This window comes from Desulfosporosinus sp. FKA, from assembly GCF_002196785.1.
Lineage (GTDB): Bacteria > Bacillota > Desulfitobacteriia > Desulfitobacteriales > Desulfitobacteriaceae > Desulfosporosinus > Desulfosporosinus acididurans.
In genome coordinates, this window is record NZ_NAHZ01000007.1 from 1 (window position 1) to 43,135 (window position 43,135).

A 43,135-nucleotide genomic window follows, 5' to 3' on the forward strand; every position below is an offset into this window, starting at 1 on the left:
TTCCCACGAGTGAAAGCTCGGTAAGACCCCTGAAGGAAGATCAGGTTGATAGGCCGGATGTGGAAGCACCGTGAGGTGTGGAGCTGACCGGTACTAATCGGTCGAGGGCTTGACCTAATACGATACGATACGTTAGCAAAGGGAATGTGGCTCAAATGTTTCTGAGAAGACGAAGCTAGAAAAAGACTCTATGTAGTTTTGAGAGAACAGAGTTCGAAAAGGACAACTGAATCTCAGAGATCTGGTGATCATGCCGGAGGGGTTCCACCCGTTCCCATCTCGAACACGGAAGTTAAGACCTCCAGGGCCAAGGATACTTGGGGCGCAGGCCCCTGGGAAAGTAGGTCATCGCCAGGTAAAACAAGCAACAGACTGCCATAAAGGTAGTCTGTTTGTGTTTTAATGAAAGAAATGAAAGTATAAACGACCGGGGCTCCACCCGTTCGATCCACGCTGCAGGAGAATGCGTATCGAGACGCAGCGTGGCGAAAAGCTCGTCCGCTTTTCGTATACACGAACACGGAAGTTAAGACCTCCAGGGCCAAGGATACTTGGGGCGCAGGCCCCTGGGAAAGTAGGTCATCGCCAGGTGAACAAGCGATAGACTGCCAATTTGGCAGTCTATCTGTGTTTTATGAAAGAAATGAAAGTATAAATTACCGGTGCTCCACCCGTTCGATCCACGCTGCAGGAGTCTGCGTTGCGGGACGCAGCGTGGCGAAAAGCTCGTCCGCTTTTCGTATCTCGAACACGGAAGTTAAGACCTCCAGGGCCAAGGATACTTGGGGCGCAGGCCCTTGGGAAAGTAGGTCATCGCCAGGTAAAACAAGCAACAGACTGCCATATGGCAGTCTGTTGCTTGTTTCATGAAAGAAGCTAAAAATATTGGGTCCCACACTGCAGGAGAATGAGTCACAAGTCGGAATGTGAGAGCTTTTTGATACAGCACAAATTCTGAATATTTTGACAAGGAATTTAGAGATTTGTGGCGAATTCTTATTTATTAAGGATCGTTGAGGAGTTTGATGGATGAAAAAGAAGTTATTTTTATATAAGACAGCAGTTGTAACAACAATCGGTACCGTTCTTCTCGTATCTTCAGTTATTCCAGCTCAAGCAGATGATTTGCACCAACAGTTAATTCAATCACAGAAGCAAGTTGAGTCATTAAATGGGACCTTGAGTGCACAAAAGGACAAAGTTTCCAAAGCAACGGTACAAGTCTTAGGCTTAAAACAATCTGTTCAAGTTTTAAATGACAACATTGCTCAACAACAAAAATTATTGAAGCAGGAGCAGAGTCATCTTCAGGATTTAGAAAAACAACAACAGAAACTTGAAGATCAACGTCAGGAACATGTAAAAGCTTTGGGGCAGTACGTAAAAAGTAATTATGAAGACGGCGTAACGTCTTACGTTGCCGTTTTGCTTAATGCTACCAGTCTATCGGATTTCATCGACAGGGCAGAGCAGGTTAAAATGATCGTAGGATCTTATAGTAAAATTCAAAGTGAAATAGCCACTCTGAATAAGTCCTTAGATGGCCAAAAGCAATTAATAAATCAAAAGAAAATGTCTATTCAATCAACAATCCAAGAAAAAACACAGTCGCAGCAGACTGTTCAAGTGGCTTTAGCCAAGCAGCAGCAAATTCTTTCACAGTTAAGTTCAGAGGAAAAAGCAACGCTTACCCAATCCGTAAATGCAAAAGCAAAAGTTAACAGGATTCAACAATTAATACAACAACAAGAGATCGAAGCTGCCAATGCTGCGAGAGACCAAGGAGCTATTGGACGGGGTGATACCGGTGGGGTATCAGGGACAGTTGCTGTTTCAGGCGGCGCAGGGCAAATCATAAGCTACGCTTCTCAATTCATGGGCATTCCTTACGTCTGGGGAGGGACATCTCCGTCTCCGGGATTTGATTGTTCGGGATATGTTCAATATGTATATCGCCATTTTGGCATTTCCTTAAGTCGTACTTCTGAAGGACAGTTTACAAATGGAGAAGCTGTTTCCAGATCCGATTTGCGTCCAGGGGATTTAGTGTTTTTCCATACTTATGCCTCTGATGCATCACACGTTGGGATCTATGTTGGAAATAATACAATGCTTAATTCTTCTAACGGCGGTGTTTCTTACGATGATATGACAAATTCATATTGGTCTGTACGTTACTTAGGAGCTCGACGAGTTATCGCTCAATAAATAATGTAACACGCCTTAAAATTCAATGAGATCGTTTTTATACTAATTTGAATTTTGATGGCGTGTTGTTTTATCTAATCATAAGACTTCCATTTTTTAGTGGGAGCGGGAGTTGAACAAATTTGAAATAATATTTGTTGCAGCTCCTTTCCTATAATTGTGACAACAATAGGAAGCATGTCTTTTCTGCGATTTATGTTATAATTAAGCTTATATTTAATATTTAGTTAATAGTTGAGTTGGTCATTACTAGTTGTCAATCAATAGGGTGATAGGATTAATTATCGAAGGAGGATGCGTTTGAGAGTACTCGTTATAAATCCAGGGTCGACATCAACGAAAATTGCGGCTTTTGAAAACGAAACATGTCTCTGGAAAACGGGAATTGATCATCCGGCTCAAGAAATTGAAGGTTTTGCTCGGGTTGGAGACCAATATGAATATCGAATTACAGCTGTTTTGAAAACTCTGGCCTCAAAAGGTGATGCCCTGGAAACGTTTAACGCTATAGCGGGACGAGGGGGCTTGCTTGCACCCCTAATAGGCGGCACTTATTTTGCAGATGATAACCTTGTTCGCGTCTTACAGGATGCACCGGGCGGAGAACACGCATCGAATCTCGGAGGAATTATTGCTTACCATCTTGGTCGGCGGATTAATGTACCAGCTTTTATTGTTGATCCAGTTGCTGTTGATGAAATGGAGCCTCTTGCACGTTTTTCCGGGCTGCCGGAATTACCTCGTATAAGTCTGTCACATGCCTTGAACATGAAAGCTGTTGCCCGTAAGGTTGCTCGTCGGATAGGAAAAACTTATCAGGACGTTAATTTTATTGTCGTCCATTTAGGTGGAGGAATTTCTGTAGCCGCTCATTATAAAGGCAGGATGATTGATGTTAATAACGCCAATAGTGAAGGCCCCTTTTCTGTGGATAGATGCGGTACTTTACCAGCTTATCAACTTGTAAAACTTTGTTATTCAGGTAACTATAGTGAACAAGAAATGTTGAACAAAATCACCAAAGAAGGCGGCATGTTTGCATATCTTAAGACTAAAGATGCCCGTGCAGCGGAGAAGCGGATGAGCGAAGGTGACTCTCAGGCAAAATTGGTATTAGAAGCACTCTGTTATCAAGTTTCTAAGGAAATCGGAGCTATGGCTGCTGTAATGGCCGGTGACGTGGATCGAATCGTATTAACCGGCGGACTTGCTCATTCACAATTCATCACTTGTGAAATCAGTCGACGAATAGCTTTTATCGCCAAGGTAGAAGTGGTTCCTGGCGAAGAAGAAATGGAGGCCCTGGCTTCAGGAGCTTTGAGAGTTTTAAGAGGTGAAGAACAGGCGTTAGTTTATCAGGCATAAATTTATGGCATGAACCTTTGGACTGAAAATGGAGTGATAACATTGCGGTATTCCGGGTTTGAGTCCCTGCTTGAAAAAGCAAAAAGTATGGGGCGGACGAAAGTTGCTGTTGCTGCCGCTGCTGATAAAGACGTTTTAGAAGCAATTAAACTTGCCGAAATAGAAGGCCTTATTTCTCCTCTTCTGATCGGGGACGAAGAAGTCATTAAACAATATGCCGCAGAAATAGAATTCAGGTTGGACCAGATAGAGCTAATCCATGAACCAAATCCTATTAATGCGGCCCATAGGGCAGTAGATGCTGTCATTGACGGACAAGCTAGTTTTTTAATGAAAGGCTTAATTAATAGTTCTGATTTTCTTCGGGCAGTTTTAAGACCGGAAAGGGGGCTGAGAACAGGCCGTCTGCTCAGTCATATGGCTGCCTTTCAAATACCTGGTTATACCCGCTTGCTTTTTGTAACGGATGGCGGAATGAATATTGCTCCGGATTTAAAACAAAAGAAAGAAATTTTGGAAAATAGCCTATTGTATTTACATGGGATTGGAATGGAATTGGTCAATGTTATTGCTTTAACAGCCAATGAAGTTGTAAATCCTAAAATGCCGGCAACCGTTGATGCTAAGACATTAGAAGAAATGAACCTAAACGGAGAGTTTCCTAATGCTGTGGTGGAAGGTCCTCTTGCCCTCGATGGTGCAGTCAGCGCAGCTGCCTTAAAGCATAAAGGAATTTCTAGTAGGATTAATGGTAATGTTGACTTGTTTTTAGTACCATCGATTGAAGTTGGAAATGTCTTGGGAAAGTCTCTGGTCTATTTCGCAGGCGCAACGATGGCCGGAATTATCCTGGGCGCTCAAGTTCCCATAGTTTTAACGTCACGAAATGATACTCCAAGAAGTAAACTAATGGCCTTAACGATGGCTGCCTTAAGTCAAAAAGGACAGAGGTTGTCCTGACTAAGATCAGTCGACTAACTTTAACTGGGAGGGTAAGAGTACGTCAGAAATAAACCTACTTGATCGCAGGATTGTAGTTTTAATGGGAGGATATGGTGCCGGCAAAACTCAGTTGGCCATAAATTTGGCGTCCCAATGGGCGAAAAAGAATCAACGAGTATCTTTGGTAGATCTTGATTTGATTAATCCTTATTTTCGTTCGCGGGAAGCTGCAATTCCCTTGGAAAAAGATGGGGTTGAAGTGATCCGTCCACAAGGTGATTTAGCTTTGGCTGAAAATCCCTCTCTAACTCCCCAAATTGAAGGCGCCTTAAGAGATACAAAAAAAAGGGTTCTCCTTGACGTTGGGGGGAATGAAACCGGTGCAACAGTAGTTGGACGATATCATACCTTTCTGGAGAAAAAGGATGTCACTGTTCTTCAGGTCGTAAACGTGTTTCGCCCCTTTAGCAGTACACTGGAGGAAATTGAGAACTTGAGACGAGACATGGAATTAAAATCGCACCTGAAGGTTCAAGGTTGGATCAATAATTCTAACCTGCAAGAATGGACGACAGTAGAAGATTGGCGTCAATCTGAAGAACTTTTTCACGAACTGGAGGCTCAAACTAAGATTCCAAAGGTTGCCTGCGGTATGAATCCGCAATGGGCTGAGAAAGTGGGCCTTCCATGGGAATCTGATTGGATTCCCGTTCAGCGGTTCTTAAACCTTGGTTGGAAAACTTCAGGGAAACGTTCATCTACCGAGTAAAGGAGGAGAGTTTATGAAGAATGTCGTTAAAATTAACGTGGAACGCTGCAAGAGTTGTGGCCTTTGTGTCCATACTTGTCCTAAGAAAATTTTAAAGATCGGTGACAAGGCAAACAGTAAGGGCTTTTATGCTGTAGAAATGATCGATCAAAGCCTATGTATAGGTTGTGCTTTTTGTGGTTTAATCTGTCCTGACTTGGCTTTGGAAATTTATCGTGAGGAGAAAGGAGAGTGAGTCTGGTATGGCAATGTTAATGAAGGGAAATGAAGCAATCGCCGAAGCGGCGATTCAAGCGGGCTGCCGTTTGTTTTATGGGTACCCGATCACTCCTTCAACAGAAATTCCGGAATACATGTCCAAAAAAATGAAAAGCTCAGGAGGAACCTATTTACAGGCTGAGAGTGAAGTGGCAGCCATAAATATGGTCTATGGGGCAGGAGCGGTCGGTGAACGAGTCATGACAGGAACCTCAAGCCCTGGCTTTAGTTTAATGCAAGAAGGGCTTTCCTATTTGTTTGCAGCAGAAATTCCTTGTGTCATAGTTGATGTTATGAGAAGCGGACCGGGCTTGGGCGGCCTAGGCCCTACACAAGCAGACTATTTTCAACTAACAAAAGGCGGCGGACATGGAGATTACCACGGTATCGTTTTAGCCCCCTCATCAGTTCAGGAGATGGTGGATTTAACGAAAGAAGCCTTTGATATCGCTGATTATTATCGGAATTTAGTGATTGTCGCTGTCGATGGGATTTTGGGACAAATGATGGAACCGGTGGAGTTTCCCCCCTATCAAGGCAGAACACTAAGTCCGAAAACCTGGGCAGCCAGCGGGGCTGAAGGGCGGCCCAAAAATAATGTAATCAGTTATTATCTTACTCCGGATCTGGGCGAATCGGAAAATCTCCGCTGGGGCCAAAAAATATCTCTGATGAAAGAATCTGAACAACGATTTTCTGAGTATCTCATGGATGATGCCGAATTTGCATTTGTGGCCTTTGGGACAAGTGCCCGCATCACGGAAACAGCTGTGGACATGTTGCGCGAAGAGGGCTTAAAAGTTGGTCTCTTTCGGCCCGTTTCTTTGTGGCCTTTCCCGGAAAAAGGTCTTTCAACACGATTACCTCAAATTAAAGGCTGGATGAGTGTAGAACTCAGTTCTGGTCAAATGGTGGAAGACGTAAAGCTGATCGTAAGCGGTCAAGCTCCAGTTGGCTTATGCAAACGTCAAGGGGGTATGACTCCCGAGCCGGAAGAGGTTGTTGATGCCTTTAAGAAACAAATGTTAGGGAGGGGACAGGGATGAAAACGATTTTTGCTAAGACCTCAGGTCTAACCGAACGACCCTTTCATTATTGTCCAGGATGTACTCATGGGATTATTCATCGCCTGATCGGTGAATTATTGGAAGAAATGAATCTAATTGAAAAGGCGATAGGCGTAGCTCCTGTGGGCTGTGCCGGTTTTTGTGAAAACTACTTTTCTTGTGATATGATCGGTGCTGCGCACGGGCGTGCAGTTGCGGTAGCGACAGGAGCCAAAAGAGCCCGCCCTGATCGTTTTGTCTTTACCTATCAGGGAGATGGTGACGGTGCCTCCATTGGACTTGCTGAAACGGTATCTGCAGCCGCCCGCGGCGAAAAGATAAGTTCCATTTTTGTCAATAATGCCATCTATGGAATGACAGGAGGGCAAATGGCCCCAACTTCTCTGGTGGGACAGAGAACGTCAACTTCTCCGTACGGTCGAGATTCAGTAACGATGGGTTTCCCTTTGGATCTTCCCAAGATTTTGACCCAAGTTGAAGGAGCGGTTTATGTAGCCTCGGTCTCTGTGGAAAGTCCGCAAGCCATTAAAGAAGCCAAAAAAGCTCTTCGAAAAGCCTTTCAAATTCAGCTGGATGGTTTGGGGTACTCTTTTGTCAGTATACTTTCCACCTGTCCTACAAACTGGGGTGTTGATCCGGTCGAAGCCTTAGATTGGTTAACGACAAAAATGAAACCCCATTTTGCCTTGGGTGAGCTGAAAACTCCAGCACTGGAAGGGGGGAGAAATCCATGACTTCTGGAATAACAAAATATTTATTCGCGGGATTTGGAGGTCAAGGGGTTTTATTTATCGGTAAAGTTATGGCTCAGGCCGCTATGCTCGCTAAGCGTCAAGTTACCTGGATTCCTGCTTATGGCCCAGAAATGCGCGGCGGAACGGCTAACTGTTCGGTAATTATCTCCAATAAGCGGATTGGTTCTCCGACTGTGGGTAAACCTGATATAGCTCTAGTTATGAATGAAGCGTCCTATCAAAAATTTATTGCCAGCGTGGTTCCTGGCGGAACCTTATATGTAAATTCCTCAATCGTGCCGGATTTACCGGGCAGAGACGATATTCAAATTTTTCGCGTTCCGGTTAATGATATTGCCCATGATATAGGAGAGGCGAAGGTAGCCAACATAGTGATGCTGGGAGTTATACAAGCCTTGACTCCAACTCTTGAGGATGAGATTCTAATTAAGGCACTGGTTGAATTGGCGGGTAAAAAACCCGAGCTAGCCGACTTGAATTCCAGAGCTTTTAAAGCTGGGATTGAGTACGCTCAAAAACATTTTTAAATGATGACTTTTTAAAATTAAACAAATTACAAGTAAAACAAAAAATTCAGCAAGTCCTCCAATTGTATCAGTAGTTAAATTGGAAGGCTTGCTTTTTAAATTTGCTTTGTATTTTCTTTATACAATAATCCAGATCAAATATTTTAAATTCGGTCCCGCTTTTATTATGATTCTTGTTCCTGGGGATTGGCAGTAATCTCTTTTAGACGACCCGTTTTGCGGGCTGCGTCACGGAGCAAATATTCCATATGGGCATTGACACTTCGAAATTCGTCAGCAGCCCATCGCTCTAGGACGGCATAGAGTTTAGGATCTATGCGAAGCAGAAATTGTTTCTTACTCATGGTTATCCACATCCGATGCTCCTAAATTAATGCGCAAGGATTAAGAATACACTGTTCCGGTATTTACGACGGGTTGAATAGAACGTTCAGAAACTATGGATACTAGGAGATTGTTAACCATTGATGCTTTGCGCTCATCATCAAGATTTATGACGCCTTCTTTTTCAATTCGTTCGATAGCCAACTGCACTAAGCCAACAGCCCCTTCAACAATGATTTGGCGAGCTGAAAGAATCGCAGAAGCTTGTTGACGCTGTAACATTGCCCCAGCTATTTCTGTGGCATAAGCAAGATGGGTTAGACGAGTTTCGCTGACTTCAACTCCAGCGAGGATGAGCCGCTGTTGAAGTTCTTTCATTAATTCATCGGATACCTCCTCCGGATTCCCGCGTAAGGAGATATCATCACTTTCGAAATTATCATAAGCATAGCGAGTTGCGATATGGCGTAAGGCGGTTTCACTTTGGATTTCCACAAATTGTTCATATTTTTCCACGTCGAAAATGGCCTTTGCAGTATCAACTACTCGAAAAACAACAACAGCTGCGATTTCAATCGGGTTCCCTTGGATATCATTTACTTTTAAAGTTTTACTGTTAAAGTTGCGAACCTTTAAGGAAATGCCTTTGCGTGAGGCCAAGGGAATACTCAGCCAAAGCCCCGGTTTACGAATAGTGCCAAGGTAATTCCCGAAAAATACGAGGGCATAGGCTTTATTTGGTTGGACGACAATAATCCCTGTTCCCAATATAAGAGCTGCGATAAGGAGCACAGTCCCAATAAAGTTTTTTTGGATTATTAGGGCGATTCCTCCAATTAAAAGGGCAAGCATACAAATTAGCGCCAGATACCCGTTGACAGCCCAAGCCTTTTTCTCAAACATAGTGATAAACCTCCTTAAACTAGGTATGGATACCTTAGAATTTTTTTGCATCGAATGTCTTTCGATACCAATATGATATCACTTTTATATAACAAGGTAAAGCCATAATTTTATTCACTCTGATAAATGGAAGAATTTAAGCGAGAGATAGTCCAGAGAAAGAGGATTAATAATGACCATAATTGGTCATTTTATTATCGTTCAATGAATGGGAAAACGAACAAGAAGAAAGGAGTCATTTGAATGACCCAGGCTAAATCGCCAAAACCGACCTTTCCGGCTCAGCAACAAGAACAGCAACCTGGCCTCGAAACGTTAATGAATCCATTACCTTTGGCAGAAGACCCGGCTTATAAAGGCAATGGCAAATTAAAAGGAAAGGTAGCTATTATAACAGGCGGAGACAGTGGCATTGGAAGGGCAGTCTCTATAGCCTTTGCCAAGGAAGGCGCTGATATTGTCATTGTTTATTACAATGAACATCTGGACGCGAATATTACGAAAGCCCGAATCGAGGAATTAGGAAAACGCTGCTTGCTTATAGCCGGCGACGTTGGCGATGAATCGTTCTGTCAAGGGGTTGTAAATACTACACTTCAGACCTTTTCCCAAATAGACATTTTGATAAATAATGCCGGAGAACAACATCCTCAAAACAGCTTGCTTGATATAACAAGCAGTCAGCTGGAGCGTACATTTCGCACAAATATATTTGGCTGCTTTTATTTAACTAAGTCAGTATTGCCTCATCTTAAGCCTGGAAGCAGTATTATCAATACGACTTCGATTACGGCTTATGAAGGGCATGATCAACTCATTGATTACTCCGCTAGTAAAGGAGCCGTGATTTCTTTTACTCGTTCGCTTTCGGAGTCTCTTTGCAAATTGGGAATCCGAGTTAATGGCATCGCCCCGGGTCCAATCTGGACTCCCTTAATTCCTTCTACGTTTCAAGAGGAACAAGTAGCCGTCTTCGGCAGTACGGTGCCGATGCAGCGAGCAGGTCAGCCGAAAGAATTAGCTCCAGCCTATGTGTTTTTAGCATCTGAAGACTCTTCATACATTTCTGGGCAAATCATACATATTAATGGCGGTACTATAATAAATTCTTAATTTTAGTTTAATAATCATCCGGATAAGGCTAACCAGTGATGATCTGGCGATACAGCTTATCATCGGATGATTTTTTCCGTGACAAAATGAGCTTAAAATTGTGACTTAAATCACATAACGTTTAAACTTTTATTTGCTATAATAGTCTAAGATGTCCACAGGACACTGATCACCGAAGCTCCGTTCAGCTTGAGCTGAACGAGTTTAGTTTAGAAATGAGGGGTTCCATGTTTTCAAAACTTAAAAAACTAATATCATGGAGACATGGTGTTCAATTGTTCTTTGCGCTTGTAGTTGCTTATATTGGTATTGACTTTATCCTGTTTGTAAATCAGTTAACAAAGCAGTCATCGGCAGTTATAAATAAACCGCCGGGAGTAGAGGCCTTTTTGCCTTTAAGTGCTTTGGTTGGACTGAGGGCATGGTTGGCAACCGGAAGATTTGATCCTGTCCATCCGGCAGGGTTAGTAATTTTTCTGATAATCCTAGTAACTTCTCTTTTGTTTAAAAGAACCTTTTGTTCCTGGATCTGTCCAATAGGAACCCTTTCTGAGGGACTGGGAAAGATAGGACGAGCTCTATTCGGTCGAAATTTTAAAACACCAATTTGGCTTGATTTTATCTTACGTTCTTTGAAATATATTCTCCTTCTCTTTTTTCTGCTGGCCATTTTTTGGGGAATGAGTGGGACAGATGCCGCTTCCTTTGTTCAATCACCGTACAATAGAATATCAGATATCATGATGCTCGAATTTATGGAACATTTATCTATTGTTGGCTTGTCAGTTTTTGGAGTTTTGGCATTGCTTTCGGTTTTGATTGAAAATTTTTGGTGTCGGTATCTTTGTCCTTATGGCGCTCTTCTGGGGTTGATTAGTTTTCTAAGTCCAGTTAAAATTACTCGAAATCAAAATACTTGTATCGAATGTGGAAAATGTTCGAAAAGTTGTCCGAGCCGGATAGATGTTGCCCATGAAAGTCGTGTCTTTTCTCCTGAATGCACGGGCTGCCTTAATTGTGTTCAACAATGTCCCGTTAAAGATACATTAACCTTGAAGACATCTTGGGGAAAGAAAACCCTTGCCATTCCTTTGCTCACAATAGCTATCCTTTGCCTTTGGTTTTTAGGCATCGTTGTTGCTAAGCTGACAGGTCATTGGGGATCTGATATGACTGTAGAAACCTATCGGCAATTGTTGTTTATGCTTTAAACAATCCATTGTATTATCTAGGCAGATTATAATATAATCATAATAAAGGATTAGGCAATGCTCGACAGTACCGCACCTTGACTGTTGAGCATTATTTTTTAGTATTCATCCTATTCATATTTTGAGGAATTCCTGAATAGTATTTTTGTTATAAGACTAGCTGATAACGACGGCTTCGACAGAATAAATAGAATGTTATCTAAAGACTGAAAATTGAGGCTTAATTTCTTGTCCAAAAAGAGGTATAATATGATTTAAGTGGCAAAGTATGTACATGAATATCGAGGAAAGGGAGAGGAACTAGGAGATGGAAAATAAGTTCAAAGAATCACTACTCGACAAAAATACATTGTCAGTAACTTGGGAGCTTGTCCCGGGAAGAGGTGCCAATGAAAAGCCCCAGGAAGTTGCTATTGCCTCAGCTGAACAAGCTGCTAAGGGAGGGAGGGTACATGCTCTAACTATCACAGATAATCCAGGGGGTAATCCGGCAATCCTAGCTGATTATTTGGGAATGGATATTCTGAAACTTGGGATAGAGCCTCTTGTACACTTTACTTGCAAGGATAAGAATCGAAATCAAATGGAAAGCCAACTTTATGCTTTAGATAGAGCTAATATCCGTAATCTCTTAGTTATGACCGGTGATTATCCGGTATCTGGATTTAAAGGACGCCCGAAACCTGTCTTTGACCTTGATCCTATAAATGCACTTCAACTTATTACGGATATGAATAAGGGCTTAGAAATTCAAGGCATGAAAGGACCAATTTATCACAAAGCAAGTGATTTTTTTGCCGGAGCGGCAGTTTCTCCTTTTAAAGCTACCGAGGCTGAACAAATGGTTCAATATTATAAAATGAAAAAGAAAATTGCCGGTGGAGCGCAGTTTATTGTCTGTCAGCTTGGTTATGATGCCCGAAAGTTCCATGAAGTTTTGCAGTTTTTAAAGGTTAACAACTATGATATTCCTGTAGTCGGTAATATCTATATCTTACCCTATGGTGCTGCGCGAATTATGAATCAAAACCAATTACCGGGATGTGTTGTAACCGATAAATTGTTAGCTGAGCTTGAGGCCGAAAAAGGTGCCCCGGATAAAGGGGTTGGAGCACGTATGCTGAGAGCGGCCAAAATGTATGCTGTTATGAAGGGAATGGGCTTTGGCGGTGTGCATATTGGAGGACATAATATCAAATATGAACAGGTGGAGTATATCATTGATCAAGGGGAAGAACTAAGCAAAAATTGGCAGGATTATATTCGTGAATTCGACTATCCACAAAAGAATGGTTTCTATTGTTTCGAAAAAGACGAGAAGACAGGTTTAAATAGCGATCGTCCAACGAATCGTGCTAACCTGCCCCTGGATGCGCCTGTGAATTTTGGTTATACCATGATGCGTGGTATGCATGCCTTGATGTTTACTCCCAACAAAAAGTTATTCCCTGTCATGCGAAGTTTTTACCGTGCAGCAGAAGGAAAGAAAAAGAGAGAGAAACGTCTGCATGCTCTTGAGCATATTGCCAAAGTTGTTATGCTTGATTGCAAGGACTGCGGAGATTGTGCAATGTTTGATATAGCCTATTTGTGCCCGATGTCACAGTGCCCTAAAAATCAGCGTAATGGTGCATGTGGAGGAAGTTTAAATGGTTGGTGCGAAGTATTCCCAAATGAGAAAAAATGTATTTGGGTAAGAGCTTATGCCAGACTTAAAAAGTATGGGGAAGAAGCCAATATTGATGTTCCTCCGGTTCCCCCAGCCAATTGGGATCTGTATCAGACTTCTTCTTGGTCTAATTTCTATTTAGGGAAAGATCACTCTGCACCTATTTTAGGAATAAAGCGCCCGGAAAGTAAGGTTCCACAGACAAAGAAATAATTCTGGCAACGTATGGAGGGTGTTTATGGCAACGGGAGTCATAAAAAGCGGCATTTGCGGCTTTACAATAACCGTTAAAGCAGTGAGCGGGGGCGATGAGCATGTAAAATTGGAAATAACGAGTGATTGCCCAAATTTCCAAAAAATAGCCCCTGAATTAACAGAAGTCGATGCTTATCAAGAAATGTTTCATAAACTTCACACTGGGAAAGTTTATGAAGTGTTTGCCAAATACAGCCCACACCCCAGCTGTCCTGGGCTTTCGGGGATTCTTAAGACAATTGAGGTTGCTTCCGGTTTAGCTCTTCAACAAACTGTAAGCATAACTATTTCCAAAGAAGAATAAAAAGCGCGCTCCTTACTTGTAGTTTGATAATCATAGTAGGGAGCGCTTTTATTTTAAAGAGTCTTTAACGAACTGAATCTAAAAAAATGAATCGTAAACTTGTCCAGTTAAAGCTGAACATCGGTGCTCCGGTGACGAAAGTGTCCTGTGGATAGTTTCGCCGAAAGCGCCTAGCCAATAACAAATGCCATCGCGCTGAAGGATGGATTCTACCTTCACCGAAAAATACGAAGGAATAGTAACTGTCATTATAGAGGTGAGGGTCTTAGAAGAGAAAAAACCGAACTATAACTTTTAGAAATAAAAAAGAGGGATTATGATGCATCTAAGCAGATAATCCCTCTCTAGAATTTATAGTGTTGTTATAATTAGAGCATGAACAACATTTGAGAGTAGGTAGGCATTGGCCAGAGATCTCCATCAATCATGGTTTCAAGCAGGTCTCCGTCTTGACGCAGGTCATTCATAGCTTTGAAAACAACATCGCGATAGAAAGCGGCTTGTTCATAAGCATCTTCAGTCTTGTCTGCAGCTTCTTGGGTACTTTTTTCCAGAACGTTCAATTTTGCTTGGAAGGATGCGAGCGTAGTGGAGACATTATTAAGCAGAGACTCTTGGACTGAAACATCCGCGGTACTGGAGGCAGATTTAATCGCATTAATTGAGTTAGCCAATTGAGTGGAGTATTTTACTCCTGCGGGAATAATTTGATGTTTAGCCATATCAATCATGGTTAGTGCTTCAATATTGATTTGTTTGATATATTGTTCCATATTAATTTCGAAGCGAGATTCGATCTCGGTTTTATTCAGAACCTTGTGTTTTTCGTACAAGTCAATCGTTGATTGACGCTTGAGAATGAGTGAGGCATCAACGGTAGACGTAATATTGGGCAATCCGCGGCGTTTTGCTTCTTCAACCCACTCATCGGAATAACCATTGCCGTCGAAGAGAATCCGTTTGTGGTTTGTTGCTGTCTCGCGGAGAATTTGTTTAAGTTCTGCGTTAAAGTCAGAAGCCTTTTCGAGACGATCTGCAAATTGGGAGAGAACTTCAGCCACAATCAAATTAAGAACAACGTTTGGCCCAGAAATTGATTGAGAAGAGGCCACCATACGGAACTCGAATTTGTTTCCGGTGAAGGCGAAAGGCGAAGTGCGGTTGCGGTCGGTTGAATCTTTACGGAAAGAAGGAAGAGTCTCAACACCACTTAATAGTTTATCACCCTGAAGAGATCTCTTGAGACCGCCGTTTTGCAGCTGATTAAAGATATCGGTAAGTTGATCCCCTAAGAAAATTGAGATAATGGCAGGAGGAGCTTCATTCGCACCTAGACGATGGTCATTTCCAGGAATTGCAGCAGATAATCTTAAGAGTTCAGCATAATCGTCTACGGCTTTAATGACTGCAGAAACAAAGGTGAGGAATTGGTAATTTTCATGTGGGTTTTTACCTGGGTCAAGAAGGTTGCTTCCATCATTGGTAGACATTGACCAGTTGTTATGTTTGCCTGAGCCATTGACGCCGGCAAAGGGTTTTTCATGGAGCAAGCAGACCAAGTCATGCTTAAGAGCAATTTTTTTCATGGTATCCATGATAATTTGATTATGGTCGGTGGCAATGTTTGTGGTTGTAAAAAGCGGGGCAATTTCAAACTGTCCGGGGGCAACTTCATTATGTTGTGTTTTAGCAAGAACACCCAACTTCCAAAGTTCTACATTGACTTCACGCATGAAAGCGGCGACTCGTGTTTTAAGGCTGCCAAAGTAGTGATCTTCAAGTTCTTGTCCCTTTGGAGCCATGGCGCCGAATAAAGTACGACCTGTTAAAACTAGATCAAGTCGTTTATCAAAAAAATTTTTATCGACAAGGAAATACTCTTGTTCAGCACCAACTGTACTGGTGACTTGGGTAGAAGTAGTATTGCCGAAAAGCTTTAATATACGAAGGGCTTGTTTGGAAAGTGCTTGCATGGAGCGCAAAAGAGGTGTTTTTTTGTCAAGTGCTTCTCCGGTGTAAGAGCAAAAGGCAGTAGGAATACATAGTGTTAATCCCCCGCCGTCCTCTTTAAGAAAGGCCGGTGAGGTGCAATCCCAAGCCGTGTACCCTCTAGCTTCAAAGGTAGCCCGAATTCCGCCGCTGGGAAAGGAGGAAGCATCAGGTTCACCTTGGATGAGTTCTTTACCGGAAAACTCCATTACAACTCGTCCGTCACTCGTCGGAGAAATAAATGAATCATGCTTTTCAGCGGTTATGCCAGTCAGCGGTTGAAACCAGTGGGTAAAATGGGTAGCGCCTTTTTCAATAGCCCAATCTTTCATGGCATTAGCAACAACATCAGCGATGCCAGGGTCCAGGGGCAGTCCTTCTTCAATGGTTTTACGTAAGGATTTATAAGCGGCCTTCGGTAGACGTGCTTTCATAACTGTGTCATTAAAAACGTTTTCCCCAAAAATATCCATATCTGTCTTTTCCCCTTCCTAAACTATCAAAATTTCCTCAGATAAACAAAAAGACTCCCCCCTAAAGATTGTATTTCAAATCTTTAAGAAGAGCGTCATTGCTCCATCCAATATAGTCTTAATTTATCACGTTACATAGGATCTGACAAGAGAGAAATCAAAATAATACTGTATCCCCACTGAAGACCTGATGTACAGCTATAGGCGAACGAGTTCACTGATACTGATTTCATTCATTAGTTTAGCACTTTTTTAATAAGAAGAAAGTAGGGGAGTTTGTCGATGATGATAAATTTATGCTAATGTTTTGCACCAATCTGCACACTTCGTTATAATGAGTGAGTGTGAGAATGAGAGCGAGAGGGGCTGGGTAGATGGCCGCAACGTTTGCCGTCGTAGATGATGATCTGGCGTCCCAACGTATGCTTGCGGATATATTAAATACCAAAGGAGACGTAATTGCAGAATTTTCTTCTGGGCATGAGGCTTTAAGATTTTTTGAGAGCGGTCGCAGAGTTGATGTTTGTTTTATTGATCTCTTGATGCCGGACATCTCAGGAATTGAAGTCGTAGAAAAAGTTCTCTCTATGTTTCCAGAGACTCTGTTTGTTATGATATCCCAGGTGGAAGCAAAGACCTTAATGGCTAAAGCTTATACAGCAGGAATTGAGTTTTTTATTCATAAACCGATTAATCGCAATGAAATATTAGCCATTGCTGAACGCGTATTAGAAAAACAGCGTTTGAAATCCACCCTTGAGCAGATCGAGAAATCGTTGGCGGAAATACGAGCTCTTAAACCAGTTAAAAACTATCAGCCGAACGAGCAGGTGATAAAGAAGAGGTTTCAAGGCATCTTTGCGGATTTAGGGATTGTTGGTGAGACAGGAAGCCGAGAATTACAGGCCATTGTTTTACGCTTTAAAGATCATGAAGAAGAGCTGATAAATCTGCCTTTACGCTCGATTTATCAAGCAATTGCTGGAAATGAAGAAGAGATACAAAGCATTGAACAAAGGATCCGCAGAGTAATAAAACAAGCACTGGGAAACATAGCTTTACGGGGTTTAGAAGATTTCTATGACGAATATTTTGAACGGTATGCCTCGAAATATTTTGATTATGCTGAAGTCCGCGACCGTGTGCTGGAATTGCGTCAGAAGCGAACAAGTTCGGCAAGAATAAATATCCGCAAATTTTTAATAGCTTTATATATGGACGTGCTTCATGATATCTGAACCTTATGCCTCCAGGAATGCTTGTCAGTTCCTGTAGGATTCTGTAGTCCTCATTGTATAGTGTTATCAGAAACTTTCGCAAAATTATGAACAGGGGGGGTTCTGATGACGGAACGAAAAAAAATGGGACTGGCAACAAAAATTATTATTGGTTTGGCTCTGGGTATTCTCTATGGATATTTTTTCCGAAACTATTCTGGATGGCTCAAACCCGTTGGAGACATGTTCATTCGCTCCATTAAAATGATCGTAGTCCCGATTGTCTTTTCTACGATTGTTATTGGCATCGCAGGTGTGGGTGACCTGAAGAAAGTTGGAAAGCTTGGCGGCAAAACTCTTATTTATTTTGAGATTATCACAACGATTGCTATTTTACTTGGAGTAACTGTAGCCAATGTAACGAAACCAGGAGTCGGTATTAACTTAAGCAGCATAACCAAAGTTGATATTAGTGCTTACACCAGCACAGCAACTCATCACACGACAACGGACTTATTTGTAAACCTGATCCCTACGAACATTGTTGATTCCTTAGCCCGTGCAGATTTGCTGCAAGTTATCTTTTTTGCTGTTCTTTTTGGTGTGGCTTTGGCCGGAGTTGGAGAAATCGGCAAACCTGTTCTTCATTTTTTCCAGGGTGTTGCCGAAACGATGTTTAAATTGACAAATATCATTATGACTGCTGCGCCCTACGGCGTTTTTGCCTTAATGGGATTCACTGTCTCCCAGTTTGGGTTAGCAGTTCTTCTTCCTTTAGGTAAATTGGTGGGAATTCTCTATCTAACCATGGCCTTTTTCGTGGTTGTGGTTTTCGGACTAGTTGCTAAGCTTGCGGGAATTAATTTATTCACAATGCTTAGAAACCTTAGCGCCGAGATGTTGATCGCTTTCTCAACCGACAGCTCCGAATCTGTCTTCCCAAGAATCCTTAAAAAAATGGAGCAATTCGGCGTTCCTAAATCCATCGTTACGTTTGTTGTTCCGACAGGATATACCTTTAATTTAGATGGCAGTGCTCTTTATCAAGGATTAGCTGTACCTTTTATTGCGCAAATGTACGGGATTCATTTGACTTTTCTCCATACGTTAACGATTATTGCCGTATTGATGATTACTTCAAAAGGAATGGCTGGAGTTCCTGGAGTATCCTTTGTCGTTTTAGCATCAACATTGGCCTCGACAGGTCTCCCGGTGGAAGGGTTAGCTCTAATTGCCGGAGTCGACAGAATTATGGACATGGGGCGTACCGTGGTGAATGTTATCGGAGTTTCTCTAGCCTCAGTCGTTATGGCGAGACTTGAAGGAGTTTTTGATCGTTCAAGAGCAACTTATCCGTTACAACCCTTACCAGAAGATGTGGAAAGTAATCTTGGAGATCTTGATCAGCTTAAGGAAAACTCAGCGATGACAGAATCATTTGCCAAGTAATCATTAAAAGTATAAAGTTATAATTGCACATTAAATTTGTTTCAAAGCCTATACTATAAACAATTTAAATATGGCCGTTCTTTTGGGGATGTAGACTGGGGTTGCCGGCTGCATCCTCTTGCATCTGGAGGGTGTTAAATGAATTTGGAGAAATGGATGAACTGGCTATCTGACATACAAAAGAAGATGCCGTTTGATACTCTGCGAGCAGCCCTAATCGTGGGAACGTATATTTTGGGTGAAATAGGTTTTTTCCCTTTTGGATCAACATTTCGCTTAGGATTAGGCAGTGTATTTTATGTTTTATGTCTTTATACTTTCCCAAGATTAGCAACTCTCGTCAACGGTTGTTTAACAGGTGCTGTCGTTGTATTTATTAGAGTTATAGCCGATCGTTTCATCTATGTTCGCCCATTATCCTGGCATAATCTTATCCTGGAAAATGCGCCCGCTCTGATTTATTATCTAGCTTTGACGGGCGGAATTCTTGTTTCAAAAGTAAAATATTGGAAATCAAATACCATAAAAACTAGTTTGTATTTTATGGTATTTGATTTGATTGCTAATCTGTTAGAATTCGCCTTTACGGCGAATGTTCACACGACCTGGCATAGTATTTATGTCTTAGCCTTGGGTGCGGGCGTTAAAGGACTATTTTTTCTAGCCTTTATCGCTACTACTGAGTTGTTTCGTCAAAGAATTTTGCAGGAAAAGGAACGAGAAAAGTTCCAAGGGCAGCTTCTTATGGGAGCAACTCTTTATGCCGAAGGATTTTTTTTAAAAAAAATTATGAAGGAAATTGAAGAAGCAACGGAAAAAAGCTTTCAACTTTATCAAGAATACTTACCGGAATCGGCTAGTCTTAGCCAGCAGAATGAGCTTTTGAAATTAGCTGAGAAAATTCACGAAATCAAAAAGGATACGCAACGCGTTTTTAGCAGTTTAGAATCGTTGATAGAGCCTAACGATTACACAAGAATAGACCTTGGAGAGGCCCTGGACCTTGTTGTTGAGAGTCAGCAGCGTTATGCTTTTGCTCATCATAAAGAGGTACAATGGCTGCGTTCATCGGGGTCTAATCATTACTTTGTTGAAAATTTCTTTCCTATATTAGTAGTTGTTAACAATATCTTGGCTAATGGGATAGATGCTATTGCAAGGTCGGGAGAAATTGCTGTTGTCTGGCATGTACGTGAGGGGACCCTATACCTGCATCTTGGCAATACCGGAAAATCAATTTCACCGGACGATCGAGAATTAATATTTTTGCCGGGATTTACTACGAAATACTCTGATTCGGGAACCGCGTCGACAGGAATTGGACTTACCCATGTGCTTCATGTTTTGGCCGAAGTAAAGGGTACGGTGAGCATTAGTCAAACTGAGGGCAGACAAATCTGGACTTGGTTTCACGTACAGCTGCCAATAGTTTAGAACGTTGAAAAAGATAATAATTTGTATTCTTGCAATTTATGCGGATATAATTATAATAAGCTAAAATAGTACACAAGGTTGTTAATAGTTTACGACCTTGTGTACTCATGTAAAGGAGTATCTGTTGTGCTGGAAATTGGTAAGTATTATCAACTCAAAATTAATAATTTTACGTCGTTTGGGGCTTATTTGGACGCCGGAACAGGGGAAAGGAAAGATAATATCCTTTTGCCGCTGAAACAGGTTCCTGAGGGGGCCAAAGAGGGTGATGTCCTTGAAGTTTTTATTTATAGGGATTCTGAAGAGCGGATGATCGCAACGCGGCAAAAACCTTATGCTCAATTAGGAGATCTAGCCTATTTAAGGGTCAGCGCCAGAACTAAAATTGGAGCGTTTCTGGATATTGGGCTGGAACGAGGGTTGCTTTTACCCTTTCATGAGCAGAAATTTTCGGTCCAAGTCGATAAATACTATTTAGTTAAGGTATACTTGGATAAAAGTCAGCGATTATGTGCTACAACAGAAATTTATGAGTATTTAACTGCAGATTCTCCTTATCAAAAAAATGACAAGGTTACAGGGACTGTTTACAGAATCAATCTTCCAATAGGTATATTTGTAGCCGTAGACAATAAATATTGTGGCTTAATACCAAGTTCGGAGTGTTATACTGACATAAAGGAGGGCGATCAAGTAGAAGGACGAGTAATCAGAGTTCGCGACGATGGAAAATTGGATCTTTCTCTTCGAGACCTTTCTTATCTGCAACTTGATAAAGATGGTATGAAAATATTAGAACAAATCCGTCAAGGCGATGGTTTTCTGCCGTTACATGATAAAAGCAGCCCTTTAGAAATTGAAAGTCGGCTTCAAATGAGCAAAGCTGCCTTTAAGAGGGCTGTAGGCAGGCTGCTCAAAGAAAATAAGGTGGTAAAGTCAGAGCATGGTTTAAAGGAGAAATTGCTTTGAGTCCAACCAGTGAAGAAGGACGTTCAGCGAAAATACTTGTTGATGCGGATGCTTGTCCGAGATCAGTTTTGCAAATCTGTCTCAGGCTTGCTAAAAAATATTCTATTCAGGTCTGGACAATTGCTAGTTTCAACCATAAGATTGAATCGGATTTTCATGTTGTTGTAGGGAATGCTTCTCAAGAAGCAGATATACGCCTGATGAATCTTGCACATACTGGTGATGTGGCTGTTACTCAAGACTGGGGGTTAGCAGCCATGTTATTAGGCAAAGGGGTACGGTGTCTGAACCCTACGGGCAGAGAATTCAGCAATGACACAATTGAGTTTTTGCTTGAAGAACGTGAAACTAAAGCAAAGTTTCGCAGGGGCGGCGGGAGGACAAAAGGTCCTCAAAAAAGGAAACTTGAAGACGATCAATTTTTCGAAGACAGTTTACGACGTATATTACAGAATATATATGGAATAACAAGCGGCCACGAAAAGATATAACGCTGATCACCATGCACAACATAAGTCAAAGAAATTATGTGAGGACAAGAGAGATTTCTAAATAAAAGGATGTAAAAACACCTAAAAGGCTTTGCACTTTTGGACAAAGTTGATTAAACTATTGAAGGAGACTGCAAATCAATCTTAGTCTGCCTTATTTAATGCATTTAATTTTAATTGGAGGGTTTGTAGTGAGCACAGCAGTAGAAACCAAAGAATTTCAAACGGAAATTCGTCAGTTATTGGACATTGTCATTCACTCTCTTTATACTGAGAGAGAAATCTTTTTGCGGGAACTCATTTCGAACTCCGCAGATGCTATGGAGAAACTTCGGTATACCCAGCTGACGGGGCAAGACGTTTATCAAAAAGACTTGCCGTTAGAAATTAATATTGATACTTCTGAAGAGGCACATACACTCACAATTACGGATAACGGTGTAGGTTTGACTCGCGAAGAACTTGCTGAGAACCTTGGAACCATTGCTCATTCGGGTTCCAAAGAATTTATTAAACATTTAAGTGAAAAAGGGAATCAAAACGATTTAAATCTCATTGGTCAGTTTGGAGTTGGGTTTTATTCTGCTTTTATGGTTGCAGAGCGAGTAACAATTTATACTCGGACCTTTTTACCGGAAGGAGAAAGTCTGATTTGGGAATCAGACGGGACAGGCAGCTATACTATAAAACCTGGGGATGACTATCAGCGTGGTACGAAAATGGTCCTCCATTTAAAAGAGGATGCCTATGATTTTGCTAAAGTTGAAACAATACAGCGAATTATTAAGCAGTATTCAAGTTTTGTTCCTTATCCAGTGACCGTTAACGGACAGAAAGTCAACACCGTTGATGCCCTATGGACTAAAAACAAGAGTGAAATTAGCGATGATCAGTATAATGAGTTTTATAAGTTTATCGCTAATGCTCATGATGAGCCTCTTTATCGCTTACATTTTTCCTCGGATGCACCTTTAAATATCAATACGCTGCTTTTTGTTCCCCAAGAGAACTTTGAACAATTTGGATTTGGACGAATGGAACCGGGTGTTAATTTATATTGTAAAAAGGTCTTGATTCAAGAGAAATCTACTGCAATTTTACCGGAATGGCTGCGCTTTTTAAGAGGCGTTATCGATAGCGAAGAGCTTCCTTTAAACATTTCCCGGGAAACGATGCAAGATAGTGCCTTGGTTGGCAAACTTAATAAAGTAGTCACGTCCCGATTTATAAAATTCCTCGAAGGCCAGATTACTTCGGAACCGGAAAAGTATAAAACATTTTGGGAGAAATTCAACTTATTTATTAAAGAAGGTGCAGCCAATGACTTTACACATCGCAACGACCTTCTTAAGCTCTTACAATTTGAATCGTCGAATACCCAAGCGGGTGAACTTATTACCCTAAGCCAATATGTCTCAAGGATGAAAGAGGGTCAAACGGCAATCTATTATGTTAATGGACCTTCCCGCGAGACGATCGAAACTGGTCCGTATTTAGAAATATTCCGGGACAAAGGCTTAGAAGTTATCTACACTTATGCGGCCATTGACGATTATATCTTTGGAACAATTGGGGAATTCGAAGGTAAACGGCTTGTATCCGCTGATGAAGCCAATCTGGATCTGATCGACAAAGAACCGAAAGATCGAAGCAAAGAAGCTTTACCTGAAGAACAAGTTGCAGCTCTGACTGCTTGGCTTAAAGAGGTATTGGGAGCAAAGGTTACAGATGTAAGGGAATCGAAACGTTTAATTGACAGTCCGGCCGTTGTGCTAAGCCCTTATGGAACAAACAGTATGCAAAGAATGATGCAGCTTATGAATAAGGACTTCGACAGTGTTGGTCCTAGTGTTCTGGAAATTAATGCTGCTCATCCAATGATCAAACAGTTAGATATGGCACGGATTAATGAAGATTCTTTTGCGAAAGTCGCCGCTGAACAAATTTTCGAAAATGCACAGATTGCAGCAGGGCTAATCTTAGATCCTCGAGGTATGGTCAACAGGCTTAATCAAATTATTGAGCGAGCCCTCGCAAAGTAAACTCGTTTGGCTAAAGGTGAACATTCGGGGGATTCGGTGACGAAAGTGTCGAGTGGATACTTTCGTCGATAGCGCCTAGCCCATAACAAATGCTCTCGCGCTGAAGGATGAACTCTCTTCCCACCGAAGCAAGGTATGAGAACCACTTGTAGGAATGGGAGAAAGAACGAGCAATAATATTCGTTCTTTCTCTACGGGTAATAAAAAAATTATATGCAAAACAACCTTATAACCATCAAATTTTCTCGGAATTTCCAGTTAATCCTCGGGTTATGCTATGCTTAAACTTATATTGCTATGGGATTATCTAATAGTACAATTAGGAATAAGAATTTTACAAGCAGGACAAAAATCCTTAAACTGAAAGTGATAATAAGAACAAACACAATCCGAATAGTTGAAAATCTCCGAATTTTAATTGGCAAAATCGCTTTTTACCCCTGGTAATTGCCTGGAGATCAAATATTAGTTAAGGGGAAAGTCGGTGTTGGATGGAGAACATGACGCCATTCGGCATCGACTCAGTTGTCTTAAAGAAATTATTGACAAGGAGTGGTCATCGTGGACTCAAAGCTAAAAGACCTTCTCGAGAAAAAGAGATCAGAACTTGTCTCAAAATGGACTGATGCAATAATCAGCACCTATCCCAAAGATCCATCAGGCATGTTGAAAAACAAAAAAGACAGATTCGAAAATCCCATAGGGCATACGATCACGAATGTAACGCAGAATCTGTTTCAAGCTCTCTTAGACGAAAAAAGTCTTACTGATTGCAAGCAGCTTTTGGATGATATTATACGAGTAAGAGCTGTACAAGATTTCGCCCCTTCAAAAGCAGTAAGCTTTATTTTTATGCTTAAAAATGTGGTTAGAGAAGAACTCGGTAAGGAAATCAGGCAGAACCAGATCTACGAAGAAATTTTTAAATTTGAATCTCAACTTGATGATCTGGCTCTTTTTGCCTTTGATATATATTCGGGTTGTCGGGAACAACTCAACCAGCTCAAAACGGACGAACTTAAACGAATGACATTCACACTACTCAAAAAGGCTAATTTGATGTCCGAGATCCCAGCTCAAGAGTTTGAGCACAAAGAATTAAAATTTAATTTGTAAAGGAAGGAGGTCGTAGAGTGAAAGCCTTTTATTCTTTCCTCGCAGTAATCGTTCTTATCCTTGTTGCCGTTATTGGAGGCAGTATCGCAAATTTGCATTTCTTTTTTGGTATCATAATACCGTATGTGGCCTTTGTGTTGTTTGTGGGTGGGTTTATTTATCGTATTATTAAGTGGGGTCGTTCGCCGGTTCCCTACCGCATTCCAACAACTTGTGGCCAACAAAAATCCTTACCTTGGATCAAACAAGCGAAGATTGAAAATCCGACATCAGCCCTTGGCGTTATAGTGAGGATGGCTTCAGAAGTACTCTTGTTTCGCTCGCTGTTTCGAAACACTAAGACCGAATTAAGGGAAGGGGAAAATGGGCCGCAATTAGCGTATGGCTCTGCAAAGTGGCTTTGGTTAGGAAGCTTGGTGTTTCACTGGTCGTTTCTGATTATTATTATAAGGCACTTAAGATTCTTCTTAGAACCAATCCCGGTTGCCTTGCAGTTGGTTGACAGCGTTGACAGCATGCTTCAAATTGGATTGCCGCAAATTTATATTACAGACTTATTATTCCTTGCAGCAATTACATTCCTCTTCTTAAGAAGAGTTTGTGTTCCAAGAATCAAATACATTTCTCTTCCTGCCGATTATTTCCCTCTTTTATTGATTTTCGGTATAGCGGTTTCTGGAATTCTCATGCGTTATTTCGATAAAGTGGATTTGATTTCGGTTAAGGAATTAGCTTTGGGGATAGCTACCTTACATCCTGTGTTACCTTCGGATATCGGCGCTATTTTCTATGTGCATTTATTCTTAATATGCTGCCTCTTTGTGTATTTCCCAACAAGCAAGCTGATGCACATGGGTGGAATTTTCATGAGTCCGACTCGTAATATGATCAGTAATAATCGCATGGTTCGGCATATTAATCCTTGGAATCATGCTGTAGAAGTTCATAGCTATGCTGAGTATGAAGATGAATTTAGAGAGAAAATGAAAAAAGCTGGTATACCGGTGGAAAAGGAGTGATCACGGATGGCGAAATATAAGCTTCCTAAACCTGGAGAACTATCATCAAGCATCAACTATAATCCTCCGGCAAAGGATTGGATGGATATTCCGGTTGAGTTTAAACCAGCTACCTATCCTGCGGCTGCAAAAGAGAAAGATTTGTTAACTGTAGGCTTTCCCAATGCTCATCAGTGGACGCCGGAAGACGAAGATTGGAACCTGCCGGATGGCTGGGAAGATACTGTTATCAAAGGTATTGAAGAGAGACTAAGTAAATATCGTTCTTTTAAGTTATTTATGGATGTCTGTGTAAGATGCGGTGCTTGTGCCGATAAATGCCATTTTTATATCGGTACGGGCGATCCTAAGAATATGCCGGTTGTCAGAGCAGAATTATTAAGATCTGTTTACAAAAGGTATTTTACGAAAGCCGGAAAAGTCTTAGGACGATTGGCTGGGGCACGCGATCTCGATGCTGATGTTTTAAAAGAATGGTGGTACTATTTCTTTCAATGTACTGAATGCCGGCGTTGTTCTGTCTTTTGCCCTTATGGGATTGACACAGCTGAGTTAACAATCATGGGCAGAGAACTGCTCAATTTGTTAGGCTTGAATATCAACTGGATTGCCGGACCGGTAGCGGCTTGCTACAGTAAGGGAAATCACTTGGGTATCGAGCCACACGCCTTAAAAAGTAATATTGAACTCATGATTGATGATATTGAGGATATAACAGGAATCAGAGTCAATCCAACCTTTAATCGGAAGGGCGCTGAGATTTTGTTTGTTACTCCCTCAGGTGACTACATGGGCGAGCCGGGGATTTATACCTGTATGGGCTATCTAATGCTTTTCCATGAGCTCGGTTTGGATTATACCTGGAGTACCTATGCTTCAGAGGGGGGGAACTTCGGATTTTTTACCTCCAATGACATGGCTAAGAGATTGAACTCTAAGATTTATGCCGAAGCTAAACGTCTAGGAGTAAAATGGATTTTAGGCGGAGAATGCGGTCATATGTGGCGTGTTTTAAACCAATATATGGATACTTGGAATGGTCCTGCCGATTTCCTTGAAGTGCCAGTTTCCCCAATCACCGGTACGAGATTTGAAAACGCTAAATCTACCAAGATGGTTCATATTACAGAGTTTACCGCAGATTTAATCAAACACAATAAACTCAAATTAGATCCAAGCAGAAATGATCATTTGAGAGTGACTTTCCATGACTCTTGTAATCCAGCTCGTGGTATGGGGTTATTTGATGAACCGAGATACGTAATCAAATCAGTCTGCAATAATTTCTTTGAGATGCCAGAAAATACAATTCGTGAAAAAACCTTTTGCTGCGGCAGCGGTTCGGGATTAAATGCAACCGAAAATATGGAAGAACGAATGAGGGGCGGGTTCCCTCGAGCCAATGCAGTAAAATATGTCCATGATAAACATGGTGTCAATATGCTGGCAAATATATGTGCAGTTGACAGGGCAGCTTTTCCTGCATTGATGGATTACTGGGTTCCAGGTGTAGGTGTTACAGGTACGCATGAATTAGTAGCCAATGCTTTAGTTATGAAGGGCGAAAAAGAACGGACAACTAATTTACGCGGTGAGGATTTACCTGGAAAGGAGGGCAATGAATAATGTATAAAGGCGGAAGAATTATTGCTTCGCTGATAGTTTTTGTTGCTGTTCTCGCATTTCCTTTCTTCTATAATTTAGGTAAAGCAAACGCTGGCCCAGTCATAAATGTTCCATCAGGCACTCAGTGTGTAGAGCCAGTAGCATATATGAGAGCTAATCATATGCAGCTGCTTAATCAATGGAGAGATGAATATGTACGCCAAGGTAAGACGGTGTATGTAAATAGTCAAGGTAAATCCTTTAATATTAATATTGACACCTGTCTGCAGTGCCACTATTCTAATTCAGCGACGAGTAGTTCACCAGCTGCAACTCACCCTGCGGTGAGCACAACTGGTGCTAGTAACCCTGCGGCTACTACTGAAGCGAGTAACTCCGTAGTAAATCCGTCCGATCAATTCTGTGTTACATGCCATCAATATGCATCAGTAGAGCCGACCTGCTGGAGTTGCCACAATCTACCAGAGGGGGCGAATCAATGAGCATCAATAGACGTCAATTCTTAAAAAGAGCTGGGGTTGTGACTGCCCTCGGACTTGGAGGTTCATTTGCAACCATAGGAATCGGTGATCGTTTGGCTTCGGCGGCTTCTGAGTATGAGGAAGCACCTAACGCTGATAAAATCAAACATTGGGCCATGGTCGTCGATATGAGTAAGTTTAAAACCGAGGAAGATATTAATAGAGTTATTCAATCATGTGACAAGATTCATAATATACCACAGATGGACAGTTCTAAGGATGAAATCAAATGGATTTGGTCTGATGATTACGAACACACGTTCGCAGATTCTGAGAACGAGTATCTCGATGAAACTATGAAAAAAATGCCATTTATTGTAATGTGTAATCACTGCGAAAATCCTGCATGCGTTCGTGCATGTCCAACAGGTGCTACCTTTAAACGAGAAGATGGTATCGTAACGATGGATTTTCATCGCTGCATCGGCTGTCGTTTTTGTATGGGTGCATGTCCTTTCGGGGCCAGAAGTTTTAACTTTAGAGATCCCAGACCTTTCATCAAAGATTTCAACCCGAATTTTCCAACCAGGACTCAAGGGGTTGTAGAAAAATGTTTGGGTTGTTATGAGAGATTGGAAAAAGGGGAACAACCTGCTTGTGCTGAGGCTTCGAATGGAGGATTAATTTTCGGCGATTTAAGTGATCAAAATTCTGACGTTTATAAAATTGTCAGTACAAAATTTACGATTCGCCGTAAGACACAATTTGGAACCCAACCTAATGTCTATTACTTGGTAGGAGGTGGGGACCATGCTTGAAAAAGCTTTGTCAGGCAGTAAAAAATATTGGACTTGGATTATTTTTCTGCTAGCTGTTATCGTTGTTGGTTTCTTTTCCTATATGAGACAGTATAATTATGGTCTCGGACTCACAGGTATGAGCCGCGATGTTTCCTGGGGTCTGTATATTGCTCAGTTTACCTTTCTTGTTGGTGTGGCAGCAGCAGCTGTTATGCTGGTAACACCTTACTATCTGCATGATTTTAAACGTTTTGGCAAAATGGTTATCTTAGCTGAATTTTTAGCTATTGGTGCCGTGATCATGTGTATCCTATTCATCTTTGTTGACGTTGGTCAGCCAATGCGTATCCTCAACGTACTACTGTACCCGCAGCTTCACTCAGTAATGTTTTATGATATGTGTGTTTTGTGTGGTTATCTGGCAATTAACTTGATCGTAGGCTGGACTACTTTAGGTGCAGAACGCAAAGGAGTTCATTATCCAAACTGGGTTAAACCAATTATTTACCTGTCAATCCCTTGGGCCTTCAGCATTCACACGGTAACAGCATTCTTGTATGCTGGTTTGCCAGGCAGAAGTTTCTGGATGAGTGCTATTATGGCAGCCCGGTTCTTGGCCTCTGCTTTTGCGGCTGGTCCTTCGCTTTTAATTATCTTGGCGTTAATTGTGCGTAAAGTTAGCAAGTTTGATCCTGATCCGGATCGCAATGCAATACCCTCTCTTGTTAAAATTATTCGCTACGCAATGATCGCCAATGTGTTCTTCTATCTTTGTGAAGTATTTACGGCGTTTTATAGTAATGTTCCAGAGGAAATGGCTTCATTCAAGTATATATTTGTTGGAATTGACGGACATGCTACACTAGTGCCTTGGATGTGGACAGCAGCATTTCTGGCGTTCCTCGGTATTGCTTTGCTGGTCTTCCCAACCAGGAAAAATCCAGTTTTACTGCCAATTGCCCTATTATCCATCTATTTCGCAAACTGGATTGATAAAGGCGTTGTTCTGATTCTTGCTGGATTTGTTCCTAATTCGTTTGATAGGGTTGTAGATTATATTCCTACAGCTAATGAGATATCAATTGTCCTTGCTGTTTATGCGATAGGAGCATTGATCGTAACAGTTCTTTATAAAGTTGCTATCTCTGTTCGAGAAGAACAGCAGGCATAAGATTTAGTTATTTGTTTATGTTATTTTTGTTGATAATGATTGAGTTAACTATTACAATAAACTCATCAATATCAATTTTATAAACTCATTAAAGGAGGATATTTAAAATGTCACAAATTACTGTGGGGGATTTAGTCGTAGAATTGGATGAAGACGGTTTCTTAGAGGATCATAAACAATGGACCGTTGACGTAGCAAATTACCTTGCCAAAACTGAAGAAATCGAAGAATTAGGTGAAGAGCACTGGAAAATGATCAATTACCTCAGAGAATACTTTGATCAATTCGGTGTTGCTCCAATGGTTCGTAAAATGTGCAAAGACACCGGTTTTGACCAAAAGAAAATCTATGAATTATTCCCAGCTGGCCCTGGAAAGGGAGCTTGCAAAATCGCTGGCTTACCGAAACCGACCGGTTGCGTGTAAAAACTTCTTAATACAGGAACTTTGGAGTCGATCGTGATTGATCGGCTCCTTTCTATTTAGGAGACTAAAGGTATAAGCAGGAATTTGAAAATTCGATATAGAATGCATACAATGGTAAATAGAATTCTCTTCAATGTATCTTTTAAGTGAGTCAAGTGGGAATAAGCAATGCGAACAAGGAGAGTTAGAAGAAATAGACGTAAAAGTATTAATCAACTCAGTAAGGGGTGTTATATATGCAAAATAAACGGTTAGAAGATCAAGTTAAGTTTATTGTAGAGATAGATCGTTTAAAAAGAATTTTTAGGCAGAATGTTGTGATAGGAACTACTGAACAGGAAAATGATGCGGAGCATTCCTGGCATATGGCAGTTATGGCCATACTATTGTCTGAATATGCTTCTGAGGAAATTAATATCTTAAGAGTTCTAAAAATGATTCTTATCCACGATCTCGTTGAGATACATGCTGGTGATACATTTTGCTATGATGAAAAAGGAAATATTGATAAGTTTGAGCGTGAACAGAAGTCTGCTAATCAATTGTTTTATCTTCTGCCTTCTGATCAGGCGGAAGAAATCATGGATTTATGGCATGAATTTGAGGCTATGCAAACACCTGAGTCACAATTTGCTGCCAGTTTAGATAGACTTCAACCCTTGCTCTTGAACTATAATACTAATGGACATACCTGGAAAAAACCTGGTGTTACAAGTGAAAAAGTGCTGAAACGAAATTCCGTTCTCGAGAATCCGGTTCCGCAACTATGGGACTTAGCAAAAGAAATCATCGAAGACTCGATCAATAAAGGCTATTTAAAGAAATAATAGGATGATTTCCATCTTCGTAACATAATGGAGGTAAACATGGACATGATAAACGATCGGGTAATGGATCAAATATTAATATCCCGTCAGAACGTTGTTGCCAAAGGAAAGGAAATCCTTACTTCAAAGCTTACCATTGGAACATGGGGAAATATTAGTTGCCGCGTACCGGGAACCGATTGGTTTGCCATTACGCCTACGGGAATGAGCTATGACACATTGATTCCCGATGATATTGTAGTTCTTGACTATAATGGAGTATGCGTTAATGGAGCACGCTTACCATCTATAGAATTACCACTACATTTGGCGGTCTATCACGGTCGGAAGGATGTACAAGCTATCATCCATACCCATAGCACTTATGCCACTGCCATGGCCGCCGCGCGTAAAGAAATCCCGGGTGCTGTTGAAGATTTGGTTCAGATTGTGGGAGGAAATGTTCGGGTTAACGAATACGCCCTGCCGGGTTCCCAGCAATTGGGCCTTAATACCATAAAGGCACTTGAAGATCGAAATGCTGTATTGCTGGCCAATCATGGTATGTTAGGTGTGGGAAGTTCTTTAGAAGAGGCACTTAAAGTCTGTCAGATTGTTGAGAAAGCTGCTGAAATAACGATAGTTGCTCAGCTCATGGGCGGAGTCGTAGAATTGTCGCCAACAGACGTTGAGGGTATGCGGAATTTCTATCTTCACGGCTATGGCCAGAGATAATTTACGATTATAGATCAGCTATGGAGAAAAGTTCAGGAATTAGTGTATAATTAAACTCTAGAAAGAGAAAGAAGGTATCAGTTTATGAAATCAACGATTCGTGATATATCCCTAGCACCTTTAGGACAGAGCAAAATTGATTGGGTCGCACCAAGAATGCAAGTCCTTAATATTGTTCGTCAAGAGTTTGAAAAAACTCAGCCTTTTGCTGGTAAGAATGTTGTTATTTGTCTGCATTTAGAAGCCAAAACCGCCTATCTTGCTCATGTGGTTCGAGCAGGCGGCGCTAATGTAACAGTAGTTGCCAGCAACCCGCTTTCTACGCAGGATGATGTTGTTGCGGCCCTCGTTCAACAAGGAATCCAAGCTCATGCCTGGTATAATGCCACCGATGAGGAATATAAACATCATCTCCAATTGGCTCTTGATACAGAGCCTGACTTTATCATAGATGATGGCGGAGATCTTGTCTCAACCATACATACTACGCGTCCTGAATTATTAAAAAAAGTTAAAGGCGGAGCGGAAGAAACAACGACAGGTGTTTTAAGGCTGCATTCAATGGCCAAGGACGGAGTGCTCAAGTTTCCAATGATCGCTGTTAATGACGCTCAATGTAAGTATTTATTTGATAATCGCTATGGGACTGGTCAATCGGTATGGGATGGTATTATGCGGACAACAAATCTAGTTGTTGCCGGAAAGACTGCTGTTATCGCAGGGTATGGCTGGTGTGGCAAGGGTGTTGCCATGAGGGCTAAAGGTCTGGGCGCAAAGGTTATTATTTGCGAAATTAATCCTATCAAAGCTAATGAAGCATTAATGGATGGTTTTGAGGTTATGCCTATGGTCGAGGCAGCTAAATTTGGAGACTTTTTTATTACGGTTACCGGAAATACCAATATCATTAACAAGGAACATTTTGGGCATATGAAGTCTGGAGCTATTCTCTGCAATGCCGGTCATTTTGATGTGGAGGTTAATGTTGCCCAGCTTAAAGAGATCGCGCTCTCAGAAAGAACTGCTCGCAATAATATTACAGAATATACGCTGCCGACGGGCCAAAAGCTATACGTGTTGGCAGAAGGGCGTCTTGTAAATTTGGCTGCCGGTGATGGGCATCCTGCAGAAGTTATGGATATGACCTTTGCTCTCCAAGCTTTGTCTTTGGAATATGTGGCGGTAAATCATCATAAATTGTCACCTGGGGTTTACCAAGTGAACAGTGAAATAGATGAAAAGGTGGCTCAGTTAAAGCTTCAGTCTTTAGGTTTATCCATCGATACTTTGACTCAAGAACAACGGACTTATCTCGCTTCTTGGAGTCCTGAAGCTGATTAACCTGAAATAATTGCGCACGTATAAACGAAAACACCGTTTACGAAAACGGTGTTTTTTTAAAATTATTTAGTAGGAGGCTAAGGTGTGGGAAGAAAACTCATTATTGCGGAAAAACCTTCTCAAGCTCGTGAATATGCCAATGCCCTAGGCGTTAGAAGCAGAGCTGACGGTTATCTGGAAAATGAGGCGTATATAATCACTTGGTGTTATGGCCATTTGTTAGAATTAGAACGACCTGAGACCTATATGGATTTAGACCGTGTTGGCAAACGGTGGAGTTTAAACCGTTTACCAGTACTTCCTAAGACGGCGGAATTTCGCAGAGTTGTTAAATCAGGAGCTGAAAAGCAGTACCAGATTGTCTTGCATTTGCTTAGGTCTTCGGAGATAGAAGAGGTGATTTGTGGTACAGATGCTGATCGAGAAGGGCAGTTACTTTTCCAGGAAATTTGGGAGGCTTCCAAATGCCAAAAACCTTTAAAACGACTTTGGATCTCATCCTTAACTGCATCCTCAATTCTGGAAGGAATGAATAATCTTCAACCGGCCCAATCCGTGGCAGGCTTGGCCGCTGCTGGTCATGGAAGAGCTTATGCCGATTGGGATTTTGGTATGAATTTAACTGAAGGATTCACGTCTCTCTTTGGAAGTTATGACACGTTAAGAAAAAAGCCAAATGTTATTTCTATTGGACGAGTGCAAACCCCGACGCTGGCTCTCATCGTTGAACGAGAATGGGAGATACTTTCCTTTAACCCTCAGCCGTTCTTTGAAATACGGGCCGAGTTTGCAACAAGCAAGGGTAACTATATCGCTAAATGGTACGATATAGCCAATGAAACCAAACGAATAGCAAAGCGCGGCGAGGCCGAGGAAATTATCCAAAGAATTCAGGGAAAACCCGCTTTTATCCAGAAACTCACGAAAAAGGACCTTCAAGAACCACCGCCTTTGCTCTTTGATTTAACCTCACTAACCGTTGCTGCCTCGAAAAAATATGGATTTAGTGCCGAGAAGGTGTTAAAGATCGCCCAATCCCTTTATGAAAAAAAGGGGATTACCTACCCTCGTACTGATTGTCCATACCTTTCTAAAGACCTAATTCCTAAGCTGGCAAATCATTTGGAGGCAGTTAACCAGGAACCTTACCGAAAATTAGTGGCAGAAGCGATTCGTTACGGAGTACCTCAAGGGAAACGGGTGATCAATACAATTAGCGCGCATCATGCTATAATTCCGACAACCGAAAAGACCGCTAGAGACAGACTTACACGAGACGAACAAAATCTTTACGATTTGATTGTACGACGTTTTATCGCTGTATGGTATCCTCCGGCGAAGTATAGCCAGACTGATGTGGACACAGTAATCGAAGGTGAACATTTTGCTGCCAAAGGAAAGATCTTGAAAAATCCTGGCTGGAAAGTTGTTTACGATTACGACAAAGACGAAATCGAGGATGGAACGACGACCGTCTTACCTCCTTTGGATCAGGGCCAAGAGGTCGAAACAAAAGCTCTTTCAATTGAAGAAAAAACCACGAAGCCTCCTAAACGCTATTCTCAGGGAGACTTGCTAAAAGCTATGGAAGGAGCGGGAAAACAAGTTGACGATGAGATACTTCGACAACAATTAAAAGGGAAAGGGTTGGGAACCGTTGCCACCCGGCCGGCAATTATCGAGAGCTTAATTGATCGTGGATACATTTATCAAGAACAGAAGGCGTTGAAGCCCACTGTCAAGGGAACCGAACTTATTCAACTTATCAAAAAACGGCTCGCTAAAGCTCAGCTTCTGATAAGCGCCGAAATGACAGGACAAATGGAATTCAACCTTTCTAAAGTTGAAAAAGGCAAATTAACTTTGGAAGCTTATATTTCTGATGTCGAAATGGCTATCCGTCAGATTATTGAGGAGCTGCGTACATTTGAACAAACTAATGGGAAGATGCCCATAGCAGTGGGTTCTAAACCATTGGCGCAGAAATCTTTAACGGGAGGTGTCCATAGAACCCTTGCTAAGAAGGATGAATCAGGATCTAAAATCGCGGAAGAAGGATTGACCTTGCTCGGCAAATGTCCAAGGTGCGGGCACGAGGTGATCGAGGGTCAGAAAGGGTTTGGCTGTTCAAATTGGAAAAATGGGTGTCATTTTGTAATTTGGAAGAAACAGCTCTGTGGCAAAACTATAACTCCTAATCAAGTCAAAAGTCTGCTTAAAAAGGGCAGGACTCCTCTCATCAAAGGTTTTAAATCAAATACCGGTAAAAAGTTTTCAGCCTATTTGGTTTGGGACAAACCAGAAGAGGGTAAATTGAAATTTGAGTTTGAACCATAAAGCAACTATAATTGTCGTAAAAATACGGTCTTAGGCTTGACCAGTGAATGAAAATATTAGCGGATAGGACGGAGAATAAAATGCCAACATCCTTTGCCCAACTCGGAGTGGAAGAAAAGTTAGTTCTTGCCTTGAATCAACAAGGAATCAATGAGCCAACAGCTATTCAAGAACAAGCAATCCCCTTAGTTTTAGAGTGTCATGATGTTGTAGGACAATCTGAAACAGGAACTGGTAAAACCTTGGCTTATTTGCTGCCGATTTTTCAGAAAATAGATCGTTTAAAAAGAGAGAATCAAGCCTTAATTCTCACTCCAACTCATGAATTAGCATTGCAAATTAATGCTGAGATAGGGATACTTGCTAAAAATTCCGGCCTGCCGGTTACTGCGGCTGCAATAATTGGGAATGTGAATATCACTAGGCAAATTGAAAAGTTAAAAGAAAAACCACATATTCTTGTAGGCTCAAGCGGTCGAATTTTAGAGCTCATAAAAAAAAGAAAGATATCAGCTCAAAGTCTTAAAACAATTGTTCTTGATGAAGCAGATCGTTTATTAGATGATGATAATGTCCATGACGTTGCGGCTGTTGTCAAAACTGCTTTGAGGGATACCCAACTTCTTTTATTTTCAGCAACGCTTCCTGAAACAACAACTCAGCGCGCTATGGAATTTTTGAAAAATCCTCAAGTTCTGCGAGTGACTAAGACAATAAAGATTAACCCGACAATTTCTCATGACTATATTGTTGCAGAACAAAGGGATAAATTTGAAGTTTTAAGAAAGCTCATCCGTAGTATATCCCCAAAAAGAGCTCTAATCTTTGTCAATAAAAGTGAGGAAATTGAAAAAACCGTTGAGAAACTTAACTATCATGGAATAGAAGCGGAAGGAATTTATGGGGGAGCAAGCAAAATAAACCGTCACAAAGCAATGGATGAGTTTAGATCGGGGAAACTACGTATATTGGTAGCTTCCGATTTAGCATCCCGTGGTTTAGACATAAAAGGGATAAGCCATATTTTTAATCTTGATTTGCCGGAAGATCATCAAATTTACCTTCATAGGGTGGGACGGGCCGGCAGGGCAGGGGAAGGCGGGAAAGCCATATCACTTGTCACAAAATCTGAAATTTCTTACTTAAAAAAGTTAGAAAATGTATATGGAATTACCATTAATCCGAAAGAGATGGCCTTTGGGAAAATTGTTGATCCACAGAAAAGACAATTTTACGGGAGAGCAAAAACTCGAACCAAAAATCCAAGCTAAATATGACTATTTTTGTTTGGGTCTGAGATCTACTTCGGTTATATAAAGGTCTTTGTACATATAAATGACAATTGATATAATTTTCTGTGATCATAGAGAGTTCTCAAGAGTTATGAATTATATGGGACGATGGTAAGACTTTTATTTAGGAGGTAAGCAATGCATACATCTCCAGGTGAATTAGCCCAGGCATTAAAACAAGAAGGCTATTTGATTGATCAAGAAACAGCAACAACGTTATTTTTAGGCCTTTATTTAAAAAAGCCTTGCCTTATTGAAGGACCGGCCGGTGTTGGAAAAACGCATCTAGCTATAGCCTTGGCTAAGGCAGAGCGCCGAAAATTGATACGGCTGCAATGTTATGAAGGATTGGATATCACAAAAGCACTTTATGATTGGAATTATGCGAAGCAGCTTTTGCGTCTTCAGCTTGCTAAAACAGATGATTGGGAACAAATTAAGCTTAATTTGTTTTCAGAGGAATTTTTACTGGCCCGTCCACTCCTGGAATCAATTCGTTCTGAGGAGCCTGTCCTGTTATTAATTGATGAACTGGATAAAAGCGATGAAGAATTCGAAAGTTTTCTTTTAGAGCTGCTTGCGGAGCAACAAGTTACAATTCCGGAATTAGGAACCATAACTTCAAAAGCCAATCCTATTGTAATTTTAACAAGTAATAATAGTCGGGATTTCAGCGATGCCTTAAGAAGGCGATGTATCCATATCTACCTGACATATCCAACCCTTGAACGAGAAATGTCCATCTTGAGCTCACAGGTTCCCGATCTTACTGAACAACTCGTTCAAGAGGTCTGTGAATTTGTTGCTAAAGTTCGTAAGCTTCCCTTGCAAAAATTACCGAGCGTTTCGGAATCCATCGATTTTGCCTGTGCTTTAAAAGCACTTCAAAAAGGCAAGGTAAATTATAGTAACTTGATGGGATTACTTAATGTCTTGTTGAAATACCCTAAGGACATTGTCAAGTTGGAGGAACGTCTAAAAAAATGGGATTCTGAGCTTAAGGTTAGGATGGACTAAACGATGAACGGGTGGGATTTTCTTAGATTAATCAATGGCCTGAGACAAGCTTCGATTATGATTTCATCTGAAGATGTCCGTGATGTTCAAATCTGTCTCGATCGATTTCCGATGATAGCGGAAAAACAGATAATGAAGGCACTTTTAATTCGCAGACCTCAAGACCTAATCATGTTTGAAAGTGTTTGGAGAATCATTTTTGCTGCAAATTTGCTGAGTACAGCTGATGATGCTGGAGATTCAACGAGGGTTATTAACATTGAGGATAAGAACAGCCCCAGTATAGGCGGACAGGGTGTCGGACGAGGATTTGGCGGTATTAGTCTATCGAATTCAGAAGGGCATGATGTTTCTAAAGATCTTACTCTTAAAATTAATCCGGCGAAACTTGAAGTATTAATGAATAAGATAGAGGAATTCGATGATCTTGTTAAAGCTGTTTTAGCAGATATGAACTATTATACCTGGATTAATTCCTATGAATTAGCTTACCAACGAGGATCACTTACCGAAGAGGAATGGTACGCTCATTTAAACCTACGCTCATCGATAATTGATGAAATTAGACATCAGGTATTGGCACTTCAAGTGCATAAAGAAAACAGCTGGCAGCCTTTGGCCCGGCAACATTTTTTGGTTAAACCACTGAGCAATCTTACAGATCTAGAAAAGAGTTTAGTAAAATCGAGTATTCGAAAATGGACCCAAAAATTAGCCGTTCGTCCTGGACAACGCTGGAAACTAACTACTAGAAGAGGACTGATCGACATTGCCCGAATTGTACGTCAAAGCGTTCAGTGTAACGGATTAATTTTTAAGTTGAGTTTTCACCAGCGGGTCCCTCGTGCACCCGAGTTAATCGTTCTCTGTGACGTTTCAAATTCAATGGCACCATTTGTAGAATTTCTTATCTTTTTAATTTCTTGTTTTAAACGGCGTTACCGAAAAATTAAGGTTTGTTTTTTTATTGAAACTGTTTGGGATGTTTCGGATTTCATTTGGGATGAAGATTTTGAGGATATCAGACAAAAGATAACGAGTTGGGGGCATAAAATTAGTCTTGGGTTCTCAGATTACGGAGCAGCTTTTAAAGAGCTAGCCGAGAATTATTTAGTAAACGTGTCTGCCAGGGGGACGATTGTGATATTAGGTGATGGTAAGAATAATTATCGTTCACCACAAAAAGAGTATATTGCCCAAATTTCTGAACGAGTTAAACAGATCTTTTGGCTGAATCCTTTAAATGTTGAGGAGTGGAATGATCCCGATAATATCATGAAACATTATCAGCCTTTCTATAGGAAAGCTTATCGTTGCCGTTCTGCGGAAGACTTGCTAAAAATAGTTAGAGATGTTTTTTAAGGAGGGTCTTGCCTATTTCCATTCTAGTAATAACTATAGCCTTAATTACTATAGCCCAATTGATTATTCTCGGGTCCGTTGTATTTCTAGAAAACAGAGACCCTACAAAGACCATTATTTGGCTATTAATTCTTGGTGCTTTGCCTATTTTAGGTGCTCTAATTTATCTCATGTTAGGCAGATTGGTACGCAAACATCAACTTTCGCATCATACTCAGCTTTTGCAGGGACCTACGGAAGAACTTTTAATGGAACGACAGGCAATTCAAGCTGAAGATGATGATGATCAGACCACAACTATTCCAATCAATCGCAAACTCGCAAATATTTTAATGAATGATGCCTCTGCCCCCATAACCTTTAATAATCGTTCACAAGTGCTTACCAATGGTATCGACACATTTAAAGCGATCTTTGACGCCATCGAAAGCGCCAAAAATCATATTCATTTGGAATTCTTTATATTTCACAATGACAGCATTGGACGGGATATCCTAAATTTATTGATGCGCAAAGTATCTGAAGGTGTCAAAGTCCGAGTTCTGGTCGATGGTTTGGTTAATCGTTCTTTGCGAAAACATTTTGGTGAATTACGAGCAGCAGGTGTTGAGGCGGAAGTGTTTTATCCGGTCCGCTTTCCATTTTTATCGCGACGTCTAAATTTGCGCAATCACCGTAAAATTGTTGTCATTGATGGCCGAATTGGTTTTCTGGGAGGATTAAACGTCGGAGATGAATATTTATCTCTCAATCAAAGAATCGGTTTCTGGCGAGACACTTTTCTGAAACTTGAGGGGGATTCTGTTAATTTTCTGCAAGCGGTATTCTTAAATGACTGGAATGGAACCACTCGACAAAAACTATTTGATGTCGACTACTATCCTAAGGCGAACCAACTAGATGTTCAAATGACACAAATCGCTGCCACCGGTCCCGATTCCGATTGGGGTTCGATGCTGGAAATTTTCTTTGTAGCTTTGACCAGTGCTGAAAAAACGATTTATATTGAAACACCTTATTTTATACCCGATGAAGGTTCAATCATGGCGTTAAAAACCGCAGCCTTAAGCGGCTTAGACGTGCGGGTCATTTTGCAAGGGGTGGCTGATCATAAAATTACCTATTGGGCCTCACTTTCTTATGTTGAAGAGTTATTAGAAGCTGGAGTCCGTATATATCAATATAATAAGGGAGTTCTTCACGCCAAAATCTTAATCTTGGATGGAGAAATTGGAGTTGTTGGCTCGACTAATTTTGATATTCGAAGTTTTAGTTTGAATTTTGAAATTAGTGCATTTATATACGATGAATCTTTGGCTCATCGTTTAGAACGAGACTTTTATCAAGATCTTCATGACAGTAAGGAAATAATTCTCACTGAATATAAAAATCGTCCTTTCCCTAATCGTCTGAAAGAATCAAGTGCTCGCTTGTTCTCCCCGCTTCTATAAGCGGGAGTGTCGAAGTCGAATTATTAATGAAGAAATTCTTATAAGGAGGAAAATCCCGGTTTTTAGAGAATATTGTAGCAGGACGCTAGGTAATGCCTAATCAAAAGGAAGAGTGATGTTACTCTTTAACGATATGCATTTTTGATTAGCTTTAACTAACTGCAGACGATTTAACCTTAGAAATTGAAAGGAGTATGAAAATCTTGTTAACAATAAAACAAAATTCCAGGATTGGCTTCGTTGGTACAGGGGTTATGGGCAAAAGCATGGCGGGACATTTATTATCGGCTGGCTATGACGTGAATATTTACACCAGAACTAAAAGTAAAGCAGAATCACTCCTATCTGCTGGAGCCGTTTGGCAAGAAACGGTCGAAAAGCTGGCACATAATAGTGATATTATCATTACTATGGTAGGTTATCCTAAGGATGTCGAAGAAATCTATTTAGGAGAACATGGAATTGTTAATCATGCTCAAAGCGGAAGTTATCTAATTGATATGACTACTTCGTCGCCATCATTAGCTAAAAAAATATATGAGGAAGCGCTTGCAAAGGAAATGTTTGCCTTAGATGCACCGGTTTCCGGAGGAGATGTGGGTGCTAAGGAAGCGCGGTTGGCGATTATGGTAGGTGGTGATGAGGAAGTCTTTAACGTATTAGTCCCGGTTTTGAGTTATTTAGGTAAAAACATTGTTTATCAAGGGAAGGCTGGAGCGGGTCAACATACAAAAATGTGCAATCAAATTGCTATTGCGACTAATATGATTGGCGTGTGTGAAGCAATGGCCTATGCTTCTAAATCGGGCTTAGATCCTGACACGGTTCTTAAGAGCATTGCTACTGGTGCCGCAGGAAGTTGGTCATTAAGCAACTTGGCGCCTCGTATGCTTGCGAATGATTTTGCACCCGGTTTTTATGTTAAGCATTTTATTAAAGATATGACAATTGCCTTGAATGCTGCTGATGAAATGGGACTATTGACTCCAGGCTTGAAGCTTGCAAAATCCTTATATGACAAATTAGCCGCTGCCGGTGAAGAAAACAGCGGTACACAAAGTCTATATAAGTTATACACGTCTTTGTCATCAGTAGTTAACCAGTAATGATATGTTGCTAAAGCGGACAAATTAGTCATTAAGCACTATAGATAAGGACCATGGAGGAATAGTAATAAGTTTCTTTCATGGTCTTTTCTAACGGGGTTTATTAATTCCATAATTCATTATTCATATGGCCAAATAAGACGTGTTCATTTGCTCGCTGAGGCATTTAAATATTAAGTTTAAAAAGCAATTATCCTATCATAAAATATATAGGATTCGATTCAGCTCGACAAATAATTTTGTGCATCAATTTATATGAGAAATTTGCTATTTGAATTCCCAATAGAATTATCGATTTAATTAATTCACTATATAATATATTAATTATAGTAATATTGACTTCTAGTAACCTCAGTGCTAATCTTAAATACGTAAACTAACTAACTACGACATTAAAAGTTGTATATTAATTTTTGTACATGTATTATTCTGCTTAGAAGAGAGGCCTTTCGGGTCTACTTATTTTTTTTAGTTCTTTATGTGAAAGTATTCATATTCCCTGCTTATGATATAAATGTCAGGGGATTAGTGTTAACGTGAAAATAGTCTTAATAATCCAAATTTATATTATTTTATACAATATAAATTGAATTCGTTATAGGAGAAAGCAAATACCTCCATAATCATCTTGGAGGAGTGCTATATGGTTGGTCCGGGAAACCGGACTGACTAGCTCGACGTTCGTCGAGATTTTACTGGCATATAAGGGAGGTAAAAGGATGGCTTATAAGAGTATTCTGGTGGTTGGAGGGGGAATCAGCGGACTTACCGCCGCTGTAGAAGCTTCCGAAGCAGGAAGTGAGGTCTATCTGGTCGAAGAGAAATCCTATCTCGGTGGCCGAGTAGCCCAGATGAACCAGTATTTTCCTAAGTTATGCCCTCCGAACTGCGGATTAGAGATTAACTTCCGCAGAATAAAACAGAATCCGAGGATCAAGTTTTTCACATTGTCAGAGATCGAATCCATTGAAGGAGAAGAAGGAGACTTCACCGTTACGGTAACCGCGAAACCGCGTTATGTAAATCAGAACTGCACGGCCTGCGGGAAATGCATGGAGGTATGTCCGGCAGAGAGGTCCAACGAGTTCAACTATGGCATGGATAAAACGAAAGCAATTTATAGAGCCCATGCCTTTGCGTTTCCAATGAAGTACGTTCTTGACAGGGAAGCATGCCTGGGAGCAGAATGCGGGAAGTGTGTCAGCGCTTGTGAGTACGGTGCTATTGAACTGGATATGGAACCGAAAAGCTTCAAACTAAATGTAGGATCCATCGTATGGGCAACAGGCTGGGAGCCGTATGATGCCACGAAGATCTCCTATTACGGCTATGGCCG

Annotated in this window: 38 protein-coding genes and 2 rRNA genes; 37 read left to right on the top strand and 3 right to left on the bottom strand. The window is 41.0% G+C overall.

Translation table 11 applies throughout. From position 1 onward, the window contains the following. The 10 genes from B5771_RS00545 to B5771_RS00590 all read left to right on the top strand — a co-directional run. Positions 1-117, top strand: a 23S ribosomal RNA gene (locus B5771_RS00545); the annotation flags it as partial. 123 nt (positions 118-240) lie between these two features. Further along, a 5S ribosomal RNA gene (rrf, locus tag B5771_RS00550) occupies positions 241-357 on the top strand. Between the two features lie 672 nt (positions 358-1,029). Continuing rightward, positions 1,030-2,208 (top strand): C40 family peptidase, encoded by a 1,179-nt coding sequence (locus tag B5771_RS00555; protein ID WP_088185793.1) that lies wholly within the window; start codon positions 1,030-1,032, stop codon positions 2,206-2,208. A 300-nt stretch (positions 2,209-2,508) separates the two neighbouring features. Further along, positions 2,509-3,573: a butyrate kinase gene (buk, locus tag B5771_RS00560; protein WP_088185794.1), complete on the top strand. Its 1,065-nt coding sequence runs from the start codon at positions 2,509-2,511 to the stop codon at positions 3,571-3,573. A gap of 42 nt (positions 3,574-3,615) precedes the next feature. Beyond that, entirely contained in the window at positions 3,616-4,533 is a 918-nt protein-coding gene (locus B5771_RS00565) for a bifunctional enoyl-CoA hydratase/phosphate acetyltransferase (RefSeq protein ID WP_172408108.1), read from the top strand. A gap of 82 nt (positions 4,534-4,615) precedes the next feature. Beyond that, positions 4,616-5,284 carry a hypothetical protein gene (locus B5771_RS00570; RefSeq protein WP_088185796.1) on the top strand — a complete coding sequence of 223 codons (669 nt, stop codon included), beginning with the start codon at positions 4,616-4,618 and terminating at the stop codon, positions 5,282-5,284. A 13-nt stretch (positions 5,285-5,297) separates the two neighbouring features. Next, on the top strand, positions 5,298-5,519 hold the full coding sequence (locus B5771_RS00575) for a 4Fe-4S binding protein (protein WP_088185797.1): 222 nt from the start codon (positions 5,298-5,300) through the stop codon (positions 5,517-5,519). A gap of 7 nt (positions 5,520-5,526) precedes the next feature. Continuing rightward, the gene (gene vorB, locus B5771_RS00580; protein ID WP_088185798.1) at positions 5,527-6,588 is read left to right on the top strand and encodes a 3-methyl-2-oxobutanoate dehydrogenase subunit VorB; all 1,062 of its coding nucleotides are present in this window, start codon (positions 5,527-5,529) and stop codon (positions 6,586-6,588) included. Continuing rightward, the gene (locus tag B5771_RS00585; RefSeq protein WP_088185799.1) at positions 6,585-7,343 is read left to right on the top strand and encodes a thiamine pyrophosphate-dependent enzyme; all 759 of its coding nucleotides are present in this window, start codon (positions 6,585-6,587) and stop codon (positions 7,341-7,343) included. The genes vorB and B5771_RS00585 overlap by 4 nt, the downstream gene beginning before the upstream one ends. After that, positions 7,340-7,891 carry a 2-oxoacid:acceptor oxidoreductase family protein gene (locus B5771_RS00590; RefSeq protein WP_088185800.1) on the top strand — a complete coding sequence of 184 codons (552 nt, stop codon included), beginning with the start codon at positions 7,340-7,342 and terminating at the stop codon, positions 7,889-7,891. Before B5771_RS00585 ends, B5771_RS00590 begins: the two co-directional genes overlap by 4 nt. Positions 7,892-8,055: 164 nt before the next feature. On the opposite strand, the gene B5771_RS00595 is transcribed toward B5771_RS00590, so the two are convergent. Both B5771_RS00595 and B5771_RS00600 read right to left on the bottom strand, forming a co-directional pair. Beyond that, positions 8,056-8,235, bottom strand: coding sequence for a hypothetical protein (locus tag B5771_RS00595; RefSeq protein ID WP_172408109.1), 180 nt, complete (start codon positions 8,233-8,235; stop codon positions 8,056-8,058). Between the two features lie 40 nt (positions 8,236-8,275). Next, positions 8,276-9,118 (bottom strand): SPFH domain-containing protein, encoded by an 843-nt coding sequence (locus B5771_RS00600; protein WP_047810556.1) that lies wholly within the window; start codon positions 9,116-9,118, stop codon positions 8,276-8,278. 243 nt (positions 9,119-9,361) lie between these two features. On the opposite strand from B5771_RS00600, the gene B5771_RS00605 reads away from it, so the two are divergent. The 4 genes from B5771_RS00605 (at position 9,362) to B5771_RS00620 (ending at position 13,670) form a co-directional block, all read left to right on the top strand. After that, positions 9,362-10,231: an SDR family oxidoreductase gene (locus B5771_RS00605; RefSeq protein WP_088185801.1), complete on the top strand. Its 870-nt coding sequence runs from the start codon at positions 9,362-9,364 to the stop codon at positions 10,229-10,231. 227 nt (positions 10,232-10,458) lie between these two features. Next, positions 10,459-11,442, top strand: coding sequence for a 4Fe-4S binding protein (locus B5771_RS00610; RefSeq protein WP_088185802.1), 984 nt, complete (start codon positions 10,459-10,461; stop codon positions 11,440-11,442). 307 nt (positions 11,443-11,749) lie between these two features. Continuing rightward, the gene (locus tag B5771_RS00615; protein WP_088185803.1) at positions 11,750-13,324 is read left to right on the top strand and encodes a methylenetetrahydrofolate reductase C-terminal domain-containing protein; all 1,575 of its coding nucleotides are present in this window, start codon (positions 11,750-11,752) and stop codon (positions 13,322-13,324) included. 25 nt (positions 13,325-13,349) lie between these two features. Further along, positions 13,350-13,670 (top strand): hypothetical protein, encoded by a 321-nt coding sequence (locus B5771_RS00620; protein ID WP_047810560.1) that lies wholly within the window; start codon positions 13,350-13,352, stop codon positions 13,668-13,670. Positions 13,671-14,038: 368 nt separating this feature from the next. Here B5771_RS00620 and B5771_RS00625 read toward each other — a convergent pair whose 3' ends face one another. Further along, complete coding sequence (locus tag B5771_RS00625) at positions 14,039-16,132, bottom strand: glutamine synthetase III (protein WP_088185804.1); 2,094 nt, start codon at positions 16,130-16,132, stop codon at positions 14,039-14,041. Positions 16,133-16,506: 374 nt separating this feature from the next. Between B5771_RS00625 and B5771_RS00630 the strand changes: the two genes are divergently transcribed. The 23 genes from B5771_RS00630 to B5771_RS00740 all read left to right on the top strand — a co-directional run. Beyond that, the gene (locus B5771_RS00630; protein WP_088185805.1) at positions 16,507-17,370 is read left to right on the top strand and encodes a response regulator; all 864 of its coding nucleotides are present in this window, start codon (positions 16,507-16,509) and stop codon (positions 17,368-17,370) included. Positions 17,371-17,475: 105 nt separating this feature from the next. Further along, positions 17,476-18,798, top strand: a complete 1,323-nt coding sequence (locus tag B5771_RS00635; RefSeq protein WP_088185806.1) for a cation:dicarboxylase symporter family transporter — start codon at positions 17,476-17,478, stop codon at positions 18,796-18,798. Between the two features lie 138 nt (positions 18,799-18,936). Next, positions 18,937-20,232, top strand: a complete 1,296-nt coding sequence (locus B5771_RS00640; RefSeq protein ID WP_088185807.1) for a HAMP domain-containing sensor histidine kinase — start codon at positions 18,937-18,939, stop codon at positions 20,230-20,232. Between the two features lie 126 nt (positions 20,233-20,358). Continuing rightward, entirely contained in the window at positions 20,359-21,201 is an 843-nt protein-coding gene (locus tag B5771_RS00645; protein ID WP_088185808.1) for a S1-like domain-containing RNA-binding protein, read from the top strand. Beyond that, positions 21,198-21,692, top strand: a complete 495-nt coding sequence (locus tag B5771_RS00650) for a DUF188 domain-containing protein (RefSeq protein WP_088185809.1) — start codon at positions 21,198-21,200, stop codon at positions 21,690-21,692. Before B5771_RS00645 ends, B5771_RS00650 begins: the two co-directional genes overlap by 4 nt. 161 nt (positions 21,693-21,853) lie before the next feature. Then, complete coding sequence (gene htpG / locus B5771_RS00655; protein ID WP_172408110.1) at positions 21,854-23,734, top strand: molecular chaperone HtpG; 1,881 nt, start codon at positions 21,854-21,856, stop codon at positions 23,732-23,734. A 561-nt stretch (positions 23,735-24,295) separates the two neighbouring features. Continuing rightward, complete coding sequence (locus B5771_RS00660) at positions 24,296-24,850, top strand: RsbRD N-terminal domain-containing protein (protein WP_088185810.1); 555 nt, start codon at positions 24,296-24,298, stop codon at positions 24,848-24,850. A 17-nt stretch (positions 24,851-24,867) separates the two neighbouring features. After that, positions 24,868-25,869 carry a sulfate reduction electron transfer complex DsrMKJOP subunit DsrM gene (gene dsrM, locus B5771_RS00665; protein WP_047810569.1) on the top strand — a complete coding sequence of 334 codons (1,002 nt, stop codon included), beginning with the start codon at positions 24,868-24,870 and terminating at the stop codon, positions 25,867-25,869. A gap of 6 nt (positions 25,870-25,875) precedes the next feature. Next, a complete protein-coding gene (gene dsrK, locus B5771_RS00670; protein WP_047810570.1) occupies positions 25,876-27,495 on the top strand; it encodes a sulfate reduction electron transfer complex DsrMKJOP subunit DsrK in 1,620 nt (539 codons plus the stop codon). Next, positions 27,495-27,977: a sulfate reduction electron transfer complex DsrMKJOP subunit DsrJ gene (dsrJ, locus tag B5771_RS00675; RefSeq protein WP_088185811.1), complete on the top strand. Its 483-nt coding sequence runs from the start codon at positions 27,495-27,497 to the stop codon at positions 27,975-27,977. The genes dsrK and dsrJ overlap by 1 nt, the downstream gene beginning before the upstream one ends. Next, positions 27,974-28,774, top strand: coding sequence for a sulfate reduction electron transfer complex DsrMKJOP subunit DsrO (gene dsrO, locus B5771_RS00680; RefSeq protein ID WP_088185812.1), 801 nt, complete (start codon positions 27,974-27,976; stop codon positions 28,772-28,774). Before dsrJ ends, dsrO begins: the two co-directional genes overlap by 4 nt. Beyond that, positions 28,767-29,927 (top strand): sulfate reduction electron transfer complex DsrMKJOP subunit DsrP, encoded by a 1,161-nt coding sequence (gene dsrP / locus B5771_RS00685; protein WP_047810573.1) that lies wholly within the window; start codon positions 28,767-28,769, stop codon positions 29,925-29,927. Before dsrO ends, dsrP begins: the two co-directional genes overlap by 8 nt. Positions 29,928-30,034: 107 nt before the next feature. Next, positions 30,035-30,352, top strand: coding sequence for a TusE/DsrC/DsvC family sulfur relay protein (locus B5771_RS00690; protein WP_047810574.1), 318 nt, complete (start codon positions 30,035-30,037; stop codon positions 30,350-30,352). 236 nt (positions 30,353-30,588) lie between these two features. Beyond that, positions 30,589-31,179, top strand: coding sequence for an HD domain-containing protein (locus B5771_RS00695; RefSeq protein WP_088185813.1), 591 nt, complete (start codon positions 30,589-30,591; stop codon positions 31,177-31,179). Between the two features lie 39 nt (positions 31,180-31,218). After that, positions 31,219-31,893 carry a class II aldolase/adducin family protein gene (locus B5771_RS00700; RefSeq protein WP_348982922.1) on the top strand — a complete coding sequence of 225 codons (675 nt, stop codon included), beginning with the start codon at positions 31,219-31,221 and terminating at the stop codon, positions 31,891-31,893. A gap of 84 nt (positions 31,894-31,977) precedes the next feature. Then, complete coding sequence (locus tag B5771_RS00705; RefSeq protein ID WP_088185814.1) at positions 31,978-33,234, top strand: adenosylhomocysteinase; 1,257 nt, start codon at positions 31,978-31,980, stop codon at positions 33,232-33,234. Positions 33,235-33,318: 84 nt separating this feature from the next. Then, positions 33,319-35,571, top strand: coding sequence for a type IA DNA topoisomerase (locus B5771_RS00710; RefSeq protein ID WP_088185815.1), 2,253 nt, complete (start codon positions 33,319-33,321; stop codon positions 35,569-35,571). An 80-nt stretch (positions 35,572-35,651) separates the two neighbouring features. After that, positions 35,652-36,842: a DEAD/DEAH box helicase gene (locus tag B5771_RS00715; RefSeq protein ID WP_088185816.1), complete on the top strand. Its 1,191-nt coding sequence runs from the start codon at positions 35,652-35,654 to the stop codon at positions 36,840-36,842. 159 nt (positions 36,843-37,001) lie between these two features. Then, complete coding sequence (locus B5771_RS00720) at positions 37,002-37,880, top strand: MoxR family ATPase (RefSeq protein WP_088185817.1); 879 nt, start codon at positions 37,002-37,004, stop codon at positions 37,878-37,880. Between the two features lie 3 nt (positions 37,881-37,883). Beyond that, positions 37,884-39,242 carry a VWA domain-containing protein gene (locus tag B5771_RS00725; protein ID WP_088185818.1) on the top strand — a complete coding sequence of 453 codons (1,359 nt, stop codon included), beginning with the start codon at positions 37,884-37,886 and terminating at the stop codon, positions 39,240-39,242. Between the two features lie 8 nt (positions 39,243-39,250). Further along, on the top strand, positions 39,251-40,693 hold the full coding sequence (gene cls / locus B5771_RS00730; RefSeq protein WP_088185819.1) for a cardiolipin synthase: 1,443 nt from the start codon (positions 39,251-39,253) through the stop codon (positions 40,691-40,693). A gap of 194 nt (positions 40,694-40,887) precedes the next feature. After that, positions 40,888-41,799: an NAD(P)-dependent oxidoreductase gene (locus tag B5771_RS00735; RefSeq protein ID WP_088185820.1), complete on the top strand. Its 912-nt coding sequence runs from the start codon at positions 40,888-40,890 to the stop codon at positions 41,797-41,799. Between the two features lie 719 nt (positions 41,800-42,518). Then, positions 42,519-43,135: FAD-dependent oxidoreductase (locus B5771_RS00740; RefSeq protein ID WP_140417657.1), on the top strand; the 617-nt coding region annotated here is incomplete at its 3' end.

What these genes read in the sequence shown, in the direction of transcription:
- B5771_RS00555 (WP_088185793.1), top strand. Translation starts at nt 1,030, where the DNA reads ATGAAAAAGAAGTTATTTTTATATAAGACAGCAGTTGTAACAACAATC.
- B5771_RS00570 (WP_088185796.1), top strand. Translation starts at nt 4,616, where the DNA reads ATGGGAGGATATGGTGCCGGCAAAACTCAGTTGGCCATAAATTTGGCG.
- B5771_RS00575 (WP_088185797.1), top strand. Translation starts at nt 5,298, where the DNA reads ATGAAGAATGTCGTTAAAATTAACGTGGAACGCTGCAAGAGTTGTGGC.
- vorB (WP_088185798.1), top strand. Translation starts at nt 5,527, where the DNA reads ATGGCAATGTTAATGAAGGGAAATGAAGCAATCGCCGAAGCGGCGATT.
- B5771_RS00585 (WP_088185799.1), top strand. Translation starts at nt 6,585, where the DNA reads ATGAAAACGATTTTTGCTAAGACCTCAGGTCTAACCGAACGACCCTTT.
- B5771_RS00590 (WP_088185800.1), top strand. Translation starts at nt 7,340, where the DNA reads ATGACTTCTGGAATAACAAAATATTTATTCGCGGGATTTGGAGGTCAA.
- B5771_RS00595 (WP_172408109.1), bottom strand. Translation starts at nt 8,235, where the DNA reads ATGAGTAAGAAACAATTTCTGCTTCGCATAGATCCTAAACTCTATGCC.
- B5771_RS00600 (WP_047810556.1), bottom strand. Translation starts at nt 9,118, where the DNA reads ATGTTTGAGAAAAAGGCTTGGGCTGTCAACGGGTATCTGGCGCTAATT.
- B5771_RS00605 (WP_088185801.1), top strand. Translation starts at nt 9,362, where the DNA reads ATGACCCAGGCTAAATCGCCAAAACCGACCTTTCCGGCTCAGCAACAA.
- B5771_RS00610 (WP_088185802.1), top strand. Translation starts at nt 10,459, where the DNA reads ATGTTTTCAAAACTTAAAAAACTAATATCATGGAGACATGGTGTTCAA.
- B5771_RS00615 (WP_088185803.1), top strand. Translation starts at nt 11,750, where the DNA reads ATGGAAAATAAGTTCAAAGAATCACTACTCGACAAAAATACATTGTCA.
- B5771_RS00620 (WP_047810560.1), top strand. Translation starts at nt 13,350, where the DNA reads ATGGCAACGGGAGTCATAAAAAGCGGCATTTGCGGCTTTACAATAACC.
- B5771_RS00625 (WP_088185804.1), bottom strand. Translation starts at nt 16,132, where the DNA reads ATGGATATTTTTGGGGAAAACGTTTTTAATGACACAGTTATGAAAGCA.
- B5771_RS00630 (WP_088185805.1), top strand. Translation starts at nt 16,507, where the DNA reads ATGGCCGCAACGTTTGCCGTCGTAGATGATGATCTGGCGTCCCAACGT.
- B5771_RS00635 (WP_088185806.1), top strand. Translation starts at nt 17,476, where the DNA reads ATGACGGAACGAAAAAAAATGGGACTGGCAACAAAAATTATTATTGGT.
- B5771_RS00640 (WP_088185807.1), top strand. Translation starts at nt 18,937, where the DNA reads ATGAATTTGGAGAAATGGATGAACTGGCTATCTGACATACAAAAGAAG.
- htpG (WP_172408110.1), top strand. Translation starts at nt 21,854, where the DNA reads ATGCATTTAATTTTAATTGGAGGGTTTGTAGTGAGCACAGCAGTAGAA.
- dsrK (WP_047810570.1), top strand. Translation starts at nt 25,876, where the DNA reads ATGGCGAAATATAAGCTTCCTAAACCTGGAGAACTATCATCAAGCATC.
- dsrJ (WP_088185811.1), top strand. Translation starts at nt 27,495, where the DNA reads ATGTATAAAGGCGGAAGAATTATTGCTTCGCTGATAGTTTTTGTTGCT.
- dsrO (WP_088185812.1), top strand. Translation starts at nt 27,974, where the DNA reads ATGAGCATCAATAGACGTCAATTCTTAAAAAGAGCTGGGGTTGTGACT.
- dsrP (WP_047810573.1), top strand. Translation starts at nt 28,767, where the DNA reads ATGCTTGAAAAAGCTTTGTCAGGCAGTAAAAAATATTGGACTTGGATT.
- B5771_RS00690 (WP_047810574.1), top strand. Translation starts at nt 30,035, where the DNA reads ATGTCACAAATTACTGTGGGGGATTTAGTCGTAGAATTGGATGAAGAC.
- B5771_RS00695 (WP_088185813.1), top strand. Translation starts at nt 30,589, where the DNA reads ATGCAAAATAAACGGTTAGAAGATCAAGTTAAGTTTATTGTAGAGATA.
- B5771_RS00700 (WP_348982922.1), top strand. Translation starts at nt 31,219, where the DNA reads ATGGACATGATAAACGATCGGGTAATGGATCAAATATTAATATCCCGT.
- B5771_RS00705 (WP_088185814.1), top strand. Translation starts at nt 31,978, where the DNA reads ATGAAATCAACGATTCGTGATATATCCCTAGCACCTTTAGGACAGAGC.
- B5771_RS00715 (WP_088185816.1), top strand. Translation starts at nt 35,652, where the DNA reads ATGCCAACATCCTTTGCCCAACTCGGAGTGGAAGAAAAGTTAGTTCTT.
- B5771_RS00720 (WP_088185817.1), top strand. Translation starts at nt 37,002, where the DNA reads ATGCATACATCTCCAGGTGAATTAGCCCAGGCATTAAAACAAGAAGGC.
- B5771_RS00725 (WP_088185818.1), top strand. Translation starts at nt 37,884, where the DNA reads ATGAACGGGTGGGATTTTCTTAGATTAATCAATGGCCTGAGACAAGCT.
- B5771_RS00735 (WP_088185820.1), top strand. Translation starts at nt 40,888, where the DNA reads ATGAAAATCTTGTTAACAATAAAACAAAATTCCAGGATTGGCTTCGTT.